Origin of the sequence: Pseudovibrio sp. Ad46 (assembly GCF_001623065.1) — a bacterium.
Taxonomy (GTDB): domain Bacteria; phylum Pseudomonadota; class Alphaproteobacteria; order Rhizobiales; family Stappiaceae; genus Pseudovibrio.
On sequence record NZ_LMCG01000005.1, the window covers coordinates 115,343 to 173,013 of the forward strand.

Annotated in this window: 51 protein-coding genes and 1 tRNA gene (2 of these 52 running past the window's edge); 33 read left to right on the forward strand and 19 right to left on the reverse strand. The window is 51.2% G+C overall.

Annotation, left to right across the window (positions count from 1 at the left end):
* The 4 genes from choW to PsAD46_RS02095 all read left to right on the forward strand — a co-directional run.
* On the forward strand, nt 1–77 hold the 3' end of the coding sequence (choW, locus tag PsAD46_RS02080; RefSeq protein ID WP_057463116.1) for a choline ABC transporter permease subunit. It extends 772 nt beyond the left edge of the window; only the last 77 of its 849 coding nucleotides appear in the window; its start codon lies off the left edge, out of view; it ends in the stop codon at nt 75–77.
* The gene (gene choV / locus PsAD46_RS02085) at nt 74–1,117 is read left to right on the forward strand and encodes a choline ABC transporter ATP-binding protein (RefSeq protein WP_063306036.1); all 1,044 of its coding nucleotides are present in this window, start codon (nt 74–76) and stop codon (nt 1,115–1,117) included. The genes choW and choV overlap by 4 nt, the downstream gene beginning before the upstream one ends.
* Nucleotides 1,118–1,317: 200 nt before the next feature.
* Nucleotides 1,318–2,466, forward strand: coding sequence for a DUF898 family protein (locus PsAD46_RS02090; protein WP_063294335.1), 1,149 nt, complete (start codon nt 1,318–1,320; stop codon nt 2,464–2,466).
* 2 nt (nt 2,467–2,468) lie between these two features.
* Nucleotides 2,469–3,587, forward strand: a complete 1,119-nt coding sequence (locus tag PsAD46_RS02095; protein ID WP_063294334.1) for a M48 family metallopeptidase — start codon at nt 2,469–2,471, stop codon at nt 3,585–3,587.
* Nucleotides 3,588–3,628: 41 nt separating this feature from the next.
* On the opposite strand, the gene PsAD46_RS02100 is transcribed toward PsAD46_RS02095, so the two are convergent.
* Entirely contained in the window at nt 3,629–4,591 is a 963-nt protein-coding gene (locus tag PsAD46_RS02100) for a M14 family metallopeptidase (protein ID WP_063306037.1), read from the reverse strand.
* A gap of 48 nt (nt 4,592–4,639) precedes the next feature.
* The gene (locus PsAD46_RS02105) at nt 4,640–5,566 is read right to left on the reverse strand and encodes a LysR family transcriptional regulator (protein WP_063300348.1); all 927 of its coding nucleotides are present in this window, start codon (nt 5,564–5,566) and stop codon (nt 4,640–4,642) included.
* Between the two features lie 198 nt (nt 5,567–5,764).
* Between PsAD46_RS02105 and PsAD46_RS02110 the strand changes: the two genes are divergently transcribed.
* The 7 genes from PsAD46_RS02110 (at nt 5,765) to PsAD46_RS28790 (ending at nt 12,598) form a co-directional block, all read left to right on the forward strand.
* Nucleotides 5,765–7,348, forward strand: a complete 1,584-nt coding sequence (locus PsAD46_RS02110) for an ABC transporter substrate-binding protein (RefSeq protein ID WP_063306038.1) — start codon at nt 5,765–5,767, stop codon at nt 7,346–7,348.
* 115 nt (nt 7,349–7,463) lie between these two features.
* Nucleotides 7,464–8,441, forward strand: coding sequence for an ABC transporter permease (locus PsAD46_RS02115; protein ID WP_063306039.1), 978 nt, complete (start codon nt 7,464–7,466; stop codon nt 8,439–8,441).
* A 10-nt stretch (nt 8,442–8,451) separates the two neighbouring features.
* The gene (locus PsAD46_RS02120; RefSeq protein WP_063306040.1) at nt 8,452–9,372 is read left to right on the forward strand and encodes an ABC transporter permease; all 921 of its coding nucleotides are present in this window, start codon (nt 8,452–8,454) and stop codon (nt 9,370–9,372) included.
* A gap of 7 nt (nt 9,373–9,379) precedes the next feature.
* Complete coding sequence (locus PsAD46_RS02125) at nt 9,380–10,366, forward strand: ABC transporter ATP-binding protein (RefSeq protein ID WP_063303306.1); 987 nt, start codon at nt 9,380–9,382, stop codon at nt 10,364–10,366.
* Complete coding sequence (locus PsAD46_RS02130) at nt 10,363–11,367, forward strand: oligopeptide/dipeptide ABC transporter ATP-binding protein (protein WP_063306041.1); 1,005 nt, start codon at nt 10,363–10,365, stop codon at nt 11,365–11,367. The genes PsAD46_RS02125 and PsAD46_RS02130 overlap by 4 nt, the downstream gene beginning before the upstream one ends.
* A gap of 29 nt (nt 11,368–11,396) precedes the next feature.
* Nucleotides 11,397–12,266 carry an N-formylglutamate amidohydrolase gene (locus PsAD46_RS02135; RefSeq protein ID WP_208981629.1) on the forward strand — a complete coding sequence of 290 codons (870 nt, stop codon included), beginning with the start codon at nt 11,397–11,399 and terminating at the stop codon, nt 12,264–12,266.
* A 35-nt stretch (nt 12,267–12,301) separates the two neighbouring features.
* Entirely contained in the window at nt 12,302–12,598 is a 297-nt protein-coding gene (locus PsAD46_RS28790) for a hypothetical protein (protein ID WP_343229272.1), read from the forward strand.
* Between the two features lie 170 nt (nt 12,599–12,768).
* Here PsAD46_RS28790 and PsAD46_RS02145 read toward each other — a convergent pair whose 3' ends face one another.
* Complete coding sequence (locus PsAD46_RS02145) at nt 12,769–18,708, reverse strand: DUF3320 domain-containing protein (RefSeq protein ID WP_063306043.1); 5,940 nt, start codon at nt 18,706–18,708, stop codon at nt 12,769–12,771.
* A 288-nt stretch (nt 18,709–18,996) separates the two neighbouring features.
* Here PsAD46_RS02145 and PsAD46_RS28240 point away from each other — a divergent pair, with 288 nt between their 5' ends.
* Complete coding sequence (locus PsAD46_RS28240) at nt 18,997–19,200, forward strand: hypothetical protein (protein ID WP_206599608.1); 204 nt, start codon at nt 18,997–18,999, stop codon at nt 19,198–19,200.
* A 237-nt stretch (nt 19,201–19,437) separates the two neighbouring features.
* Here PsAD46_RS28240 and PsAD46_RS02155 read toward each other — a convergent pair.
* The 5 genes from PsAD46_RS02155 to PsAD46_RS02175 all read right to left on the reverse strand — a co-directional run bounded on the left by PsAD46_RS02155 (nt 19,438) and on the right by PsAD46_RS02175 (nt 24,820).
* Nucleotides 19,438–19,514: transfer RNA gene (locus PsAD46_RS02155), tRNA-Arg, on the reverse strand.
* A 113-nt stretch (nt 19,515–19,627) separates the two neighbouring features.
* Complete coding sequence (locus PsAD46_RS02160) at nt 19,628–20,791, reverse strand: DUF1513 domain-containing protein (RefSeq protein WP_063286485.1); 1,164 nt, start codon at nt 20,789–20,791, stop codon at nt 19,628–19,630.
* On the reverse strand, nt 20,781–21,878 hold the full coding sequence (locus tag PsAD46_RS02165) for an imelysin family protein (RefSeq protein WP_063286321.1): 1,098 nt from the start codon (nt 21,876–21,878) through the stop codon (nt 20,781–20,783). Before PsAD46_RS02165 ends, PsAD46_RS02160 begins: the two co-directional genes overlap by 11 nt.
* Nucleotides 21,878–23,422, reverse strand: a complete 1,545-nt coding sequence (locus PsAD46_RS02170) for a di-heme oxidoredictase family protein (RefSeq protein WP_084404308.1) — start codon at nt 23,420–23,422, stop codon at nt 21,878–21,880. The genes PsAD46_RS02165 and PsAD46_RS02170 overlap by 1 nt, the downstream gene beginning before the upstream one ends.
* Before the next feature lie 129 nt (nt 23,423–23,551).
* Nucleotides 23,552–24,820 carry an imelysin family protein gene (locus PsAD46_RS02175; protein ID WP_063306044.1) on the reverse strand — a complete coding sequence of 423 codons (1,269 nt, stop codon included), beginning with the start codon at nt 24,818–24,820 and terminating at the stop codon, nt 23,552–23,554.
* A 435-nt stretch (nt 24,821–25,255) separates the two neighbouring features.
* Here PsAD46_RS02175 and PsAD46_RS02180 point away from each other — a divergent pair, with 435 nt between their 5' ends.
* Nucleotides 25,256–27,106, forward strand: coding sequence for a glycerophosphodiester phosphodiesterase (locus PsAD46_RS02180; protein WP_063306045.1), 1,851 nt, complete (start codon nt 25,256–25,258; stop codon nt 27,104–27,106).
* A gap of 25 nt (nt 27,107–27,131) precedes the next feature.
* A complete protein-coding gene (locus PsAD46_RS02185; protein WP_063286324.1) occupies nt 27,132–27,530 on the forward strand; it encodes a hypothetical protein in 399 nt (132 codons plus the stop codon).
* Between the two features lie 39 nt (nt 27,531–27,569).
* On the opposite strand, the gene PsAD46_RS02190 is transcribed toward PsAD46_RS02185, so the two are convergent.
* The 10 genes from PsAD46_RS02190 to mutM form a co-directional block, all read right to left on the reverse strand.
* The gene (locus tag PsAD46_RS02190; RefSeq protein ID WP_063286325.1) at nt 27,570–27,764 is read right to left on the reverse strand and encodes a hypothetical protein; all 195 of its coding nucleotides are present in this window, start codon (nt 27,762–27,764) and stop codon (nt 27,570–27,572) included.
* A gap of 83 nt (nt 27,765–27,847) precedes the next feature.
* The gene (locus PsAD46_RS02195) at nt 27,848–28,705 is read right to left on the reverse strand and encodes a carbohydrate ABC transporter permease (protein ID WP_063286326.1); all 858 of its coding nucleotides are present in this window, start codon (nt 28,703–28,705) and stop codon (nt 27,848–27,850) included.
* Nucleotides 28,702–29,580: a sugar ABC transporter permease gene (locus PsAD46_RS02200; protein ID WP_057463099.1), complete on the reverse strand. Its 879-nt coding sequence runs from the start codon at nt 29,578–29,580 to the stop codon at nt 28,702–28,704. The genes PsAD46_RS02195 and PsAD46_RS02200 overlap by 4 nt, the downstream gene beginning before the upstream one ends.
* Nucleotides 29,581–29,657: 77 nt before the next feature.
* Entirely contained in the window at nt 29,658–30,947 is a 1,290-nt protein-coding gene (locus PsAD46_RS02205) for an ABC transporter substrate-binding protein (protein WP_063286327.1), read from the reverse strand.
* A gap of 61 nt (nt 30,948–31,008) precedes the next feature.
* Nucleotides 31,009–32,100 carry an ABC transporter ATP-binding protein gene (locus tag PsAD46_RS02210; RefSeq protein ID WP_063286328.1) on the reverse strand — a complete coding sequence of 364 codons (1,092 nt, stop codon included), beginning with the start codon at nt 32,098–32,100 and terminating at the stop codon, nt 31,009–31,011.
* The gene (locus PsAD46_RS02215; RefSeq protein WP_063286329.1) at nt 32,097–32,879 is read right to left on the reverse strand and encodes a DeoR/GlpR family DNA-binding transcription regulator; all 783 of its coding nucleotides are present in this window, start codon (nt 32,877–32,879) and stop codon (nt 32,097–32,099) included. The genes PsAD46_RS02210 and PsAD46_RS02215 overlap by 4 nt, the downstream gene beginning before the upstream one ends.
* A 201-nt stretch (nt 32,880–33,080) precedes the next feature.
* A complete protein-coding gene (locus PsAD46_RS02220; protein ID WP_057463095.1) occupies nt 33,081–33,725 on the reverse strand; it encodes a GntR family transcriptional regulator in 645 nt (214 codons plus the stop codon).
* A 163-nt stretch (nt 33,726–33,888) separates the two neighbouring features.
* Nucleotides 33,889–35,316 carry an NADP-dependent phosphogluconate dehydrogenase gene (gene gndA / locus PsAD46_RS02225; protein ID WP_063306046.1) on the reverse strand — a complete coding sequence of 476 codons (1,428 nt, stop codon included), beginning with the start codon at nt 35,314–35,316 and terminating at the stop codon, nt 33,889–33,891.
* Nucleotides 35,317–35,517: 201 nt separating this feature from the next.
* Nucleotides 35,518–36,462, reverse strand: coding sequence for an L-lactate dehydrogenase (locus PsAD46_RS02230; RefSeq protein ID WP_063294320.1), 945 nt, complete (start codon nt 36,460–36,462; stop codon nt 35,518–35,520).
* Nucleotides 36,463–36,585: 123 nt separating this feature from the next.
* Nucleotides 36,586–37,488, reverse strand: coding sequence for a bifunctional DNA-formamidopyrimidine glycosylase/DNA-(apurinic or apyrimidinic site) lyase (gene mutM, locus PsAD46_RS02235; protein WP_063294319.1), 903 nt, complete (start codon nt 37,486–37,488; stop codon nt 36,586–36,588).
* Nucleotides 37,489–37,596: 108 nt separating this feature from the next.
* On the opposite strand from mutM, the gene ubiE reads away from it, so the two are divergent.
* The 3 genes from ubiE to PsAD46_RS02250 all read left to right on the forward strand — a co-directional run bounded on the left by ubiE (nt 37,597) and on the right by PsAD46_RS02250 (nt 40,952).
* On the forward strand, nt 37,597–38,400 hold the full coding sequence (ubiE, locus tag PsAD46_RS02240) for a bifunctional demethylmenaquinone methyltransferase/2-methoxy-6-polyprenyl-1,4-benzoquinol methylase UbiE (RefSeq protein WP_057463091.1): 804 nt from the start codon (nt 37,597–37,599) through the stop codon (nt 38,398–38,400).
* Between the two features lie 6 nt (nt 38,401–38,406).
* The gene (gene ubiB, locus PsAD46_RS02245; protein WP_057463090.1) at nt 38,407–39,990 is read left to right on the forward strand and encodes a 2-polyprenylphenol 6-hydroxylase; all 1,584 of its coding nucleotides are present in this window, start codon (nt 38,407–38,409) and stop codon (nt 39,988–39,990) included.
* Nucleotides 39,991–40,289: 299 nt separating this feature from the next.
* On the forward strand, nt 40,290–40,952 hold the full coding sequence (locus PsAD46_RS02250; protein ID WP_063306047.1) for a helix-turn-helix domain-containing protein: 663 nt from the start codon (nt 40,290–40,292) through the stop codon (nt 40,950–40,952).
* Nucleotides 40,953–40,960: 8 nt separating this feature from the next.
* Here PsAD46_RS02250 and PsAD46_RS02255 read toward each other — a convergent pair whose 3' ends face one another.
* Nucleotides 40,961–41,581: an alpha-ketoglutarate-dependent dioxygenase AlkB gene (locus PsAD46_RS02255; protein ID WP_063306048.1), complete on the reverse strand. Its 621-nt coding sequence runs from the start codon at nt 41,579–41,581 to the stop codon at nt 40,961–40,963.
* Nucleotides 41,582–41,717: 136 nt separating this feature from the next.
* On the opposite strand from PsAD46_RS02255, the gene PsAD46_RS02260 reads away from it, so the two are divergent.
* The 16 genes from PsAD46_RS02260 to PsAD46_RS02335 all read left to right on the forward strand — a co-directional run.
* Nucleotides 41,718–43,211, forward strand: a complete 1,494-nt coding sequence (locus tag PsAD46_RS02260) for an FMN-binding glutamate synthase family protein (protein WP_063306049.1) — start codon at nt 41,718–41,720, stop codon at nt 43,209–43,211.
* 254 nt (nt 43,212–43,465) lie between these two features.
* The gene (gene dnaK, locus PsAD46_RS02265; RefSeq protein ID WP_275078085.1) at nt 43,466–45,421 is read left to right on the forward strand and encodes a molecular chaperone DnaK; all 1,956 of its coding nucleotides are present in this window, start codon (nt 43,466–43,468) and stop codon (nt 45,419–45,421) included.
* A gap of 353 nt (nt 45,422–45,774) precedes the next feature.
* Nucleotides 45,775–46,902 carry a molecular chaperone DnaJ gene (dnaJ, locus tag PsAD46_RS02270; protein ID WP_057463086.1) on the forward strand — a complete coding sequence of 376 codons (1,128 nt, stop codon included), beginning with the start codon at nt 45,775–45,777 and terminating at the stop codon, nt 46,900–46,902.
* A 66-nt stretch (nt 46,903–46,968) separates the two neighbouring features.
* Nucleotides 46,969–47,574 carry an rRNA adenine N-6-methyltransferase family protein gene (locus tag PsAD46_RS02275; protein WP_208980655.1) on the forward strand — a complete coding sequence of 202 codons (606 nt, stop codon included), beginning with the start codon at nt 46,969–46,971 and terminating at the stop codon, nt 47,572–47,574.
* A 159-nt stretch (nt 47,575–47,733) separates the two neighbouring features.
* On the forward strand, nt 47,734–48,324 hold the full coding sequence (locus PsAD46_RS02280; RefSeq protein ID WP_057463085.1) for an NAD(P)H-dependent oxidoreductase: 591 nt from the start codon (nt 47,734–47,736) through the stop codon (nt 48,322–48,324).
* A 124-nt stretch (nt 48,325–48,448) separates the two neighbouring features.
* Nucleotides 48,449–48,997 carry an ATP-dependent protease subunit HslV gene (gene hslV / locus PsAD46_RS02285; RefSeq protein ID WP_057463084.1) on the forward strand — a complete coding sequence of 183 codons (549 nt, stop codon included), beginning with the start codon at nt 48,449–48,451 and terminating at the stop codon, nt 48,995–48,997.
* Between the two features lie 140 nt (nt 48,998–49,137).
* The gene (locus PsAD46_RS02290; RefSeq protein WP_057463083.1) at nt 49,138–50,199 is read left to right on the forward strand and encodes a hypothetical protein; all 1,062 of its coding nucleotides are present in this window, start codon (nt 49,138–49,140) and stop codon (nt 50,197–50,199) included.
* 11 nt (nt 50,200–50,210) lie between these two features.
* A complete protein-coding gene (gene hslU / locus PsAD46_RS02295; RefSeq protein WP_063286338.1) occupies nt 50,211–51,515 on the forward strand; it encodes an ATP-dependent protease ATPase subunit HslU in 1,305 nt (434 codons plus the stop codon).
* 93 nt (nt 51,516–51,608) lie between these two features.
* Nucleotides 51,609–52,103 carry a universal stress protein gene (locus PsAD46_RS02300; protein WP_057463249.1) on the forward strand — a complete coding sequence of 165 codons (495 nt, stop codon included), beginning with the start codon at nt 51,609–51,611 and terminating at the stop codon, nt 52,101–52,103.
* Between the two features lie 116 nt (nt 52,104–52,219).
* Nucleotides 52,220–52,780, forward strand: coding sequence for a NifU family protein (locus tag PsAD46_RS02305; RefSeq protein ID WP_057463082.1), 561 nt, complete (start codon nt 52,220–52,222; stop codon nt 52,778–52,780).
* 131 nt (nt 52,781–52,911) lie between these two features.
* Nucleotides 52,912–53,592: a tRNA (adenosine(37)-N6)-threonylcarbamoyltransferase complex dimerization subunit type 1 TsaB gene (tsaB, locus tag PsAD46_RS02310; RefSeq protein WP_063306050.1), complete on the forward strand. Its 681-nt coding sequence runs from the start codon at nt 52,912–52,914 to the stop codon at nt 53,590–53,592.
* Nucleotides 53,589–54,074, forward strand: a complete 486-nt coding sequence (gene rimI / locus PsAD46_RS02315; RefSeq protein ID WP_063303294.1) for a ribosomal protein S18-alanine N-acetyltransferase — start codon at nt 53,589–53,591, stop codon at nt 54,072–54,074. The genes tsaB and rimI overlap by 4 nt, the downstream gene beginning before the upstream one ends.
* Nucleotides 54,075–54,223: 149 nt before the next feature.
* Nucleotides 54,224–54,649 (forward strand): Fur family transcriptional regulator, encoded by a 426-nt coding sequence (locus PsAD46_RS02320; protein WP_057463079.1) that lies wholly within the window; start codon nt 54,224–54,226, stop codon nt 54,647–54,649.
* A 9-nt stretch (nt 54,650–54,658) separates the two neighbouring features.
* The gene (locus PsAD46_RS02325) at nt 54,659–55,474 is read left to right on the forward strand and encodes a lysophospholipid acyltransferase family protein (RefSeq protein WP_063306051.1); all 816 of its coding nucleotides are present in this window, start codon (nt 54,659–54,661) and stop codon (nt 55,472–55,474) included.
* A gap of 157 nt (nt 55,475–55,631) precedes the next feature.
* On the forward strand, nt 55,632–57,044 hold the full coding sequence (miaB, locus tag PsAD46_RS02330) for a tRNA (N6-isopentenyl adenosine(37)-C2)-methylthiotransferase MiaB (protein WP_063306052.1): 1,413 nt from the start codon (nt 55,632–55,634) through the stop codon (nt 57,042–57,044).
* Nucleotides 57,045–57,134: 90 nt separating this feature from the next.
* Nucleotides 57,135–57,671, forward strand: the 5' portion of a protein-coding gene (locus PsAD46_RS02335) for a PhoH family protein (protein WP_193776899.1). It continues 528 nt past the right edge of the window; the window shows 537 of its 1,065 coding nt (coding positions 1–537); it begins with the start codon at nt 57,135–57,137; its stop codon lies off the right edge, out of view.

Sequence of the window (57,671 nt, forward strand, 5' to 3'; positions counted from 1 at the left end):
GTATTGCAATCGTGCTGATTGCTATTGTGCTTGACCGTTTCTTCAAAAGCTCAGAAGAAAAGGGCAGCAAAAAATGACCAATCCTGTTGTTTCCTTCAAAAACCTTTCCATTGTTTTCGGCGATCAGCCCGACGCTGCCCTGCCCTTAATTGATGCCGGTAAAACCCGCGCTGAAATTCAGGATCAAACCGGCCAGCTGGTTGGTGTTGCCAACGCGACCTTCGACATCCAGCAGGGCGAGCTTCTCGTTCTCATGGGCCTGTCCGGTTCTGGTAAGTCCACCCTGCTCCGCGCCATTAACGGCCTGAACAAGGTTTGCCGCGGTGAAGTGCTCGTTGCTGACGATGGCGAGCAGGTCAACCCAACCACCTGCTCTACCTCGCGCCTGCGTAAACTGCGCCGCGAACGTGTTGCCATGGTATTCCAGCAGTTCGGCCTGCTGCCTTGGCGCACTGTGCGAGACAATGTTGGCTTCGGTCTGGAACTCTCTGGCATTCCTAAGACCCGGCGTCTGGAACGTGTCGAAGAACAGCTGGAACTTGTTGGTCTTGGCGGCTGGGGCGACAAATACGTGCATGAGCTTTCCGGCGGCATGCAGCAGCGTGTTGGTCTGGCGCGCGCCTTTGCAACAGATGCTCCAATCTTGCTGATGGATGAGCCGTTCTCTGCGCTCGATCCTCTCATTCGCAGTCGTTTGCAGGATGAGCTGCTGGAGCTGCAGGAAAGACTACACAGAACCATCGTGTTCGTAAGCCATGATCTTGATGAGGCCGCCAAAATCGGCAACCGCATCGCCATCATGGAAGGTGGTCATGTAGTGCAGATCGGTACTCCGCAGGAAATCGTGAAGAAACCAGCGGATGAGTACGTTGAGTCCTTTGTCGCGCACATGAACCCACTCAACGTTCTGCACGCTGAAGACATCATGACAGACCTCTCTCAGATGAGCGCTGATGTGATCGTGAGCGTTGAAGAGATGCCAAAATGCGCAGCGAAGCAGATGATCCGCGAAGTGATTGAGATGAAGCGCCACAACGCTGGTCCAATCGCAGTTTATCGCGGAGACCGCCCGGTCGGTATCATTCGCGAACAGGAAATCATGGACTGCTTCGTTTAGGACGCAGAACATTCATCGATTCTACACAGGCGCATCTGCAAAGGTGCGCCTGTTTTCGTTAACCTAAGAAATCCTCAGGCATTCACGACCTAAGAGTTGCTTTAGAAGAATAGTGCTCACTCAACCCTCGGATGTTTGCATAATTTGACGAGTGGAATTACAGAGAAAGACGTTTTTATTTAAAAAATTTGGATCGTGCCATGACTATTGAAGTTGCTCAGGAAAATCCGGGCTCACCAAAGCGGAGTTATATTCTCTTTTCTGGTGGTTCGTTCTTCGCGCGGGTTATGAAGTGGGTCACCCTGACGGTTATCACGCTGGGTATCTACCGTTTCTGGGCAATGACAGGCCTGCGCAGATCTCTCTGGTCTGCGACCCATTTGGAAGGCGATCATCTTCGCTACCATGGCACGGGTAAAGAACTCTTTATTGGTTTTCTGATTGCTCTGGCGATCCTAATACCATTCTATGCGCTTGGTTTCGGCCTTCAGTTTATGGGCCTGATTGCAACAATCATTGGCTTTGCCATTATGTTTGTAGTCGGTTTTCTGCTCACACCCTACGCCTTGTTCCGCCGCCGCAGATACCTGCTGACTCGCACAAGCTGGCGCGGCATTCGCTTCCACATGCAAGGCTCTGCTTGGCGTTATGTGGGCGTTTGGCTTTTCTGGACTATCCTGTCAGTCATTACTCTGGGCATTGCTCTACCATGGCGTATGGCAAAGCTGGACAGAATGCTGGCAGAAGCCAGTTATTTTGGAAATCAGCAGTTTAGCTATTCTGCAACTCCAAAAAATTACTTTGATGCGTTGTTGCCAGCTTATGCGCTGGCTGTTGTCTTGTTCATTCCAATTGCGCTGATTGGCCCATCTGTATTTGCGGCTGCAATAATTGCTCCTATGCTCACATTTTTCACGTGGCCTTACATCGCGGCTGATATCTTCCGTCTGCAAGTCAACTCCACAAAGATTGGCGATGCTAGCTTTGAGAGCCATATCGGGGCCTCCAAGTTCTATGGCGCCTACATCATTCATGCTGTGATTGTTGGGGTTGGTGTTGCTATTGTTGGAGCAATCGGCACCTTGCTAGCCTTAACTATTGGGGTCCAAATAGAGCCGGAGAGCGGCTTGTTCAGTCTTGCTGCCCTGCCAGTTTTTGCCCTTTATTATGGCGTTCTGCTGTTTGCTAACATGATGGTTTTGCAAGTCATGATGTTTGAGTGGAAAATGAGCAGTACTGTGGTGATCAATGCACACAGCGTACAAGATGCAATTGCGGGGGGCGATCTGGAAAATGCAGTTGGCATGGGGCTTGCTGATACGCTTGATGCAGGGTTTGAAGTTATCTGACCATGAAGTTACTGCTTGGAAACGCTGAGTTCTTTGATGGCACGTCTGCAGCTGTACGCAACTGTCAGATCTGGTTTGACTATGATGAGATGGTCCTGACAGATCTGGCAGGCAATCAGGAATATGCGCGCTGGTCCGCGGCAAAGCTGCTCTGTGATTGGACATCTCAAACCGCCATGGTGGTAGAGCTGAACAAGCCGACAAGCACTGCTTACGTCAAAATTACGAATACAGAGACCGCGCAATCCGTTGAGCGCAAAATTCGTTTGGTAGCGGGCCTTCCAAAGCGCGAAAACACAAAAAAAATCGTGTTTGGCAGCTTGGCATCCATTGCCCTGATTGCACTTGCGCTGATTTACTTTTTACCTGCGTTCTCCAAATACGCGGTTCACAACGTGCCGAAGTCCTGGGAAGCGGAACTTGGCAAGAGCCTTGAAGAAACACTGATCCCGGCTTTGAGTGAAGAGAAAATCTGTAAGGCCTCAACGGGTCAGGCTGCCTTGGAGCAGATGGCAAAGCGCCTCACAAAGGGCATGGACTTGCCGTTTGACCCGGTGATGACAGTGGTTGAAAGTAAAATACCCAACGCTTTCGCCCTTCCCGGCGGCAGGATCACCATTCTCTCCAAAACGTTGGAAGTGGTTGACAGTCCTGACGAACTGGCCGCCGTGCTGGCGCATGAGCTTGGCCATGTCAAACACCGTCACTCCATGCAGCAGCTCATCAACGTGGCGGGCACGGGTATTGTCTTTTCCATGTTCATCGGAGACTTCACCGGCGGCAGCATCGTCGCCAGTGTTGGGGAGTCTATGCTCGACAGCTCTTACTCCAGAGACATGGAGCGTGAAGCCGACCTTTTCGCTGTTCAGATGCTGGAAAATGCAGGCGTAGATTCCACCGGGCTCGCGAGCTTCCTTGAAAAGATCGCAGCAGAGCACAGTGAAGCCAATGCTCTCACACAGGCTCTGGGCTTCCTCTCCAGCCATCCGCCAACACAAGAGCGCGTGGATACGCTGAATGAGCTTGCCGACCCAGAGGCAAAGAAAACGCCCGTTCTCAGTGAATGGCAATGGGAAAGCTTGAAGAATATCTGCTCTGAAACCGCAGAGTTAAGCGCTTAAATTGCGTGGCTGGGAACCAGATTCCCAGCCCCAAAGCACTCTTAATTCAACAGCTTCCCAAGGCGCACGGCAGTCTTCCCAACCAGTAACCGGCGACTTGGCATAATCAGCACGCAGTTGTCATGCGGTGTTGTGACAGGCGCGCCTCCATCCATCGCAATCACAGTTCCTTTCTCGGCAATGACCTCCATCCCAAGGTAATCATCGCTGAAACGGAAATTTTCATGCTGAACCGTAACAGGTACCACGATTTCTATCGTCTTTTGCGGAACCAGTGGCGGCTGTTCTGCAAGAAACGCCTCACCAAAATCAGCAGGCACACATTCTGTTGCGCGCAGGAACCGGATAGACGCTGCAATCGCCCGCGGCCCAGCCGCAGCTTCCCAATGTTGCCCGGCTTCCAGCAAAAGAGCGGCCTTTGGACTGGCCGGCTCGCCAAACCCATCATAATCACGCAGCCGCTTGCCTTCCTCATGGCCGGAATCGCAGATAATCCACTCAGGATCAGCCACTTGCTTGGCTAACGCACGGCCTTTCTCCTGATCGCCAGCAAGCATAAGCGGCGGATTCTTGTGCTGCATGCTATGCAAGTCCAGCAGGTAATCTACGGTATCGACAACAGGACGCACTTCGCGTGCTCGTTCCAGCTCGCGCGTCACTTCCGGGCCATTCAGCGAACAGTTTTGCCAAACGCGGTTGAAATCCTGATCCAGATAACGCGAAGCGGTTGGGTCATTCCGGTCAAACGAGTTGTAAGCCGCCACATTCATAAAAGCGAAGCTCAGCTTGCCGCGCACAGGCCGAACTTCCTGCTTGAACAACCAATCCAGAGCAACCGTACCACACGGCTCATTGCCATGCACCAGCGCAGAAATCATCACATGCGGGCCGGCAGTGCCGGAATCAAATGTGGTGATCCAATCCACTCCGGTATTGCCGACTTTGTAGGGCAGGATATCGGGAAAATCGATTTCGATAGGGTAAGCTGTACTTTCAATAATCATGGCAATGGTCCTTGAAAAGTATAGGTCACACCAGCCAAACAACCATATCTAGGCTGGTGTTGAATATGGGTCCTCAATCTCAAAGGCGCGCGTGAACTCAATGAATTTTCTGGCGATTGGCGTGCTTGGTGTCGTTGCGGGCAGTATAAAGGCGTTGAGGTAGGAGATGCGCGGCTTAAACGGCAGAAAAACCAGCGTTTCTGGATGGTTTCGCGCCACAGGAAACGGGTTGAGGACGCTGACACCAACACCTGCATGCACCAGCTCACTCACGGAGACGGCGGTAGAAGATTCGGCAACAATATTAGGCCGAATTCCCCGTTCCGCAAACATGCGCTCCAAAATCGCTCGCACAGGAAACCTTCGTGTGAGGGCGACAAAATCTTGCCCATCGAAGTCCTCAGGCTCAATAAATGCTTTGCTGGCAAGGGGATGATCCCGATGCAAAACCGCATGTGCAATGGCAGAGCGCAGCGGTTCCAGGGTTAATCCAGCGTGTTTGGATAACCCGTCGGTAATCCCCAAATCGGCATGCCCTTCAGCCACATGATTGCGAACATCCGAGGATGTACCAATCTCCAACTCAACCTTCTGCCCCGGATAAGCCTTGATGAAAGCAGCCATCACGCCCAGCAAAAAGCGGTGTGAGATTGTTGGCGGCGCAGCAAGGCGCAGCGGCTTGCTGCTGTGCTGAGAAACGAAGGTCTCGTTCTCAATCCCCGCCAACATCTCAAAAACAGGCTCAAGCTTCTCATTCAGCGCCAAAGCATCAGAGGTTGGCACAAGCCGACCGCTCTCCCGATTAAACAGTGTTTTACCGAGACGTTCCTCCAGATGCTTGATCGCGCGGCTCACTGCTGGCTGCGAAATACCGAGGCGAGCAGCAGCGGCAGTTGTTTTGCGAACGCTGATGACAGCGCGTAAAACTTCAAACTCTCGCAGGCTGAGACGGGGGCGTGTAGGGGTATCTGACATAGTTCTATGCGTTTTGATTATAAAATTTTGAATGACAATGTTGAAAACACATACTACGGTTTAAGTCAACCGCGAAGCTCTACCGGTGATTTGCCCGTTTTGGCAGAAACACACTCATATAAAGAAGCAGCGGCATTGTTACTGGGCGAATGAATTTTAATCGCCAGAGGGAACGAAAATTTTGAGGGGGGAGCAGCAATGATTAAGCTGCACAAATGGCTTGCTGGGACAGCAAGTGCCATGTTGCTTATGGGTGGAATAGCGTCTGCTGAAGATCTGACGATCGGCTTGTCGTCAGAACCAAGCGCGATTGACCCGCACTACCATAATCTGGGCCCGAACAATATGATCGCCTATCATATGTTCGACCGCCTTATTCACCAAAACGAAAAACAACAGCTGCAGCCTGGCCTCGCAACCAGCTGGAAGCCAATTAACGCCACCACATGGGAACTGAAACTGCGTGAGGGCGTCGTGTTCCATGATGGTAATCCGTTTAATGCGGATGACGTGGTGTTCTCATTTGAGCGCGCACCAAATGTGCCAAACTCACCATCCAGCTTTGCCACATACACCAAAGGCAAAACGGTCAAAAAAATTGATGACTACACAGTCCATATCGTGACTGAAAAGCCTTATCCGCTTGTTCCAAATGACATTTCAACCGTCAGCATCATCTCTGTAGAAGCCGGAACGGATGCAACAACTGAGATGTACAATTCCGGCAAAGCAACGGTTGGCTCCGGCCCTTACAAATATGCGGAGTATGTGCCCGGTGACCGCATTGTTTTGGAGGCAAATCCTGATTACTGGGGCGCAAAGCCAAAATGGGACAAGGTAATCTTCAAGCCAATTAAATCCGGCCCGTCTCGTGTGGCTGCTTTGTTGGCAGGTGATGTTGATCTGATCAACGGCGTCCCAACAACAGACATTGAAGTGCTAAGCAGCAACGACAAAGTCTCGTTGTGGCAGGGCCCATCCAACCGCGTCATCTACTTGCATCTGGATCATGACCGTGACGACAGCCCATTCGTGAAAGCCATGGGCGGCGGGGTCATCAAAAACCCGCTGAAGGATCAGCGTGTTCGTGAAGCGATCTCAAAAGCCATCAGCCGTGATCTGATTGTTGAACGTGTGATGGAAGGTGTCGCTGTCAAAGCAGGCCAGCTTCTGCCAGATGGCTTCTTTGGTGTCAGCGAAAACCTGAAGCCGGTTGAATACGACGCGAAGGGCGCAAAAGAGCTACTGGCAGCTGCCGGTGTTGGTGAGGGCTTCGAACTGCGCATCCACGGCCCCAATGACCGTTACATCAACGATGCCAAGATCGTGGAAGCTATCGCACAGATGCTCAACCGCGTTGGCATCAAAACCGATGTGGAGACCATGCCGCGGTCTGTTTACTTCAAGCGCGCATCTCGTGGTGGTCCAAACAACACGCCCGAGTTCTCAATGGTTCTCGTGGGGTGGGGCGCTGGTTCTGGCGAAGCATCCTCACCACTGCGCTCTCTCATCCACACCTACGACAAGAGCCAGGGCTTCGGCTCTTCCAACCGTGGCCGCTACTCCAATGCTGAAGTGGATGCCATGATTGAAGAAGCTCTGGCAACTGTCGATGATGAAAAGCGTCAGGACCTGCTCGCAAAAGCAACTGAAATCGCCATCAACGATCAGGCGATCATTCCGCTGCACTATCAGGTGAATACGTGGGCGACCCGCAAAGGCCTCGAATACCTGCCACGCACGGATGAATACACCCTGTCCTGGGGCGTATCCGCTGAGTAATCGCATGCAAACAAAAGACCGGCATAGCGCTTATGCCGGTCTTTTTCTTTTCTAAGGCCAAAACTCACCTCAATTATTTCAATGGGTTGGCTTTACCTGCGAAAGATTTAAAGACATGTCTGTCTTCGTTCTCAGACGCCTGATGCAAAGTGGCATAGTCATGATTGCTATGTCCGTCATTGTGTTCTTTGGCGTGAATGTGGTGGGGGACCCCATCGATATGCTGGTCGCACCGGATGCGGATCAGGCCGAGATTGAGCGCGTCATCCGCGACTTCGGCCTCGATAAGCCCGTGTGGCAGCAATATACGGTCTTCGTCAGCAACGCCTTCAAAGGAGATCTCGGCACCTCCTTTATCTTTGGTGAGTCAGCGCTCAAGCTTATTGTAGAGCGGATGCCGGCCACGCTGGAGCTCGCCTTCATGGCGCTTCTCATGGCGATTGTCATCGGCATTCCGCTAGGTCTTTACGCGGGTCTGCGCCCCAACGCCATCTCCTCGCGTCTCATCATGAGCGGCTCAATTTTGGGCTTTTCACTGCCCACATTTTGGGTTGGTATCATGATGATTATGCTCTTTGCCGTGATGCTCGACTGGGTGCCCGCCACAGGGCGTGGAGATACCATCTCGGTGCTCGGCATGCAGGTCTCGTTCCTCACCGCAGATGGCTTCTCTCACATCGTTCTCCCGGCACTCAATCTCGCGCTCTTAAAAATCTCGCTGGTGATCCGCCTGACACGGGCAGGGGTGAGGGAGGTCATGCATATGGACTTCATCAAGTTTGCCCGCGCCAAAGGCCTGTCCTCCAGCCGTATTGTCATGGTGCACCTGTTTAAGAACATCATGATCCCCGTGGTCACGGTCCTCGGCTTGGAGTTTGGTTCACTCATTGCCTTCTCAGTCGTGACGGAAACAATCTTCGCATGGCCCGGCATGGGCAAACTGCTCATTGATGCCATTCAGCAGCTCGATCGCCCGATCATTGTGGCCTACCTGATGATTATCGTGGTGCTCTTCGTCGTCATCAACCTGATTATTGACATCCTCTATTCCATTTTGGACCCGCGCGTGCGGCTTCAGGATGCGGCGAACTAAGGGGCATCTCATGACCATAGAAACAAGCCTCAAACCACCGCGAAAGCAGCTCTTTTCTGGCGATACTCCTATGAGCCGCTTTCTCTCGGAGTTTGTGGAGAGCAAAGTCGCCGTCGTCGCTGCGCTCCTGCTGTTCACAATCATCATGGCAGCACTGTTCGCCCCATGGATCACCCCGCAAAACCCCTATGACCTGGCACAAGTCAGCGTGCTGGATGCCCGCATGGAGCCGGGAGAGCAAAGCTTTGACGGATACACCTTCTGGCTTGGCACAGATGGGGCAGGGCGCGATCTGTTCTCTGCAATCCTCTACGGCCTGCGCATCTCGCTCTCCGTCGGGGTGACAAGTGGCATCATCGCTCTTGTCATCGGCATGTCAGTCGGCCTGATCGCAGCTTATGTTGGAGGCCGTACAGAAACCTTCATCATGCGCATTGTGGACCTGCAGCTCTCCTTCCCAGCGTCTCTGGTTGCTTTGATGTTGCTGGCACTGATGGGCAAAGGCGTCGACAAAATCATCCTCGCCCTCGTCGTCGCTCAATGGGCCTATTACGCCCGAACGGTGAGAGGAACAGCCCTTGTTGAGCGTGGCAAAGAGTACGTGGAAGCTGTCACGTGCCTTGGTCTCAGCCATGCCCGCGTGCTCTTCCTGCACATTATGCCCAACTGCCTGCCGCCACTCATCGTGGTAGGAACGGTTCAGACCGCCCATGCCATTGCGCTGGAAGCAACTCTGTCGTTCCTCGGAGTTGGTCTGCCACAGACAGAACCATCTCTCGGCCTGCTCATTGCCAATGGCTTTGAGTATGTGATCAGTGGCAAATACTGGATCTCAATCTTCCCCGGCATAGCCCTGCTCATCACCGTGGTTTCAATCAATCTGGTGGGTGATCAGCTGCGTGATGTCCTCAACCCGCGCCTGAGGAAGTGAGGACAATATGAACACGCCAAACACACTCACAGTCAAAAACCTCAAAACCCACTTCTTCACCAAGGCAGGTGTGGTCAAGGCCGTTGATGATGTCAGCTTCTCCGTCAAACCCGGTGAAATCCTGGGCCTCGTTGGTGAAAGCGGCTCCGGCAAAACCGTCACGGGTTTCTCACTTATCGGTCTGGTGGACGAACCGGGCAGGGTGGTCGGCGGCTCAATCCTCCTCAATGGGGATGATCTGGCTAGAAAAAACGAAAAACAGTGGCGTGAGCTAAGAGGCAAGAAGATCGCCATGATCTTTCAGGACCCCATGATGACCCTCAACCCCGTCCTGCGCATCGATACGCAGATGATTGAGGCCATTCAGGCCCACGAGGACATCTCAAAACAAGCTGCACGACAACGTTGCCGTGAAGCACTGGTCCGCGTCGGCATTGCTTCTCCGGATGAGCGCCTCGCGTCCTACCCGCACCAGTTCTCAGGCGGTATGAGACAGCGTGTGGCCATCGCCATCGCATTGCTGCACGAGCCGGACCTGATCATCGCAGATGAGCCAACAACAGCGTTGGACGTCACCATTCAGGCACAGATCCTCTACGAGGTCCGCAAACTTTGCTCAGAGACCGGCATGTCCCTCATCTGGATCACGCATGATCTGGCTGTCATCAGCGGTTTGGCAGACAGGATCGCCGTTATGTACGCTGGGCGGATTGTGGAGCAGGGCAGCATTGATGAAGTGCTGGACGCACCACTGCACCCCTACACCAAGGGCCTCATTGAATCCGTCCCAAGCCGCAACAAACGCGGCGCCAAGCTCTACCAGATCCCCGGTATGACACCATCTTTGCTCAACCTTCCTGCGGGCTGCGCCTTTTCAAGTCGTTGCTCGGCAAAGCAGAGTGACTGTCTGGTTGCTACGCCAGAAATCACGCAGTTAGGAGAGGAAAGACAAGTCCGTTGCTTCCATCCTGTAAAGCAGGAGGAAATGGCATGACACTTCTGGAAACTCCGGTCATTGAACTGCAAGGCGTTTCCAAGCGCTTCACCAAAAAACTGGACCTTGCTGAAAAAACACTTCGTTTCTTCGGTTCCAACCTCAAAGAGCAGGTGGTCCACGCCGTTGATGATGTCTCGCTCAGCATTGCACCGGGCGAAGTGGTTGGTCTTGTTGGCGAAAGCGGCTGCGGAAAATCTACGCTGGGCCGCGTCGTGGCAGGCATCCATGAGGCCAGCAACGGCACCGTTCAGTTCCATGGAGACAACGTCAAACAGCTCTCCGGTGCGGATGCCAAAAATGCCCAACTGAAGGTGCAGATGATCTTTCAGGACCCCATGTCCTCCCTCAATCCGCGCAAACGGGTGACTGAGATCATCGGGGAAGCCCCGCGTGTCCATGGCTTGGTCTCAAAAGCAGAGCTCTCCGACTATGTGGACCAGATGCTGCTGCGTGTGGGGCTCGATCCGGATTTCAAAACCCGCTATCCGCATCAGTTCTCCGGCGGTCAGCGACAGCGTATCGGCATTGCCCGTGCCTTGGCAGTGAACCCGGAATTCCTCGTCTGTGATGAGTCCATCGCAGCGCTGGATGTGTCCATTCAGGCGCAGGTCATCAACCTTTTCATGGACTTGCGAGCCCAGCTTGGCCTCACCTATCTGTTCATCAGTCATGATCTCGGCGTGGTGGAGCACCTCTCCGACCGTGTGGTGATCATGTATCTGGGTCGCGTAGTTGAGATCGCAAAAACTGATGAGCTATTTGCCAGACCAAACCACCCCTACACACAGGCCCTGCTGCGCGAAGTCCCGCGTATTGATGCCCGCAAGCAGGTGTATGAGCCGATCAAAGGCGAAATCCCGTCACCTCTTGCACCACCAAGCGGATGTCATTTCCATCCGCGCTGTCCATTTGCCACCAAACGATGCTCAGAGCAGCAGCCAACCCTGAGGGAAATTGCTCCCGGCCATGTCTCTGCCTGTCACCTTAATGATGCCTAGTTAAACCAAAAATATTTGAGAGAAACACATTGCCCCAATCCATCGAAAACGTGCTGAACATCCATCGACCCGCAGAGCTGACCAACCCGCTGGTGGTAGACTCTCCTCATTCAGGAGAGATCTACCCCGCGGACTTCCGCCCCTGTGTGCCCGCCAGCCGCTACAAATGCGCAGAAGACAGATACGTCCATGAACTCTTTGAAAAGGCGGCTGAAACGGGGGGTGTCTACCTCGAGGCGCTCTTCCCTCGCATCTATATCGATCCAAATCGTCGTGCCGACAACATTGATCCGACCACCATCAAAGGCTGGACACGAGCTGCAAAGCCTGATTTCCGCAGTGACCTCGGCAAAGGCCTCATCTGGACGGAAGCCCCGCCTACCAGCGGCCCGCTTTATGATCGTGAGTTGAGCGCTGCGGAGATCGAAAACCGCATAGACGCCTATTACACCCCCTATTACGACGCACTCACCCGCCTGATGGAACAGGCCCACGCCCGCTTCGGTGTGGCCTATCATCTGGATTGCCACAGCATGCAGGCGGTCTCCACCGTCATGCACGAAACTGGAGCAGGCGAAAAGCGGCCAGACATCACACTCAGCGATCGGGATGGCACCACCTGCGACCGCGAATACATCTACACAGCTTGGGAAATCCTCACAAACCTTGGCTATGAGGTGAAGATCAATGATCCCTACAAAGGCGCAGAACTGATCATTCACACAGGCCGCCCCCAACAAGGCTGGCACTCCCTCCAGATCGAAGTCAGCCGTGGCCTCTACATGAGCGAAGTAACACTAGAAAAGTACCCGAACTTCAACAATCTCCAACAAGACCTGGGAGTCTTCCTGAATCGCCTCTCCGAGTTCACAAAACAAAAAATCCAACAGCCCGTTTAACTTAACAAACTTTGTAGAGCGGAATTAGGAGATATATTTGCCTTAAAAGCTATCCAGAATTTAAGCAGGCCTATGAGGCAGCTCGCCGTTTTGCTGCTGACAGCCTTGTTGATGAGATGTTGGAGATTGCGGATGATGCTCGCAATGACTGGATGGAGCGCATCAATCGAAGTGAAACCACAGCGGTTTTCAATGCAGAAAACGTTCAACGTTCGCGCTTGCGCATACAAACGCGCCAGTGGATTGCAGAGAAGTATTTCCCTTCTCGCTATGGTCAAAAGATAAGAAGTGAAGTCACTGGAAAGGACGTGGGGCTCTGCAAGCGGAAGTAACCGGGCTTGATATTCACGGAAAGCAGATGTCAGAGCTTGAAATTGCGCGTCGTGTTGCATTCCCTTTGCAAAAAGGCGCGCAAGCACATAATTGGCTATCAAATCAAACGTAGTTTGGTTTTCAATGGGCAGTAACAGGTCCGCCCATTGATTTGATCTCTTGTGCTTAGTTACTCAGAGTGCGCTCGAAAGTAATCAATTGCTTCCGCGACTCTTGCCCTAATGGCTGCAGCGACGCGGTCATAACCCATTGTACGGGCGATGGCATTGACCGGGTCCTCTTCGCTAAGCAAGTGCGGCTGCTCATCAATGAGACCGGCGATTTCTGCAATTGGAATATCCGTCACAGAGCGCCTGTAATCTTTGTTGACTACTGGCCTGAAGCCAATGAGTTGCGTTTTGCTATCTTTTTCCCAAACGAAGGTGCCTGTTGTTTCCTCGTGAAGTTCGAAGTTTGCAAAGTGCTTCTCAATTTCGCGTCGCAATACAGCTCCAGTCCGACTCCAGCCATGCGCTTTGGTAATACGCTGCGCCAATGCAGTATCTTTGATTGGCCCTTCATCCGAAACGATTTTTCTGATCATCTCTGACAGGGTCGGGGCGTAATCAGAGTCGTGGAACTTGTCTGGGTTCGGTGAAAGGCCAGAGAGGTCTGTCCACTCATACGGCTTTGATGTTGGCGATGGAACACTCGCTGCTGACATTGCAGAAGAGTTACCGCGTAAGGGAGTGCTCTGTTCAGGTTCACCCCTATCAGCTTCCACCGCTTCCTCGGGATCTTCAGGAGATGCCTCTAGGGTGTCTTCATCAATTTTAACAGCAAGATGCTCTTCTTCGCGTTTTTCAGCCTCTGCTGCTTGCTCTGCCTTCAATTTATCTGCGGTGCGGCTATCGACTAACAGATCTCGCAGTTTGTGGTGAATCTCGTCTGCTACATGTTGAGAGTCGTACCACCAATCAGGAGACCAAATACGAAGGATTTCCCAGCCTAGATTGCGCAGTACCTGCTCGCGTACTTTATCGCGATCACGTGCTGTTGCTGAACTATGGTATGTTGCTCCATCGCATTCTACGCCAGCAATAAACGCTCCGGGTTTATCTGGGTGTACAATGCCTAAATCTACTCTGAAGCCTGACACCCCGACTTGCGGAACAATTGTCCAGCCTCGCATCTGGAGTGCTTCGGATACAGCTTCTTCGAATGGGCTATCATAGCCTCCCACAGAACCATCGTCTGAAGCTGCTAGCGCAATTGTGCCTTTTTCAGCAAAGCTCAGAAACTCCTTAAGATGCTTTACGCCCAGGGCTTTCGTCCGAGATGTATCAATAGCATCTGCTGTAACTGTACTGAAAATGAGTAGTTCTTCGCGTGCGCGGGTTATTGCAACGTTTAGTCTGCGTTCACCGCCATCTTTGTTGATTGCACCAAACGACATGGACATTTTGCCTGCAATGTCGGGGGCAAACGTAATCGAGAACATCATAACATCGCGTTCGTCACCCTGAACGTTTTCAAGGTTGCGCACGATGACAGGTTCAATGCGTTCATCAGCAAAGAACCATTCCAACTCAGGATGATTGCGTAACTCGGCGTCAAACAAATCCTGAATCAAACTTTGCTGCTGTTGGTTGAAGGTTATTACACCAAGTGTAGGACGATCTTCTTCCGGCAGATCAATCCACTTGCGCAGGCGTTTAACAGCTTCTTTTACGATGTTTTGGGCTTCTAGCTTATTAGTTCTGCTCTTGCCTCGGTCATAGATTGCATCCGGCGTGTGAACGAGTTTTACAGCACGGTCTGCCACGACAGGTGATGGGAATGTAATCAACCTGTTATCGTAGTAGTGCCAGTTGGAGAATGCGATGAGAGACTCGTGACGACTGCGGTAGTGCCAATTCAGTTGTAAGTTAGGTAAACCAGAGGCTTTCGCCTCTTCAAGGATGCTTTCCAGATCCTTCTCGTAGGCTTCTAGCTCTTCATCATCATCTTGTTCTGAGCGGCCAAAGAAGTTGGTTGGAGGCAGCTGCTTAGGGTCACCCACAATGATAGTTTGCGTACCACGTGCGATTGCTCCAACAGCATCCCAAGTCGTGATCTGGGAAGCCTCATCGAAAATCACCACATCAAACTGTGATTGGCCCGCAGGAAGATACTGCGAAATTGACAGCGGAGACATAAGAAGGCAGGGAGCCAGCTTACTAAATGTTCCAGGCATTGCCGAAATAACGTCACGAATAGACTTGCTTGGCCGCTTCAAGTTCATTTGGTGGCGAAGCGTTCCAAGTTCGGAGCTTTTTGGAACGGCATGCTGTGATGGCAGCTTATGGTTTAGGGCAGATTGTACTTTGTATGCCGCAGTAGCCCGCACTTGATCATCGAGCTTTCGGAATTGCTGTAACATTTCCTCATGCTTGAAGCGCTTGAAGCTGCGAAGAACAGGAGTGTTATCAATCGCTTCAGGAAGCCACCAGTTTGCGAAGGCGACAGCAAAACGTTTCCCTAAGTCCTCATGAGGGATGAGTTTGTTCTCAACAGCTTCAATAAATGGCGTAAGGTCTTGATTTTCAGCAGTTGTTTTGACTTTCTGCCATTCGGTCCAAATTTGAAGTTGTTTTGCATTTTCTTTTAAGACGCTGAGATCGTCCTGCAGTTTTTGCAAGATACCAGCTCCTTCAAAGTGATCTTTGTTAGAGCCGGTGATATCGCAAAAGCGACCTAACTCGGCACGAAAGAGTTTTGCTGCTTCAATCAGCTTTGATGCCTGCAAGCGCAGTGGGTCATCAGCTCTTCCCTCAGACAGGCTAGAGCGGAGTTTTTCGTTTTTGAAGACCGTTGCGTTGCTAAGATGATTTATTTGTCGGAAGGCCGCATCAATTTTGCCTGCGAGGTCGAAGTACGACAGAAGCTCATTTGGATCGGTGCCAGTTCCATTCCAATCAGGGAAGAACTTCGTTTCTTCCTGATCTTCTAGCGAGGTTAATGCGTCTTGCATTTCTCGTAGGCATGCAATGTCAGTTTCAGGGTTGGCCTCCCCGGCGCGTGCATAAGTTTGCAGGAGCTTTTTCACTTTCCCTTTAGCAAATACTGAGAATGGCCACATTTTTGAACAGGCTTCTCGCCAGCTGTGATCGAGAGAATCTATGGGTAATCTCAAGATTGTTTTTTCGTCATAAGACGCGCTGAGTGATTGCCCTGCAGCTTTAAAAAGAACTAAATCTTCTTCAAGACTCCGTACCGTTTCCTTGATTTCGTCGAGGCGCTCTTCGAAGATTACCCCTAGCTCTGTTCCTTGTGTCGACAGCAGTAACTCAGCGAGAGAGCAGATATCTTCAATATCGGATAGCGTGAGATCAATACTTGCTTTGAAGTCTGTGTACTTATTGAAGGCATCAAGCTGACTTAATAGCTCATGAATCGCCCTAGATACATCACCAACCACGTTTATGAGGTCATGCTCCCAGCGTACAGACCAATCTTGGTGCTTCACGAGGTTGAGAGCGGGGATTGGCTGTACTTCACGGTGCACACTGGCGATGTTGCTTACAGTGTCCTGAAGCTGTGCAAGCGTTTCCTTCCCAATGCTTCTGTCGTTATCCCATGTGAGTTTTGGGATGTATTCATTGGCATGTTTTACAGCCAACCCCAGAGCATCAAATACAGTAAGTCCACATGCTGAAGGCGTGTGAAGGGCAGTAATATAATCGTTGAGGTGATCTCGGCGAACTTTGAGCTGCTCGTTGATGCGCACCCATTCGCCTGTATCTGGCTTTGAACTTTGCTCCCACGAAGTCTTAAGTTGCTCCAAAAACTGCTTTCGTTCAGCTTTGTTTGAATGCAGCTCTAAGCAGAACTCGCCTAACCCATGTTCTCGTAAGCGACGATAAACAACGTCTAGTGCAGCAGTCTTTTCAGCGACAAACAAAACACTTTTGTTGTTAGCCAAGCATTGAGCGATCATGTTTGTGATGGTTTGGCTTTTGCCAGTACCGGGAGGGCCGACAAGGATGAAATCCTGACCTTCCACCGCAGCCATGACAGCGCTTAGTTGAGATGAGTCCGCAGGGAGCGGGGTGATGATGTCTTTCGGATCGTATTTTACATCGATATCGCGCTCAGATGGAAAAGCCGTTGAAACACCCGGTTCAAATGCCTTGTCTGGGTTATCAATTAAGTGCCTTACGACCCGGTTCTTACGCAGATCATCAGTACGCTCAACGAGGTCCTTCCACATAAGGAACTTGGCAAAAGAGAAGGTTGAGAGGGCCGTCTCATCAACAACTTCAAAGCCCGGCACGTCACGTACCGCTTTTCGAACCATCTCAAATACGTAAGGAACGTCAATGCCACTCTCATCAGTTGGCAGTTTTGCGTCGAATGGTGGAAGAGAAAGATTGTAATCCTTCTTGAGAAACTCCATCAGAGTTGCGTTAAAACGGACTTCGTCTTCATGGTGCTCCAAATTGAAGCGAGATGCAGCGCTCTTACGTGTGAGCTTCACTGGGATAAGCAGCAGCGGAGCTTTGTAGGCCTTTTCGTCATCAGCTGACTTCTTCCAACGCAGGAAGCCGACTGCAAGGAACAAGGTGTTGGAGCCGCCCTCGTTCAGATCGTTCTTTGCGCGCCTGAAAAGCTCTGTCAGGCGCTTATCCAGCTCTCGTTTCTCTAAAGTGGAAGGAAGCTCGTTTCTTGCAATTGCTTGAGCTGCAAACTCTTCATCCAGATCTTGCCCGGTCTTTTTGAGATGCAGATCTTCATCGCGCTCCCCATGAGGATTCTCTTCTGGCAGCGAAATAACCCGAATTTTCTTCCGCTCAGCGAGGCGATCCTCCAGAAGCGGAACGTCCGTGCATAAAAATGGAACTGTTTGTTTGGTGGACTTAAAATTCAAAAGCCGGTTTCTCAACGACAGATCAAGCAGTTTATTCTGCCAGCGTGCGATTCGATCCTTTGGAGTACGTGGAGATTCTTTAGCTTCATCCGTAGGGAGCGCATCAAAGCTAGGTGCTTTAGGCAGAGGTAGAGTAGTCGCCTCAAACTCCGGCGCTTCAGCATGGTTTTCTGAAGATGCAGCTTGGTGTGACGCCATAGGACGAATTTGAGAAGCTCTGGCGCGTGCTATATCAATCGCGCCAATAAAACCCGCTTCGTTTTCTTCGTTCGTGTAACTTTTAGCAATCGCAATCGCTTTATCAAACTGGTCTGCCGGACGGCGGGTAATACCTGTTGTTTCGAACACAATAAGTTCGCGTGCAGCAAGCGCTTTTCTGATCTCAGTCGGATCTTGTTCAATAAGGGACGGAAGTGTTGTCTCTCTCAGCCAGAAACCGCAATAACTATGCCCCTCGATGATGAGAACGACAGGATTTAAGCCAATGGCTTCTAGGGCAGATGCAAAGAAGAGTGTGCTGTCGAAGCAAGTGGCAAGCCCCTGTTCTCGAATAGTAGAAGGACGCCGAACTTTCTGACCGTGAACTTCAAAACTCTTGGGTGGCTCTGCATACATTAAGCCCATTCCAGCCACAGCAGACCAGAGCGCTGCACCAAGCATGTAAACTCTCTTGGGATCCTTACTTTGGTATCCGTCCAGGGCGGGCGAGTATCCATATTTTACGAGAACTTCCCCGGCATCTCGCTGAACCTGAGCGATAGCAGGATCGTTTGGCATGACAAACGCAGCTGCAATGCTTGCCATGCCTGCAAAGCCGCCCCATTCGTCGCGAGCTAATAACCGCAATTCTTTTCTGTGCTCGGCGACAAGTTCCCCTTCAGCATTGCGCAGATGGAAAACTGCGACACCTTTTTCCGCCTCATCCAGTCCTCGCAGGTAATCTGGGTCTAAAGTCACCTCAAGATTTGAAAGGCTGAGTGTCTCGTCTGCAGGTAAGCGATCAATCTTCCAGCTCTTGGCCTTTGCGAATGACGGAGTGAAGCTTAGCTCTAGCGTAAGATTGTTCTGAGCGTGTTCTGCTGAGTTATGCAGTTCAACCATGGAGAGGAGGGGAACCGAGTTCTGCCAACTCGCATAATTCACGACGCTGGAGATTGTCACTTGGAATGAAACGCCGCAATCTGTCTCTTCAGCGCGTGCCTCTTGAGTGATCTCCAGCATGTTTGCCCCCTAATAAACGAAATGACTTTAAATCAAGATTTAACTTTCCATTAACATATTAGACGCGCACTACAACATCCTGAGAAGCCTCTCAGGACAAGGGACATATGAATTCTGAATATAAGTGAATTCCACTCAGCTTCGATTTAATTGTTACCGTCCAGACCAGAGTATAAATACGCAAATTTTGTGATTTGAGGCGCCGATAAGCCTCTGCTTTATTGAAACGGTTCATCGTAGGGAAACCTACGCTTTAATTCGGATGAGTATTTTGCAGTTAGTTGCAAAATGAAACGTTATGATGCTCTGAGAATGAAATTTATCATTCTTTCAGAGTGTCCTATTCGTTTTCATCAATGGAATGTTGAGGCATTAGATATGGCTGATAAATCCAAGATCTTTAATGCAGTCCGGCAAGCCATTGATGCGGCTCCTGAAGGAGGCAGAGCTGCGGAGATACATCTTCAGTCACTTAATATGCTGAAGAGCTAGAACATGTGACGGGTAAGGAGTTTGCTCATAGCGTGGGCATAAAAAAATCTTATGGAACTGAGTTCAACAAGATGAAGAATATCGTAAACCGCCTGAAGGCGGCTGGTCTCAACCTGCCAAAAATTTAGAGGACGATTGATCCTATTTGGTGAGTTACCAAATCACATGAACTACCTGTGCGTGGTTCCTTTGCCGAAATCCACAGTCATACAAATCTATCTAAGTCATTGAAAAATATGGTGCACCCGATAGGATTCGAACCTATGGCCTCTGCCTTCGGAGGGCAGCGCTCTATCCAACTGAGCTACGGGTGCCTGTGTCGGGCGTGGGTGCCCTTGAGATGTTGTAGTCTTTACCCGATCCTAAGCCGCGCTGCAATGCGCCAATTACAACAACCCTCGAAAATGTGGAAAGGCGTGGGGAGAGCTTATGCCTCCTGCAAGATACCCAGTGGTGTCAGGTGGTTATCCCAGCTGACGCCAGCGCTCTGGCTGATGGTCCGGGCCACACCATCCTCGGTTCCGCCAAAGCTGATGGCGCCGTTTCCGTCAGTCATCGCAAAGCTTTCCTCGTCCAGCGGGGCCACACCGCAGCCGTCTGCGAGCTGGTGGTAGCCGATGAAGGAGCGCTGTGCCACATCCCAGTAGAGGATTTTGCCGCCGCGTGGGCAGGAGGCTGCGATTACGTCGCCGGAGCGGTTCATCTCTACGCTGCCAATGTAGTTTTGCAGGCCTTTTGTGATCTCCAACGGCATTTCCAGCGCTTTTGCAGGCTTGTCGAGCCCCAGATGCACCATTAGTGGAGGCGTTGCGTCTTTCGCGCCCTGAAACTGTCCGCCGACCCATACATCGCCATTGCCGTCAAAGCTCATGTGGCGCAGGGAGAGCTGGTGCAGGTCTGTGCTCAAAGCCTGTTTGGCAAGCAGATCACCTGTTGCTGTGTTGATGAAAGCGATAGTGGGCTTCATCGTGTCCAGATTCAGCTTTTCGCGGCCCATGTCCGGGTGAGTTTCAATCCCGCCATTGGCAACAACAAGCTGCGAGCCGTCCGGAGACATCAGCAAATCATGCGGACCAACGCCATAGCTCTCGAACTCGCCAATCCGCTTTGGCTGGTCACCGGAAACATCATAAACGCCGATCACACCGCGCACGTTGGCAAAGTCATTTTCCGGCGCATAAGCCAAACGGCCATCGGGGGAGAATACCCCGTGCCCATAGAAATGACGATCTTCTGGTGATGTGAAAACAACCGGCTCTCGCGCACCCGTCAGGTCCGCAAGCACCGCAAAGGTCTCGGGCCGCCGTGCGAAGGACAGCAGGCGCATAGAGTTGCGGTCAAAGGAAATGGCATGCCCGCGATCCGGCAACGCTGTCTGGTACAGCACCTCGCCATCTTCGCTAAACACAGCAAGAGCATAACTGCCCGTTGGTGTACGCAAAGCACTGGCAAACAGTTGCAGGTCTGCGGCCTCAGTAAAAGGCAGGCCATTGGCAAAAGCCAGAGAACTGCTGGCACTTAAGGCAATACCAGAGGCAGCAAGGCCGGTTAAAAACTGCCGTCTGCTCAGAGCAAGGGGCTTAGTCGCCATCAAGCGCATTAAAGCCTCCTGCAAGGCCAACATAGCCAGCAAGGTCTTCTGCCATCACAATCTTGATGCCATCGATAATGGTGATGAGATAACGCAGTTGCTCGCGCACCTCTGGCTCTTTGCCAGTGTCCTGAAGTGGTTTTGGCAAGTTCGCAAGCACACGCTGCGCATTGGTAAATTCAAAGTTCAGCGAGCTTTCTACCCAGTCCTGCTCGTCTTCCAGCACCTTTGCGTAGCCACCTGCATTCAAAGCGCCTTGCAAACCCGCAAGGCTGGCTGAAAGGTAAGTGACAGCATTACCGCTGCGGGCAAATGGAGCTTTCTTCGGATTGGCCTTCTTCTCAGTCTTGCCAAGCACAACAAGCAGATACTGATCTTTGTCGACAATCAGACCCGTGGTGATGGCATTGAACACCATCTCCGCAGCTTCTTTGTGGGTGTGCACCACACCGCCACCTTTGGTTGGCTCCAGAAGCACCTTGGAAAAACCGTCAGGATCAGCCCATTCGGCTTCAAGCTCCAATCCGGCACCAACCAGATTGATGCTGATGCTCTCGGCATAATCGCAAAGGTAAACAGCGTCCTTGCCAGAACCAAGCGTCAAAGTGCCATCACTGGCATAAGAGATGCGTTCAAGAGCAGTCAGCCCTTGCAAGGCAACGCTTTTGACAGAAAGGGAAGCGGGATCGCGAACGGTAGGGTTCTGCTTGGCAACCACCTTGTTGATCTGGCGCCGCACCACACCGCGACTGTCCGGCAAAAAGGCGAGGCGCTGAGCAAGGTTGTCCTGCGCCATTGGCCCATAGCGTAAAAAGTCAACGCCAGCGAGTGCGGCGACGGATTTGCTGAAAGCCTCGTTAAAGGCAGTGGTGCTTTCAGTCGTGGAACTGGTGCACAAATCACCAGTCCGTTTCTCAAGGTCGCTTAGCGCGCTGACAAGCTGTTTGGTCGCCGGGCGAATATACTGCACTACGCTGGAGCGCGGGAACTGAGCATAGTCAGTGGTATCAGCCGCAAAAGAGGGCGTAGAGACAACAATTGCCGAGGCAACGGCCAGGCTGAGAGTGACAGCACGCTTAAACTGCATCAAAGAGACTCCAGGAACCGGATCAGATTAGCTCGATCCTTAGCAGGCATTTCAACTACACGGGTTTTGGCAGCGTCTGCTTCACCGCCGTGCCACAGCACAGCTTCCAGCAGGCCACGTGCACGTCCATCGTGCAGGAAGAACCTGTGATTATTGACAGTTTCTGTCAGTCCAATACCCCAAAGCGGCGGTGTTTTCCATTCATTTCCGCTGGCAGAACCTGTTGGACGACCATCAGACAAACCTTCGCCCATATCGTGCAACAGCAGGTCTGTATAAGGCCAGATCAGCTGGAACTGATGCTCCGGGTTTTCAGCAGTGCGGCTGGTGACATATTTAGGCGTATGGCAGCTTGCACAGCCTGTCTCGTAAAATACCTTTTTACCAGCAAGCACTTGGGCGTCATTTGCATTACGACGCGCTGGCACGGCAAGGTTTTGAGAATAGAACACCACAAGGTCCAGAACCGGGTCTGGCGCCTCAGAAACACCAAGATGCGCCTGCTCGCCATGTGCTTGCTCAAAGCACGCAGTCTGAGCTTCGGTGCAGTCTCCATAATTGCGCAGGTCATACGGTGTCGAAATGCCGATATCGCCTGCAAATGCGCCAGCAGATTGAGATTGCACGGTCGCGTTCAAGGCTTTCCAGCCAAAGCGGCCAACCTGCTTGGTGTCAGGGTCAGCAGGGTTCACCCAGCTTACACGGCCAGAAATGCCATCACCGTCAGCATCCTCCGGATCAGCCTGAGAGGTGATGTCAGTGTCTGCAATCGCTTCCAGCAGGCCAAGGCCAATCATTGGCGGCGCAACACGAGCCGAAATCAGCGCATGTTCAGACATCGGTCCATAAGCCAGATTCTCAATGGTGTAGGTCGGCTTGCGTAAAGAGGCAGTCTCACCTTCAGAAAGATCAATCTTGATCTCTTCATAGGTGATCTTCATCTCACCTTCTCCGGGCACGCCCGGCACGCCAAAGTTCTGCAGCTGGCCACCATAGGTCGGCTCGGGAAGGAGAGGCACTTCACCGCTCTCAATCAGAGCCCGCTCTTCCGGCGTGGAAGGGGCAACTGAGAGGCGCATGAAAATGGAAACTGGGCGTTCGTCATCAACCGGCGGGCGACCGCGCCCTGCTTTCGGGTGACAGCTTTCGCAGGCGCGGGCATTAAACAACGGCCCAAGTCCGTCAGAGGCGCGTGTAGAACTCGGGGTCGACACCCAGAATTTCTGGAACAGGCTCTCACCCAGACGGAAGTCCTGATGCTGCTCGAAAGGGAGGTTGGCACTTGGGTAGGTAAAGACAGCGCGATTGAGAGGCTTCCGGGTCGTTGTTTTTCCCGCTTGCATCAACTCAAAATTTTCAGCTTTGGAGAAATCTGTCGGTGCCTTCAAAACCCGGCTGACTTTCGCTTTATCCCCGTCACTGAGATCGGTACGCTGGTTCAGATCAACAGCAGAAGCGGCGGGAATGAGGAAGCTGGTAAAAGCGGCGGTAGTGGCTATCACTCCTGCACGACGGCGAAGTGTGGCTGGAACCATTCCTGGCATAACGGGTGCCTGTATTTACATAGGCCTTCGCAAAAACGCTAAAACACGCAAATGAACGCACATAACAACGCAAACAAAAGGCGAGGGGGATAAGTCCCGCACGAGGTGTCTCGTGCGGGACTGGATATCTTATTCGAATACTGCAGAAGGGTTGTCGAGGCTGTCGGAGCCTTCGAATGCAATATTTTCCAGCTTCAGCACCTGAACAGCACGCTGAATGGAAGATGTCTGGTCAACCAGGCTATCGATAGCAGCCTGTACCACTGCGTTACCCTCTGTGTTTCCTTCACCAATCATCTGGTCGTAGGATTCAGTGGTTTCAGCGCGGGTTTTCATGGCTGTAAAGGTGCCGAGGGAAGCATTCAGCTTGCCTTCCAGCTCAGTTGAAACAGCGGAATCTGCCTTTGCAAGCAAGTCCTTAAGGGAAGTACCCTCAACAACAGAACCATCAACGCGGGTGTATTTACCCTGGAATACGTTGTTGATGCCAACCACGTCGTTGTAGTGGGACATATGGGTGTTGTCAGAGAAGCAATCATGCTCTTCTTCAGGATCGTTCAGCATCAGGCCGAGCTTCATGCGCTCACCAGCCAGTTCACCGTAAGACAGGGAACCCATGCCGGTCAGGATGGTTGCGATGCCTGCAGCTTCGCCTTTGTCAGCCAGCTCTTTACGTGCTGCGCCGTCGGCTTTCCATGCTGCGACCATCTCTTCCAGATCGGTGATAAGCAGCTTCGTTGCAGCCTGAAGGTAGTCTGCACGGCGCTCACAGTTGCCGCCGGTGCAATTTGCAGTGTCGAAGTCAGAAGCAGGACGGTTGCCAGCACCTTTCCCCGTTCCGTTCAAATCTTGTCCCCACAGCAGGAATTCAATTGCGTGGTAACCGGTCGCAACGTTTGCTTCCACTTCACCAGCTTCCTGAAGCTGCTCAGCAAGCAGTGCAGGTGTGATTTCAGTGGCGTCGATTTCTTCGCCAGCAACAGTCAATTTAGTGTTTGCAATGATGTTCGCTGCGTAAAAAGGGTTCTCTTCGGACTCATTGCCGTAAGCACCATCAACGTAGTCGATCAGACCCTCGTCAAGCGGCCAGGCGTTGACCTTGCCTTCCCAGTCATCAACGATCGCGTTACCAAAGCGGTAAACTTCTGTCTGCTGGTATGGGTTACGAGCTGCAATCCATGCGCGGCGTGCGGCCTTCAGGTTGTCTTCAGTTGGCTCTGCGACAAGCGCGTCCACTGCACCCTGAAGGGTCTTCGCAGTTGTCAGAGAGTCTTCAAACGCTGCCTGGGCGATGTCGCCGTAGGTTGCAAGAACGTCAGAAGGAGTTGCAGCGACAGCAACAGTAGAAAGGCTGCCGAGTGCTACAGTACCGAGCAAAGCGCCACGGATAAAGCTCATTGTAATCCCCTTAAATGTGCAGTGAATTCGCCTCGCGCTGCGAGCGGAAAATCCGGGCTGCACGAATTCAGTTTGCCAAATGTTGTCACGCCCTAAAGCGTGAGAAAACTGCGGCTATTTCATATTCCTGACTATTGTTGTCAAGTTTAAAAACGTGCACTTTCAGTAGTTTAGAGTATTTCTAAATATGAGTTTCAGTTGCAACTTATTGTCATTAAAAGCTTTTCTGCACTTTTGCAGTTGCAAATCATTCGCATAAATAAATGGGATAATATTGGGAAAATACGCGAATCCCCCGCTCAACTGTTACCGTTTGTTTGGCATATCTTGACTTCGCAGCACCTATGCGCTCTTACGGAACCTTCTTCAGGTACATTGCATTTAATTGGCATCAATCAGCCAGTCTGTCTGCACCAACAACGATAAGAACAGGGTATGGCAGCTCGATTAAACACGCTTGCTCAATTGATACTTCGTGGCTGGAAAGCAAACGCATTTCGCTTGCTGCTGGTTCACTATGCCTTTGTTTTTCTCGGTGCAGTTGCAATCACACCTATTGTTGCTGGTATCGGCAACTTCGTTATTGGCCTTTCCGGCAATGCGGTGCTGGCCGATTATGAGATCGCGTCTTTCTTTCTGTCGCCGATTGGGCTGCTCGGTGCGTTCTTCTTTGTCGTCGTCTTCATCGCCATGGCACTGCTTGAGCAGGTCGCTCTGCTCGCGGTGCTGGATAGGCAGGAAAGCGCGTTCCCTGCTGCACGTAATGCCCTGTTTTCAACGCTCAGCATGTTCCCCCGCCTTGGTATGTTTACATGGCGGCTGACACAACGCTTAGTGATGGCAATGATCCCGGGTCTTGTCATTATCGCACTGAGTATACTAATCTTTTTGCAAGAACATGACTTCAGCTACTACCTCCAGTTTCAACCCGTTGAGTTCTGGATGGCTGCCTTCTTCATCGGAATTGGGGTGGCACTGGTTATCGTTATGCCACTCTACGCGATCCTCGTCTGGGGGCTGTCTTTGCCGCTGGTGGTGCTGAGAGATCATCCTGTTGGCTCCGCTTTTTCGCGGGCCCGGTTCCTCTCGCGTGGCCTCCGTCCTGTCTTTGCAGGTGCCGTCTCGCTGTGGTTACTTCTGGACATCCTCATCCATGCGTTCTTCCTGATCTCGCTGGAACTGATCGGCTCCTACGCCATTTCGTTTGGGGAGAGCTCCCCCGAGACATTGGCAGCGATCCTGGGCAGTCTCGTCGTGCTTCTGTTGGTCGGCAATACACTGATCAGTGGCGTGATGTCTGGCACTATGGCGTTGCTTTTCAAGGCAGCTTTGTTCGTTGCCGATGGAAAGGGGCACACGTTCTCTGAGGTGCCGCATACGCCAAAGCTGGAGAGTAAGTGGGCCAACCCACTGACACCTATGCGCCTTGCCGCTCTCATTGGAGTGGTCGGAACCATCGTGGTGCTGACAGGGACGTATTGGGTCTCAGCCGATCTGCCGCAAAAAGATGTCCTGATCATCGCCCACCGCGGGGCCTCCGCGCATGCGCCGGAAAACACCATAGCAGCACTGGAGCGAGCAATTGAGGACAAAGCCGACTGGATTGAAGTCGATGTTCAGGAAGCCGCAGACGGCTCCGTGGTCATCGCCCACGACAGCGACTTCATGCGCCTCATCAGCAAGCCAGCCAATGTCTGGGACCTGACACTGGAGGAAATCCAGGCTCTCGATGTGGGCGGATGGTTTGGGATGGAGTTTCAGGGTGAACGCGTCCCAACGCTTCGCGAGGCGCTTGAGATTGTGAGGGGGAAGGCAGTTCTCCTCATCGAGCTCAAATATTATCCCCGCAGCCGCAACGAACACCTCGAAAATGAGGTCGCACGCATCATCACGCAGGCTAACATGGAAAACGACATAGCAATCATGTCGTTAGAGCGATCAGCCCTCACAAGAATGCGAAAATTAGAACCAAATTGGAACATCGGCCTTCTTACCGCCACATCTATCGGTAATTTCTCCGAACTCAAAGGAAACTTCGTAGCCGTCTCCTCCGCCTCCGCCTCTTTGAACTTCATTAGAAGAACACAAGAGACCGGTAAGCAGGTTTTCGTCTGGACGGTTAACAATCCGTCTACCATGTTGCGCTACATCTCCATGGGCGTAGATGGAATTATCACGGATGATCCTGCACTGGCGCGTAACACCTTGGAAGAATATAAAGAAATGAACCAGTTCGAGCGGTTATTACTTCATACTTCTGTCCTGTATAATCTGAGCTTGAACTGACACTTAGACCGTAAGAATCTAGTATATGCCGTATCTTCTAGTAGTGTTTATGGGCGCGTTGCTGACTGCCCTCTCGATGACCAATTCTGCGACTTCCAAGCCGCCAGTATTGCTGCTGGGAGACCGCGACACTGTCAATGCGATTGTTGCCGAGGTTAACCTCCCTGACGACCGCCGTGGCCTCGTGCATGTCATTTTGGAAGATGCTCGTGTCAAAGCAGAGCGCCTGGATAGCCCAATTCTGCCGATTTCTGCCAGTGCAGAACCTCTCGTGGAGCTTCCTGCTGACAAGTTTTCACTTGAGCAACTGGATGTCGAAACGCGCAGTGAGCTCGTTGAAGTTCTCGATGAAGATCAAATGTCCGAGTTACATCGCGCAATAGAAGTGGTTTTGGCGAGTACTGATACCGTTAGCGTAGATTAATCTGAAATACTACGCTATCTACCTGAAGTAACAGGCCTATTACTCATCATCTTCGTTATCGTCCGGAATAGCAAGATCCACCGCTCCTCCTACGACACTTGTTCCAACCTTTGCAGTTGTTGTTACTGCAGTTGTAGCAACAGAGACCGCAGCTCCCCCGACTGAAACCACGGCACACCCAGAAATTCCGAGTAATACTGTAAAGATACTGGCTGTTATCGCGGTAAGTTTCATTCATTCCCCTCAAAAAACTGTCGTGAACCTCCTTAAAGGTCACCTATTTCACTTAAATTTGAGGGGTAAGAATTACGATTTCCCTACTTAATCCCTGCGCGCATGAAGCTCTGCACAAATTGTCTCTGAAACAGCAGGAAAGCGATCAACAGCGGACCTGATGTCATGAGCGTTGCTGCGTTGATAACGCTCCACTCCACACCTCCATCAACCGCAGCAAAGATAGAAAGTCCAACAGTGACGGGACGCGTCTCTACCGAGTTGGTGATAATCAGAGGCCAGAGGAAATTGTTCCAGTGGTGGCTGACTGAAACAAGCCCGTAAGCGAGGTAGGTCGGAATTGCCAGCGGCACGTAAACCTTCCAGAGCACTATTAAAGGTCCGGCGCCCTCAACGCGTGCGGCTTCATCTAACTCTCGCGGAATAGTCTTAAATGTCTGTCGCAGAAGAAAGATTCCGAACCCAGATGCCATATAGGGCAAGCCAATTGCTACGATGGTGTCTATCAGGCCAAGGTTTCGGATCATCTTGTAATTCTCGACAATCAGGATATCCGGCATCACAAGCAGCTGTAAAAGCACCAGAGTGAATAGGATATTTGAGCCGGGAAACTCAAAGCGTGCAAAGGCATAAGCTGCCAGAGTGCCCAAAACAAACTGCGCTATCAAAATGATCGTCACCAGCATGGCCGTGTTCAGGAAGTACTGAGCAAATGGAGCTGCTGACCAGGCTTTAGTGAAGTTCTCCAAAGTGAGCGGTGCAAACAACTCGAAGTTGGCTTCATAAGCTGCTGGATGGAATGCAGTCCAGATCGCATAGAGCAGAGGCAGGGCCCATAAGATCGCCAGTGTCCATGCTCCGAACGTGTTGAGAGCACGGTCAAAATCGAACTGGCGTGGACGTGTTGCTTCAACAGTGTTGGAAAGAGATAAGTCGCTCATCTGTAGTGCACCCGACGATCCATGAAGAAGAATTGGCCGATCGCAATGATCGAAAGAAGCGCCAGCATCACGACAGTCAGCGTGGCGGCATAAGAGGTTTGCCAGTACTTGAAGGCGACCTCGTAAATATAAAAGAGCAGCAAAGACGATGCGTTATCTGGCCCTCCGCCTGTCATGGTGAAGATGTGATCCACCAGACGGAAAGAATTGATAACAGCGTTGATAGATACGAACAAAGTTGTTGGCATAAGCAAAGGCCATGTGATTTTCCAGAAGAAGGTCCAACGACTTGCCCCTTCAATATCAGCAGCTTCTTTGTAGGAGGGTGGAATAGCTTGTAGTGCTGCCAGATAGAAGATCATGAAGAACCCGGCTTCTTTCCAGATAGTCACAACCATCATGCAAATCAGCACTGTTTCCTGCTGGCCCAGCCATGAGTTCTCGGGAAGCCCGAAGACGCCCATGCGGATCTGGTCGATCAACCCAAAGCCCGGTGTATAAAAGAACAGCCAGATATTTGCGACCGCGATCAAAGGCAACACGGTCGGCGCAAAGAACGACATGCGTACAAGGCTACGTCCCTTGAGCTTGTCATTCACCCAGATGGCCATCAGCAGGGAGATGCCGATAGAAGCTGGAATGGTTGCCATCGCATACCAAAGGTTATTGACCAGCACTTTCCAGAAGGTTGGGTCCGCCATCAACTCCTCATAGTTCTGCAATCCAACAAACTTAGCTGGCCTGCGCCCACGCGGAGTGGAGAAGAAGCTATTGATGATAGTGGTGATGGCCGGGAAGTGGGTAAACGCGAACAACATCACCATTGCTGGAGTGAGCAAAAGCCACGCGTAAATCCACTGCATACGTCTGGTCATCGGGCAACCTCTTGGAAAATGCTGGAGCGAGGCATAGAACGGCTGCGCCTCGCTGGGTCATGCGAAATCAATGTGGTTTAGCGGTACTCAGAAAGAATACGGTCCGCTTCTGCTTGGGCACTTTTCAGGGCTTCTTCCGGTGTTTTCTTACCGGTGATTGCAGCGTGCAGGGCGTCGTTGAAGACACGGGTCACGCGCTGGTTCTGGTACGTGGAGAGTTCTGCAACGGCGTGCTTCAGCTGCTCACGAGCAACGAGTGCTGGCGGGAAGTCAGCTGCATAAGCCTTCATCTCGTCAGTCTCCCAAGCAGCTGGAGACGGCGCAACGTAGCCAGTCGCCATAGACCACTTCGCAGCCTGTTTCGGAGCAGTGATCCACTTCACGAAGTCTACAGATGCCTTTTTCTGCTCATCGCTGGAATCTTTGAAGATGTAGAAGTTACCACCACCGGTCGGTGCGCCGCGACGCTTGTTGGCTGGCAACATAGCAACGCCGAAATCGAACGGAGCGTTGTTGCGCACGTTGGTCAGGTTACCAGTGGAGGTCCACATCATAGCGGTATTGCCTTCAAAGAAGGCCTTTGGAGTAGCACCCCATTCGATGATGCCTGGAGCCATCACACCATGCTTGCCAGAAAGGTCGACAAGGTACTGCAGAGCTTCAACAACCTTTGGATCGTCAAAGTTGGTCTTGTTCCCTTCAGCGTTCGCCAGAATAGCGTCATTCTCGGTGGTCAGGCCCTGGAACAGCCAGTATGGGAAACCAGAGGAAGGAATGCGCACGCCCCACTGGGTGACGTTGCCGGAAGTGTCTTTCTTGATCAGCTTCTGGCTCATGGAAACCATTTCTTTCCATGTTGCAGGTGCTTTTTCAGGATCCAGACCCGCCGCTTTAAAGGCTTCCTTGTTCCAGTAGAGAACTGGAGTGGAACGCTGGAATGGAATACCGTAAGTCTTCCCGCCAGTCTGCGAGTTTTCCATGAAGGCAGGATAGAAGCTGTTCAGCCACTTCTTGTCTTCGTCAGAGTTTGCCACATCATCAAACGCAATGATCACGTCTTCATCGATCAGAGTGAACATGTCGACTGACAGGATTACAGAGAGCTGCGGAGGGTTGCCGCCACGCGCTGCGGTCAGTGCTTTGGATACAGTATCCTGATAAGAACCGGCATAAACAGCGTGGATATTCACATCAGGATGAGCAGCCGCATATTCTGCTGTCAGTTCTTCAATTGTTGTCGCAGCTGTACCGCCAACAGCCACAGGAAAATAGAATTGCAGATCAACCGCATGAGCGCTGATCGCAGTACCAAGGGATAGAGCAGCAACAGAAGCTGCCAGACCTAAAGACTTGAAAATGGATTTCATAGGTTTATATCCTCAAATTGCCCTAGTAATTGGGGCACTCCAATGCGCTGATGCGCGTTTTTCAAGCCGGCTCGAATTGCACCTCGACCGGCTTGAATTCTTCCCGGCGCTTGCCGGTATCTCTCTGAAAACTTGCAGGAATTTTATTATCCCAGGCCAGGCCAATGTTCTGCCCCGGGCTCAATTCGGTGCTGCCTTTCACGCGAACAAGCAGCTTTTCACCGCCAACAGAACAATTAGCCAGCGTATCTGCCCCCATGTATTCAAGGCTTATCACCTGGGCCGGAACGCCGTTTTCACCAGTTAATCTGATGTCCTCCGGGCGCAGGCCCAGCAAACATCCTTTTGGTGCATCAGGCAGCAGGGATTGAGCCGTGACAGGGGTGACAGAACGAACCTTATCCAGCTCCACAATGTTCATCGGCGGAGTACCAATGAAGCGCGCTGTAAACACGCTGGCAGGGCGCTCATAGATCACTTTTGGTGTTGCAACCTGCTCAACCTCACCTTTGTTCATCAGCACCACCTGATCGGCCATGGTGATGGCTTCTGTCTGGTCATGAGTCACATAAACCATTGTCAGCCCAAGCTGCTGCTGTAGTGCTCTCAGCTCTACGCGCATCTCCTGACGAAGCTTGGCATCAAGGTTGGAGAGGGGCTCATCCATCAGGCAAACAGGCTTTTGTGAAACGATGGCGCGGCCTAGAGCAACCCGCTGTTGCTGCCCTCCAGAGAGCTGGGATGGCTTCCGGTCCAACAACTGAGAAATCCCGAGAAGATCAGCTGCAGTCTTCAGCCGCTCATCCCGCTCCGCTCTGCCTACTTTGCGCACTTTGAGCCCAAACAGAATGTTTTCAGCCACAGAGATATGCGGAAAGAGCGCATAGTTTTGGAACACCATAGAGATATCGCGCTGGGCGGGGGAATGATAAGTCACATCTCTCCCGCCTATTGTAATTTGCCCGGAAGTCGCTTCTTCCAGCCCGGCAATCAAGCGCAATGTCGTGGATTTGCCGCATCCACTAGGCCCCAACAAAACCGTAAAACTTCCACCATTCACGGACAGGTTGACATTGTTGACTGCTGTTGAGTCTCCCCAGGACTTGGTCAGGTTTGAGAGTTCTAGGCGAGCTGGATGGTTCAGGTTGCTCATAGAGTAGGCTCCTGTTTGCAGATTACGAGCTCTGCAGATGACTTCTCAATTATTGAAAGGATTGAAGCTGGCGGAGTTTCTTCGCAAAAGATCTTCGAAACATCAGTCAGAAAGCCAGCGCGAACATGGGCGAGGCGACCGAACTTGGAATGGTCCAGAACAAGAAATGATTGACGACAGTTCGCCAAAATGGCCTGACGGGCAGTGGCTTCATCCTCGTTGAAGTCGAGGAGGGTGCCATCGCTATCCACGCCAGCAACGCCGAAGATGCCGACGTCGAACTTGTAGTTTTTGAAGAAACCTTCCGCGCTTGAACCAAGAACGTCTAGGTCGCCATGACGCAATCGGCCTCCTGCAATCGTAACTTCGCTGGAAGTGTTCCGTAGTGCTGCAATGGCTACGTTCATGTTGTTCGTGAAGATCTTCAACCCCTCATGGGTATCAAGTGCTTCTGCAACAATCTCGGGCGTCGTGCCGATGGAAAAAGCAAGTGTTGCACCATCGTCGATGTACTCTGCAACAGAGTTCCCAATCGCGTTCTTTGCTTCAAAATTGAGGATCTTTCGGGCTTTGTAGGTGATGTTGCCCCTATTTGCCGGAACCTCGACGCCACCATGAACCCGTCTCAAAAGCCCCAGTTCGCTCAAGCGGTTTATGTCTCGACGGATCGTCTGGGTGGTAACCGCAAACTGCTCCGACAACGAGTCTACGCTCGCGAAACCATTGGACCGCACGAGAGAGATGATCTCTGATTGTCTTGTACTGAGCGCTGTTTCCATCACAAAAGTCTGCTTCAATCTGCAAATATGCTGTTCATATGAACGTCTACTATGTTCATATGAAACTTATGTGATATCTCAGACTAATAAAAGTGAAGCTTGTTTTGGCTAGTTTTCTAGGTACTTATACCGACTCACTTAAACAAAAAAGCGCGTCCTGTTAGCAGAACGCGCCCCAAATCATCCAGATTTTGATAAGACTCAGGTGAGTTGAGTGAAGAATTTTAAGCGAGCCTTATGGGCTTCTGCGATGTGGTGACGTGCAGCTTTGTCTGCACGGTCACAATCTCGCTTGGAAATTGCATCCACAATCTCAGCATGTTCCTCAATCGCTAGACGACGACGGTCATCATCCGTCAGGGTAGTGCCCGCGAGCAGCAGCAAAGATAGGCGCATATGATCAATCTGCTCAACCAGATAACGGTTGTGGGAAGCGAGATAGAAGCGGCGATGGAACTCACGGTTGGTCTTGATCAGGCGCTCCGCATCCGCAAGGTTCTGCATGTCGGACTCGACCATTTCCTGCAGAATTTCGATCTCAGCGCTTGAGGCGTGCTGCGCAGCTAGGCGACCAGCAGTTCCTTCCAGCACTTCTCGCAGATAGTACAGTTCGCTGATCTGGTTATGGTCCAGACTAGGAATGACCATGCCGCGGTTCGGTTCATGAACAGCAAGCCCTTGTGCCTCAAGGCGCTTCAGGCCTTCCCGGATAGGTGTGCGGCTGACACCGAATTTCTCTGCCAGTTCAGCTTCTCTCAAGCGACTGCCGGGTTTCAGCTCACGGCTCTCAATCGCTTTAATGAGACGGCGGTAAATCTCAGCTCCATTGGGTGAATTGGCAGTCACATCTTATTCCCGGGATTAGTAAAGGCTTAGTTTGTAGCTTCTACATGCCAGCCTTCTTAAAGACGGGCAGGGCCACATAGGGGTCCTGCCAGTTTCTGTATCAAATTTCAATCAGGCATAGCACAGCCTAGTTAATAACTAGCATGCCTAAGTTGTATCTGGCTTACGCGCCACCAGCAGGCCAAGGGCCGTGGAAGCCGGAGCCTTCTTTGTCCGTGCGTTCAAAGCCATGCTGACCGAAGAAGTCGCGCTGACCTTGAATCACATAGGCAGCAGTCCGCTTCTGACGGATCATGTCAAACGAACCAAGCGCTGCTGAAAGAGCAGGCGTAGGCACGCCGTTGGTGATGCTCAAGCTCAGCATATCGCGCAGACCAGGAACAGCATCTTTCATACGTTCAGCAATAGCAGGAGCCAGGTAGAGAGATTTCAGGTCAGGATTTTCATCATATGCCTGCGCAATTTCATCCAGGAAGCGTGAGCGGATAATGCAACCCTGACGCCAGATGCGAGCGATGTCACCCATTGGCAGATCCCAGCCGTTTTCCTTGCCGCCAGCAGCCAGCACAGCAAAGCCTTCAGCGTAGGCTGCAATTTTACCTGCAATCAGAGCGCGTTCACAGGCATCAATGCCTTCCTGCTTGAGTTCCCAAGTCAGCACTGCATCAGACTGCGGGTATAGTTCTGCAACTTCCTGACGGAGTGCGCGACTTGCAGACATGCAACGCGCTGCAACAGCTGCATCAATACCAGTTGCCGGAACGCCAAGCAGATGCGCTTCGACAGCGGACCAGCGACCAGTGCCTTTTTGACCAGCAGTATCCAGAATAACATCCAGAATTGGCTTGCCGCTCTCTTCATCAATCACACCCATAACGTTTGCGGTGATCTCAATGAGGTAAGACGCCAGCGGGCCTTCATTCCATTTGGAGAAGATCTCGGCTTGTTCCTGAATGCTTAGGTGAAGGGTCTCGGTGAGCACTTCGTGCACTTCAGCAATCATCTGCATGTCGGCATACTCAATGCCGTTGTGCAGGGTTTTTACAAAGTGGCCAGCGCCTTCAGGACCCATCAAAGCAACACAAGGTTCATCATTGTGCTTTGCTGAGATCGCTTTCAGGATAGGTTCGATACGCCCGTAAGCGGCTTCAGAAGCACCAACCATGATTGATGGACCGAAGCGAGCGCCTTCCGCACCACCAGAAACGCCCATACCAACAAAGGTGAATGGCGTGTCGGCCAATTCTTTGTAGCGGCGATTACTGTCGTGGAAGTCGCTGTTGCCTGCATCAATCAGAATGTCACCGTCTGTCAGATGGTCTTTCAGAACAGAAATCTGCTGATCAACTGGCTCGCCTGCGGGAACCATCAAAATGATAGGACGAGGGGCTTTGATGTTCGCTACCAGCTCTTCTGTGCTGTAGCAGGGAATAAACATGTCTTTGAGGTGTCCAGCCTTCTCCATGAAAGCTTGGGTTCCCTCTGCAGTACGGTTGAACACCGCTACTTTAAAGCCATTGTCTGCGATATTAAGAGCCAGATTGGCTCCCATGACGCCTAGTCCAACAAGGCCGATATCCGCCTGTGTCATCAATACTCTCCGCGCTGCAAGTGGTGCACAGACGCGCGCAACAAACCTAATCCAATAGCTAACTTGGCGATTGTATGCGCTTGTGCATCAGAAACTAGGTCTGTGGCATAGGTGAAAAACAGGTTTTTGCCAAGGTGAGAATAAGAAAATTCCGCAAAAGCCTAATAAAACTGCCGAAATAAAGCTTTTGCGGGATCAGCACTATTTCAGGTGTTTGGAAAGCACTTCTTTTGCCGCTGTTTCCAACGCCACTGCGGACGCTTGCAGCTGGCTGCGTTCCAACTCATCCATACTAGGGAAGAGGGTAGCTTCAATACCATCAGCACCCAGCACTCGCGGCACTGAAAGGGCTGTATCCCTCACGCCAACAATCTCTTCATTGACGATGGAAAGGCTGATGACGGCGTGTTCATTTGTCACGATAGCCTTCACGATACGGGAGAGCCCAGCACCGATGCCATAGTTGGTTGCCCCTTTGCCTTCGATGATCGAATAGGCAGCGTAACGAACACCATGGTCAATACGGTCACGAACATCTTGAGTGATTGGCTTGTTGATCTGCTCGGCAAAGGTAAACAACGGCGTGTTGCCTGCCTTGGCGCCAGACCAGACAAGCACTTCACTGTCACCGTGCTCACCAAGCACATCTGCATGTACAGAGGTTGGTGTGATGCCCAGATGTTTACCCAATAAAGTACGGAACCGTGCAGTATCCAGAATTGTACCTGAGCCGATAACGCGATTGCGCGGCAGACCAGAAATCTCGGTCGCAACCTGAGTCATGATATCAACCGGATTGGTTGCGATGATCAGGATCGCATTTGGTGCATATTTCAGCACCTCAGGAATGACTTTTGCAAACACACCAGCATTGCGTGCCAATAGCTCAATCCGGGTCTCTCCCGGTTGCTGGTTGACACCAGCTGCAATCACGACGACTGCTGCATCCTTCAAGTCACTGTAATCGCCACCAATAACACTCATCGGGCGCGCAAATGGGGTCGCGTGAAGAATGTCTTCCGCCTGGGCAATAGCGAGTTTCGGATTGTAATCGACGAGCACAATTTCGTTGCCCACACCGTTCATGGCCATGGCGTAGGCTGCAGTACTTCCAACAGCGCCAACACCAACTACACCGATTTTCATAGGGCCATCCTTTTCTCGCCGTTTGCAGGGCATCCTGCTGGCTTTTATAATATTATGCCTGTCTCCTAGACAGTTGCTCTAGGGAATGCAATTCCCTCAAGCGTGACATATCAGCTCGCATGTCTACTTCTGGCATTTCGGACAAAAGAATGTTGAGCGCCCATTCTGGACCTTCCGCTCAATGACGCCAGCACACTTGGGAGTTCGGCAAGCTTCCCCCTCGCGATCATAGACAGAGAAGTTGTGCTGGAAATATCCGAGAGAACCATCCGCTTGCCGGTGGTCCTTCAGGGACGAACCGCCGGATTTTATCGCTTCCTGCAAGACTTCCCGAATGTGATTGGAAAGCTCTTCGGCTTTTTTAAGCGGCTTACCGGATTTGCCTGCAAGTGTGGATGCGCTGTTGAAAGGACTTAACCCCGTTCTCCAGAGTGCTTCACACACATAAATGTTACCCAGTCCTGCAATGAACTTCTGATTGAGCAAAGCTGCTTTCAGAGAGGTCTTCCGGTTCTCAAACAGCTTGGCGAGGTAGGCTCCATCCAGCTCATTGCCGAGTGGTTCGATCCCCATATCGACAAACATTGGGTGTGTCGCCAGCTCGCTGCGTGGAATGAGCACCATAAATCCAAAGCGCCGCGGATCATTATATATGATCTTTACGATCGTCTCCTGATCAGCTGGACGAACATGGAAAATCACATGGTCATGCTGAGGGTGTTTGCCTTTTGCATGATACATTTCAACGGTTTGTGTTGGTTCTTGGTCATCAGTCTCGATCCAGCGGAACGAACCCGACATGCCAAGGTGCATCACTAAAACATCACCGCTGTCCAGATCAAGCAGTAGATATTTCGCACGGCGGCTGAAGGAAACAACTCTGCGACTTTCCAGGCGATCTACGAAATCATCGCCAAAAGGAAAACGAAGATCAGGGCGGCGTTGTTCAACTCTGCAAATTGTTGCATTGTCAAAAAAAGGTGCTAGTCCACGACGGACTGTTTCAACCTCCGGTAATTCAGGCATAAGATATCCGTTGGTACAGTGGTTTGCTGCTGGGCAAAGATTACGTTCAACAATAGCGCTTTGTAACAAGCTGTACTATGTTCGCCCGCGAAATGGAGTGATTTGATTATGGCGCGTGAGTTCTCAACCCCTGAGCAGGCATCCGTAACAGACCCGACTGAAATGGCAACTAGCTTCGGGTTTCGCACAGTTCGCGAAGGTGAAAAGCAGGATCTGGTGGATGATGTTTTCCACAAAGTGGCATCCCGCTATGACCTGATGAACGACCTCATGTCTGGTGGAATGCATCGTCTTTGGAAAGATGCGATGGTGTCCAGCATGAACCCACCAAAGAATGGCGCCCGTGAATGGCGACATCTGGACGTGGCTGGTGGGACTGGAGACATCGCAACTCGCGTTGTTGAGCGTTCTAACCGGACAATCAAATCAACCGTTTGCGATATCAACGGATCAATGCTGGGTGTCGGCAAAGACCGTGCAAGCGCTGCTGGCCTTTCAGAAAACATCGAGTTCATTCAGGGGAACGCAGAAGAGTTGCCTTTCCCGGACAAACACTTCGATGCCTACACCATCGCATTCGGTATCCGTAACGTCCCACAAATCGAAAAAGCACTGCAAGAGGCTCACCGTGTACTTAAACGCGGCGGTCGCTTCATGTGCCTTGAGTTCTCACAGGTAGACGTGCCAGCACTTGATAAGGTCTATGATCTGTTTTCCTTCCACGCCATTCCAAAAATCGGGCAGGCGGTGACAGGTGACGGAGACCCATACAGCTATCTTGTAGAATCTATCCGCAAGTTTCCAAATCAGGAACGTTTTGCGCAGATGATACGTGATGCAGGTTTTGAGCGTGTCACCTATCGAAACTACACTGGCGGTATCGCTGCACTTCACTCCGGCTGGAAAATCTAACCAGTTATGATCGCAAATATTGTGCCATTTATGCGTCTGGTTTTCGCGGGTTATGTTATGGCCCGCGAAGGTGTGTTCGGACTCGTTTCTCTGCCAGATCTCCCTCCCGGACCGCGCTTGGCTATTGGCGTCGCACGTATGCTTGAGCGTCGTGGCATTGAGAAAAAAGATGCTGCAGCACGCCTGACAGATGCGCTGAACCGCCTTGGTCCCTCCTACATTAAGTTGGGGCAGTTTCTTGCGACACGCCCGGATGTGGTTGGTAAGGAAGCGGCAAAGGAACTGTCTGCACTTCAGGACAATGTTCCACCATTTCTGACGCAGTACGCACGCAAAACAGTCGAAGAACAGCTCGGCAAAACAGTCGAAGATCACTTTGAAGAGTTTGGTGAACCAGTCGCCGCAGCGTCGATTGCACAGGTACACCCTGCGTACTTCCGAAACCGCGATGGCGAACTGGAAAAAGTAGCTGTTAAAGTCCTGCGCCCGGGTGTTGAACGCGGGTTTAAGCGCGACTTGAAGAGCTTTTACCTTGCAGCGCGCCTTGCTGAACGCTTTAGTCCGGCAAGCCGCCGCCTTCGTCCGCTTATGATGGTTGAGACCTATGAGCACGCTGTCATTTTGGAAATGGACCTGCGTATGGAAGCCGCAGCTCTTTCTGAAATGGGTGAAAACAGCAAGGACGACAAAGATTTTCGCGTTCCCAGTGTGGACTGGCCCCGCACCTCTCGCTCCGTACTCACCATGGAATGGATTGACGGTGTAAAGCTTTCCAATCTCGAAGGTATCGAAGAAGCTGGCCATGACCTAGCTGAACTAGGCAATAAAGTGATCCAGACTTTCTTGCGCCATGCGGTACGTGACGGCTTTTTCCACGCGGATATGCATCAGGGCAATCTCTTCATTGAGCCGGACGGAACTCTGGTAGCGGTGGATTTAGGGATCACAGGACGCCTGGGCCTGTCTGAACGCCGCTTCCTGGCAGAAATTCTCTATGGCTTCATAACTCGCAATTACCTGCGAGTTGCCGAAGTTCATTTTGAAGCTGGGTATGTGCCTGCAGATCAGGACGTGAATATATTCGCGCAAGCAATTCGGGCGATTGGTGAGCCGATCCATGGGCATGATGCCAGTGAAATCTCAATGGCGCGTTTGCTGACACAGTTGTTTGAAGTGACTGAGATGTTCAACATGCACACTCAGCCTCAGTTGATCTTGCTACAGAAAAACATGGTTCTGGCAGAAGGTGTCGCCCGCTCGCTGAACCCGCATCTGGATATGTGGAACACGGCTGATCCTGTTGTAACCGGTTGGATTCAGAGAAACCTTGGCCCTATGGGACGCATCACAGACCTAGCAACAGGCGTGACTGTTTTGGGTCGTCTGGCAAGTGATTTGCCGATTATTGCTGACCGTGCGAGCAAGTTTTCCAATCAACTGGAGTCGATGGCAAACAACGGCCTGAGATTCGATGAGGCAACCGCAGATGCGATTGGCAGATCGGAAGCGAAGCATAGCCGGTCTGGACGTGTCGCACTTTGGGTCATTGCAATCGCTCTTTCAGCAATTGCTTACGGCATCCACCTCTAAGACATTCTGAGTTGAAACTATGAAAAACGGGAGTTGTTACGCTCCCGTTTTTTATTGGTTAGCCGGCTATATGTGATAAATCTAGAAATAATTGGATCATACTAAGTTACTGCATAAATTTATCTAAGTTTTATATAGTCATTGCAATTGATGATATGAATTGTAGGCGGGTTGTTGCTCAACAAAACGTGCTAAAAGCAAGATAGCTTAAGAGAAGTATTTGAGATTTCTAAGGGTCTACTCAAAACCTTTAGAGAGTTCTCAAAACAATTGTAAACTATCTTCCTGGAGGTGCCGCTGTGCCAGACAGTTCTGAACTGGGGACCCGTGAACGGTTACTTGATGCCGCAGAACGCTTGCTCGCTGAACATGGTCTTGCGGAAACTTCTGTAAGAATGATCACCGAAAAAGCCGATGCCAATGTTGCTGCAGTCAACTATCACTTTGGCAGCAAAGATGATCTCGTCAGGGCAGTCTTTATGCGCCGCCTTCGCGAAATTGACGATATGCGCATGCAGCGTCTGGATGCGCTGGAAGTTGGCGGGCGCGAACCCGATCTAGAAGAGATAACCCGAGCATTTATGGAGCCCTTGATTGTACAAGGGATCTCAAGAGACTCCGGAAAGCTGGTGCCGTTTGTTGTTCTCATTCGTCAGGTCTTCTCTGATCCAGAGTCCGGCCAGAAGATCATGCACTCATGGGAGCCACCGAGGATTATCCTTCGCATCACAAAGGCTCTGGCAAAAGCCACGAAGAGTGACATCCCAACAGGACCTCGTGCTCAGTTGTTGATGATGCTCATGCACAGCGCAACGTTAGAGGCGCTTTACGTTGTGACCGGAGCTTCCAAAGGCCCTTACGATGAAGAAATGGATCAGGACGAGATAGTCGAAGGCACTATTCGTTTCGTGTCCAGCGGCATTCGTGCCTTCTTTATGGCTGGTGCGCTCGAAGAGGCCTGATGCTCTAGCTAAAATGGCGAGATGCGGCGGAGAGTCAGATTTAATCTGCCTCCGTCCTTAAGGAGGCTTGAGCTCCCACCCTGGATACGGTCAATGCCGTGGTAGCACAGTCGCGCTTCTCCTCCGAGTACAACAACGTCTCCTGAATTAAGCTTGAGTGATTGCGTCGGGCCCCCGCGCTTCACACCGCCGAGCCGGAAAATTGCTGTGTCTCCGAGACTGACCGAAACAACAGGGGCTTCAAACGTTTTTTCATCACTGTCTTGATGCATGCCCATTTTTGCTGTTGCAGCATAATAATTCACGAGGCAGGCTTCTGGCGCTGCCGGGCAGTTGCCAACCTTGTTCCAAAGAGCCTGCAGGACCTCAGGGATAACAGGCCAGGGCTGACCGGTCTCCGGATGTTGAGACTGGTAGCGATAACCACTCCTGTCAGATACCCAACCCAATGTTCCAAGATTGGTCATCCGAACAGAAAATGGCTTTCCTGTTCGTGGCATCACGGGAGTGAACAATGGAGCTTCTTTGACGAGATATCTGAGCGTATCGACAAGTTCCTTTTGCTCCTCCAGAGAGAAGTATCCGGGCAGGTATTTGAAACCTTTAGGAAAGTCATCGCTCAATCGCATCTCGATATCTCTTTTAAGCCGGGCGTATCTGCTGAAAAGACTGCTTATAAAAACGGAAAACTTGGAGAGATTTGCCGAAAGTGAATTTAACCCATATTCCTCAAAATAGTGGTTTCCCGGTTAAGGAGAACCACAAATGCACCTTCTACCTCCACTGCTTTCGGCTGTACTAAATATTTTTGCAGCATTTGTTTCACTCCTAATTCTGCTCGCGGTCATTGTAGCCATCGTTCTTTATGTAGTTGATCGCCGCCAACACAAAGACGCGATTCGGCATAATTACCCTGTTGTGGGCCGCTTCCGATCACTCTTCGCGTATTTAGGTGAATTCTTCCGCCAGTACTTCTTTGCAATGGATAGAGAGGAAATGCCGTTCAATCGTGCTGAGCGCACTTGGATAGATCGCGCATCCAAGGCTGAAGGCAACACAATGGCATTCGGGTCCACAAAAAACCTCAACTTGCCGGGAACAGCGCTGTTTGTGAATGCTCCTTTTGCAAAACTGGAGAAGGAGATCGACGAACCAGAACCGCTTCTCATTGGTCCCTATGTCGAAAATCCATATGTGCCACCCAGTTATTTTAATATCTCTGGCATGAGTTACGGTGCAATTTCCCGTCCTGCGGTTCTCGCCCTCTCGCGAGGTGCAAAGATGGCAAAGTGCTGGATGAATACTGGAGAAGGTGGCTTATCTCCGTACCATTTAGAAGGTGGTGCTGACATTGTCTTTCAAATGGGGACAGCAAAAAATGGTTGCCGGAATGATGACTCCACGCTCAATGAAGACAAGCTGAAAAAAATAACGGACAACGCTCAGGTCAAAATGGTCGAGATCAAACTCGCTCAAGGCGCAAAACCCGGAAAAGGTGGTCTCTTGCCTGGTGGAAAGGTGACACCTGAGATCGCAGAAATTCGTGGGCTCAAAGTCGGGCAACCATCTCACGCTCCAAATCGTCATCCTGAGATCAGCAATACGGGTGAGCTCTTAGACTTCATCAGCCGCGTCCGCAGCATTGCCAAGAAGCCTGTAGGTTTCAAGACAGTGATCGGCTCAAGCGCTTGGGTGGAAGAGCTCTGTCGTGAAATCAACCATCGTGGGATCGAGCATGCACCTGACTTTATCACAATCGATTCGGCAGATGGTGGTACGGGTGCAGCGCCAATGCCTCTCATGGACAACGTAGGTCTAAGGATCTCTGAGGCACTTCCAATTGTCGATCATGTCTTGCGAAAGCATGATCTGCGTGACCGTATCCGTATCATTGTTTCTGGAAAGCGAATTATCCCGTCCGCCGTTGCCCTAGTGTTATGTTCAGGGGCTGATTTTGTAGTAACTGCTAGGGGCTTCATGTTCGCACTGGGCTGTATCCAAGCAATGCGGTGTAACAAAAATACCTGTCCGACAGGTATCACCACCCATAATAAAGCACTTCAGACTGGTCTTGACCCAACAGAAAAGAGCCACCGAGTCGCTGCTTATTGTCATAGCGTGCGGATGGAGGTTGATATGATTGCTCATGCGTGTGGGGTCGATGCTGCAAGGCAGCTTTCACGAGAGCACGTGCGCATCGTCCAGGAAAGTGGACACTCCGTCTCTCTTGAAGAGCTCTATCCACAAACACCCTCTTAGAAATGAGGGTTACGCAGAAAACCGGGATGCAATGGAGGTGTTTTCTGTGGTTTTCCAAAGAAAAGTTCAATTTCTTAACTCAGAAAATGGCTTCGGGTAGATCTTGTGTCGATATATCGGGTCCTGTCCCTTGCAGGGGCAGGGGACCCCTCTTATATAGCCAATTGAAGTTTTCTTGCGTGTTTGCGACAACTCACGCAAGTGCAATGTATTGGGGACCGGTCGGATGCTGATCCGACATTATCCGAAGGCCTTTGGGGTTCGGGCGGTCTGCCGAAAGGAGAGTTAAAAACATGGCAAAGGTCATCGGTATCGACCTCGGCACGACAAATTCGTGCGTATCTGTAATGGACGGCAAGGACGCCAAAGTAATCGAGAACGCAGAAGGTGCGCGTACTACCCCTTCTATGGTTGCGTTTTCTGACGATGGTGAGAAGCTTGTAGGTCAGCCAGCGAAACGCCAGGCTGTAACCAACCCAACAGACACCCTGTTTGCTGTTAAGCGTCTCATTGGTCGTCGCTTTGATGATCCAACAGTCGCAAAAGACAAAAAGCTGGTTCCATACGAGATTGTTGAAGCTGACAACGGCGACGCATGGGTAGAGGCTGAAGGTGAAAAGTACTCCCCATCTCAGGTTTCCGCGTTCATTCTGCAAAAGATGAAAGAAACCGCTGAGAGCTTCTTGGGTGAGACTGTTACTCAGGCTGTTATCACGGTACCTGCATACTTCAACGATGCTCAGCGTCAGGCAACTAAAGATGCTGGTAAGATCGCTGGTCTTGAAGTTCTGCGTATCATCAACGAACCAACCGCCGCTGCTCTTGCATACGGCATGGACAAGAACGACGGTAAAACCATTGCGGTTTACGATCTTGGCGGCGGTACCTTCGACGTTTCCGTACTGGAAATCGGCGATGGCGTATTTGAAGTGAAGTCCACCAACGGTGACACCTTCCTCGGTGGTGAAGATTTTGACATGCGTCTGGTTGACTACCTTGCGAGTGAGTTCAAAAAAGAGCAGGGCATCGACCTTAAGAACGACAAGCTCGCATTGCAGCGCTTGAAAGAAGCAGCTGAAAAAGCAAAAATTGAGCTGTCCTCCGCATCCCAGACCGAAATCAACCTGCCGTTCATCACAGCAGATGCTTCTGGTCCTAAGCACCTTACCCTTAAACTGACCCGCGCTAAGTTTGAGCAACTCGTTGACGATCTGGTTCAGCGTACTGTTGCTCCAATGAAAGCGGCTCTTAAAGACGCAGGCCTTGCAGCTGGTGAACTCGACGAGGTTGTTCTCGTCGGTGGCATGACTCGCATGCCTAAGGTTCAGGAAATTGTTAAGCAATTCTTCGGCAAAGAACCTCATAAGGGCGTAAACCCTGATGAAGTTGTTGCAATGGGCGCGGCAATTCAGGCTGGCGTTCTGCAAGGTGATGTTAAAGACGTTCTGCTTCTCGATGTTACTCCACTGTCCCTCGGCATCGAAACCCTTGGTGGCGTGTTCACACGTCTGATCGATCGCAACACCACAATCCCTACCAAGAAGGGCCAGGTGTTCTCTACAGCTGAAGACAATCAGACTGCAGTGACCATCCGTGTCTTCCAGGGCGAGCGTGAAATGGCTGCGGACAACAAGATCCTCGGTCAGTTCGATCTGGTTGGCATCCCACCAGCACCTCGCGGCGTCCCACAGGTTGAAGTAGCCTTTGATATTGATGCCAACGGTATCGTAAACGTGTCTGCAACCGATAAAGGCACAGGTAAAGAGCAACAGATCCGTATTCAGGCATCTGGTGGTCTGTCCGACGCTGACATTGAGCAGATGGTGAAAGACGCAGAATCTCACGCTGAAGACGATAAGAAGCGTAAGGATCTGGTTGAAGCCAAAAACCAGGGTGAAGCACTTCACCATTCAACAGAGAAATCCGTCAAAGAGTACGGCGATAAGGTTTCAGACGAAGACAAGTCTGCAATCGAAGGCGCTTTGGCTGCATTGAAGGTGTCTCTGGAAGGTGAAGATCTGGAAGATATCACTGCGAAAACCCAGTCTCTTGCAGAAGTTTCCATGAAACTTGGCGAAGCTATGTACAAGGACGCTCAGGCAGAAGAAGCCGGAGAGGGTGCTGAAGACGATGGTGAACCAAAGCCAGTTGACGATGTGGTTGACGCAGACTTCGAAGAAGTTCGCGACGACGACAAAAAGTCCAGCTAACTAATACTTTTACCTCGCAAGCTCCTATGGGCTTGCGAGGTAAACTTTATTCAAGTATTTCCCGACTGTATGGAAGATTTTAGTCGAAGAGAACCTTTTGGGTGCAATTGCATTTGAGAGAGCTGCTTCCTACATATGGGTAGTTGGTAATGTGTGCGCTGCGCTTAAAGCTGCACCTCAATCACCGACTGAACAGTAAACAGTTTTGTTTTGAAGATGAGTGCAGTTCACGAGTGAGTTCGTTGCGAAGCAAGAATTAAACTCGACTGCCCACAGTGACCTCAGACTGAGCTGATGTTCTCCTGAGGCTTCAAAACGCAAATAGACATCACGTCTTTGGAGCTTATTTCATAATGTCTAAACGCGACTACTATGAGGTGCTGGGGGTAGCACGGGAGGTCGACGAAAAGGCACTTAAGAGCGCTTATCGCAAACTCGCGATGAAATTCCATCCTGACCGAAACCCTGGTAATGATGAAGCGGAAGCAAACTTTAAGGAAGTAAGCGAAGCTTACGAAACCCTGAAAGACCCGCAAAAGCGCGCTGCCTACGATCGATTTGGCCATGCAGCCTTTGAAAACGGCGGCTTTGGTGGTGGCGGCGGAGCAGGTCCGGGCGACTTTGCTTCCTCCATGGCAGACATCTTCGATGAGTTCTTTGGTGGCGGTGGTGGACGTCGTGGTTCTGGTCGTGAACGCGGCGCAGATCTGCGCTACAACTTGGAAGTCTCTCTTGAAGAAGCTTACGAAGGTAAGTCTGTCGAGATCGAGGTTCCAACCTCAGTAACATGTGAGCCGTGCAGTGGCTCCGGCGCAAAGTCCGGAACCCGTCCGTCCACCTGTCCAACCTGTGGCGGTGCTGGGCGTGTCAGAGCGGCTCAGGGCTTCTTCACCATGGAACGTACCTGTCCGACCTGTCAGGGTCGTGGTGAGATCATTACAGATCCATGTGACAGCTGTGGCGGTACTGGCCGGACAACGAAAGAGCGCACGCTCTCCGTGAATATTCCGTCAGGCATCGAAGATGGCACGCGTATTCGCTTGTCAGGCGAAGGTGAAGCCGGTGCTCGCGGTGGTCCCGCAGGCGATCTTTACATCTTCCTGTCCATTCGTCCGCATGAGTTCTTCCAGCGTGACGGTGCTGACATCTTCTGCCGCGTGCCAATTTCAATGACAACTGCTGCTCTGGGTGGTCAGTTCGAAGTTCCGGCATTGGATGGCAATACAGCGCGAGTGAAAGTTCCTGAGAGCACTCAGACCGGAAAGCAGTTCAGACTGCGCGGTAAAGGCATGCCGATTATGCGGTCTAGCCAGAAGGGCGACATGTATATTCAAGTTGCCGTGGAGACACCAGCAAATCTTACGAAGAGGCAGAAAGAGCTTCTTTCAGAATTTGAAGGTGAATCCTCTGGAGAAAATCATCCGGAATCTACTGGCTTTTTTGCAAAGGCAAAAGATTTTTTGGAGAATTTCAAGGCATAGCTCTTTAAATTGCCACCAATCAGTAATATCTCAGTAGTACCCTTTGTTGATGCTACGGAGAGTTGAATGTTTCACGAAACGAGGTCACGGGCAGAAAATGCCTTGAACAAATTTCGTGAGCCTTCCAAATTTCTTCGGGCGTGGGTGGAAGCACCACTCACGACCGGAGCGGTCGCCCCGTCAGGCCCTGTTCTCGCCCAGAGAATGGCAGAATTCGTTCCCGTTGAGTCAAATAATCCGGTTTTAGAGTTGGGACCTGGCACAGGCCCGGTCACAAAAGCTATTCTTGAAGCAGGTATCTCTAAAGACCGTCTTACCTGCTTGGAGTACAGCACAGACTTCTGCGAGCATCTCAGTGACAAGTTTGAAGGATTGAACGTGGTTCAAGGTGACGCTTACAACATGCGTCCCAGCCTTGAGCATATCGCGCCAAACTCACTGTGTGCTGTGGTTTCGAGCTTGCCACTTGTGTCCAGACCGATGGAGTTTCGCTTAAAGTGCATTCGTGATGCCTTCGCTCTTATGAGGCCCGGTGCTCCCTTCATCCAATTCTCTTATTCCTTCGCGTCTCCGGTAACACTGAAATCCAAAATGTTCAGCTGGTCGAAAACCGGATGGATCGTGAAGAATATTCCGCCAGCTCGTGTCTGGATTTTCCGAAAGCCCTTTTGATTTCTCAAAGGCAGGCGTTTAGCGGTCAATCACCTAAAAACACACATCTTCCATAAACCTTACGCTTGGGTAGTATAGGGTACTCTTCGTGCCGACTTTACCAGAGATCATGCAGCTCTTGAACGAGAGGTTGCAGAGCCATGTCGTGAGGATAGCCCTATGAAGCCAAAGATACTCGTTTTTTCAGGTTCAACCCGCAAGGGATCCTACAATAAAATGCTGGCAGAGCTGATGGCGAAACACCTGACGATCGCCAATGCAGAAGTAACCACAATCAGCCTCGCCGACTATCCTCTGCCTATTTACGATGGTGACCTCGAAGATGATACAGGTATCCCTGAAAATACATTCAAGCTCAGGAAGCTCATTGAGACCCATCATGGGATCTTCATAGCCAGCCCGGAATACAACTCCTCAATCACCCCATTGCTGAAGAATACACTGGACTGGATCAGTCGCATCCAGTTGCCAGAGGAAGAACCGCTTCAGCTCTTCCACAAGTCGATCTATGCTGTCGGCGGGGCTTCTCCCGGTGCGCATGGCTCTTTGAGAGGTCTCATGCACCTGAGAACGATCATGGAAGTGTCTTTAGGGTGCCTTGTCCTGCCAGAAATGGTCTCTATTAATTTTGCGGGCAAGTCCTTTGATGAAAATGGCGACCTTACAAAAGACCATCAGATCAAGCGATTGCATAAGCTTGTTGACCGCTTCGTCAGTGAGGCAAGTCACGTAAAGCTACAGGATAACTGAGTTTTTTTGGCTTGCTGCATTGGCAATGCGGCAAGGACTACATACATAATACCGCAGACACAAATTTGAAATTGAGTTGCGCGGGAGTTTGCTCCGTTGCCGATAGAACTCTGGAGAAAAATGAATGAGTGAACCTGAACAGTGGCACGGCACAACCATCTTGACCGTGCGCAAGGGCGGCAAAGTCGTAATTGCTGGAGATGGTCAGGTGTCTCTTGGATCAACGGTCATTAAAGGCACTGCACGTAAGGTCCGCCCACTGGCAGGCGGTAAGGTTATTGCCGGCTTTGCAGGCGCGACTGCTGATGCGTTCACGCTGTTTGAGCGCCTTGAAGCCAAGCTTGAGCAATACCCTGACCAGTTGATGCGTGCATGCGTTGAGATGGCAAAAGACTGGCGTACAGACCGCTACCTTCGCCGTCTGGAAGCCATGATGCTGGTTGCCGACAAAAAGCATTCTCTGGTGCTGACAGGTACCGGCGACGTGCTTGAGCCGGAAAATGGTGTGATGGGTATCGGCTCCGGTGGCAATTTCGCGCTGTCCGCAGCACGTGCACTGGTTGATATGGACCTGACCGCAGAAGAGGTTTGCCGCAAGTCCATGACAATCGCAGCAGACATCTGCGTCTACACAAACAGCAACGTTACCGTCGAAGTGCTCGACGAAGAGTAAGGATAGCGACAAGATACGACTGGAGATCAATAATTTTCGATCTCCAGTTCTGCGTTCAAGACACTTTTAGATCAGCTTAATTTGCTAAGCCAAGGATACTTGAAGCTTTTAATGTTCCATTTGGATTTGACGAGGAACTGATGATATCAAGAGCATCTCTTACTGGAGCCATCTCCGCAGGAATTATCAGCGCAGATCAAGCTGATAAGCTCGTCTCCTATTTATCTCTTCAAGCAGAAAACATTCAGAACCAACAAACGACTGATAGCCTCCATGATCCGGAAGAAGTTCGGTTTACACGCGGCTTTCATGATATTTTCATTAGCCTTGGTATCCTAATTCTTTTTGCTGGCTACGGTGTTGGGTTTGGGGACACGCTCACTCAAGGCGGGCTTCCTACAGCTGCTGTTGCTGGCGCAGCTGCCATCATCACATGGGTGCTGGCTGAATGGTTTACCAAGATCAAGAAGCTCGCGCTTCCTTCAATTTTACTGACAGGATTGTTTGGAGGTTCAATTGCGCTTGTTGGATTTGGCCTGTTCACACCTGATGTTCTGAACAACGACTCCGAAGCCATTCAGGTCATTCTGAGTTCCATCTTCGCTTTAGTGGGCGCTTCGTTGTTTTACTGGCGCTTTAAGGTGCCAATAACACTGACCGTCATTGTTGCGGGGATCATGGGCTTGATCGTAGGCGCATTGACACTAGTGACTGACACGAAAATTCTTGATTATCTGTCCTGGGTTTCGCTGGTCTGCGGTCTGTTTGCATTCGGTTGCGCGATGTATTTTGACACCAAAGACACCAAGCGGGAAACACTCAACACAGACAAGGCCTTTTGGCTTCACCTGCTTGCTGCCCCGCTTATCGTTCATTCCATCTTGAGTGGAATGTACTTTGAACAGCAGACAGAAGCTTATGCCTTGGTCTCCATTGCTGTTGTCCTGGCATTTGGTGCGGTCGCTCTCATCATCGACCGTCGTGCAATGCTGGTTGCAGCGCTGAGTTACCTAGGCTTCGCATTAGCCTATTTGCTGGAGTCTGCCGACTTTTCTGCATCGCAGCTAACTGCTATCTCCCTTGTATTACTTGGGAGTTTTGTTTTGCTACTCGGTTCAGGCTGGAACGTGGCGCGACGGATCGTTATGCGCCCTCTTGCAGGAACCACACTCACTACATATCTGCCACCTATCCGGAACTAGAAAGTAAGAAAATGACAAATTTCTCTCCTCGGGAAATCGTTAGTGAACTCGATCGCTATATCATCGGCCAGCATGACGCGAAACGCGCAGTGGCAATTGCACTGCGCAACAGATGGCGTCGTCAGCAGTTGGATGAAGAGCTGCGCGAAGAAGTTCAGCCAAAGAACATTCTCATGATTGGCCCAACCGGTGTTGGTAAAACTGAGATCTCTCGTCGCCTTGCTAAGCTTGCGAATGCTCCTTTCACAAAAGTTGAAGCAACCAAGTTTACCGAGGTGGGATACGTTGGCCGTGATGTAGAGCAGATCGTTCGTGATCTGGTCGAATCCAGCATCGCACTTGTGCGTGAGCAAAGCCGCAAAGAAGTCGAAGCAAAAGCACATGTTCTTGCTGAAGAGCGTGTTCTGGATGCATTGGTCGGCAACAATGCAAGCCCGGCCACCCGTGATACATTCCGCAAGAAGCTGCGCGAAGGTGACCTCGACGACAAAGAAATTGAAGTTGAGGTGCGTGCCAACCCACAGATGCCAAGCTTCGATATTCCTGGCATGCCAGGGGGCAGCGTCGGTGTCATGAATATCTCTGACATGCTGGGTAAGGCATTTGGCGGTCAGACCAAGCCGAAGCGCACAAACGTCAAAGATAGCCACAAGCTTCTTCTGGCAGAGGAGTCCGACAAGCTTCTCGATGAAGAGAAGGTTGTTCAAGAGGCCATCGAGCTGGTTGAAAACTCCGGCATCGTTTTCCTCGATGAGATCGACAAAATCTGCGGGAAAGATGGCCGTAATGGTGGCGATGTTTCCCGTGAAGGCGTTCAGCGTGACTTGCTGCCACTGATCGAGGGTACTGTTGTTTCAACAAAACATGGCCCGGTGAAAACAGACCACATTCTGTTCATCGCATCTGGTGCATTCCATGTGTCAAAACCATCAGACCTTCTGCCTGAACTTCAGGGTCGGCTTCCGATCCGTGTTGAGCTGAAAGCGTTGACGAAAGAAGATTTTGTCAAGATCCTGACAGAAACCGAAGCCAGCCTGATCAAGCAATATGTTGCATTGATGGCGACGGAAAGCGTGAGCATCGAATTTACCGAGGACGCAATCGACGAGATTGCGACAGTTGCTGTTGATTTGAATGCGACGGTCGAAAACATTGGGGCTCGCCGCTTGCAGACTGTGATGGAGCGCGTGCTGGATGAGATTTCCTTCGTCGCACCAGACAAGTCTGGTGAGCAGGTCACAATTGATGCAGCCTACGTGAAGTCGAATGTGAGTGAACTGGCCAAGAATGTCGATTTGTCTCAGTTCATCCTCTAACTGACGAAAAAATCAGTCGGAAAAAGAAAACCTAACGGAATGTGGCAAGGAAAAATACTTGCCGCATACCACCTCAAGTGGCAGCATGCCGACATGGTAGCTATTCGCAAAAGTAATGAAGAAGGTCACGACCGAAAGTTTCTGGTTGTAGTCGATGACACTCCAGAATGTGGTCGAGCCATCGTTTATGCCTCAAAGCGTGCGGCCCGTACCGGCGGCGTCGTTCTCTTGCTCTTTGTCATTGCACCCGGAAACTTCCAGCATTGGCTAGGGGTTGAGGATATTATGCGCCAGGAAGCGCGTGATAATGCAGACACCATTTTAGCCAAAGCTGCCGAAAAGGTGAGAGCTGCTGCACGGACAGAGCCAGAGCTGGTTGTGCGCGAAGGTCACCAGTCAGATGAGATCATTGACCTGATTGAAGAAGATGCAGACATTGCGATTCTTGTATTGGCAGCAGGAACCAGCAAAGAAGGCCCAGGGCCTCTTGTTTCATCCATTGCGGGCAAATCGGCAGGAACATTCCCGATTCCGACGACCATCGTACCAGGTAATTTGGACGATGATGCACTAGATGCTCTTGCCTGATCAGGTTTACCTATCATATAGAACTTGAAAACAGTCATTGCTGAAGCGTTAAGTAGTGTAAACTGTGCTGCGACTGCTTGCGAAAGCTCTTTGGCATAAAAATCGGAAACAAAACCATGTTCATTCAGACCGAAGCGACACCAAATCCGGCAACTCTCAAGTTTTTGCCTGGCCGCGTAGTCTTGTCGGAAGGCACACGCGATTTTCGCTCGGCAGGAGAAGCCACAATATCGCCGCTGGCGGAGAAGCTTTTTACTATTCCAGGCGTTGTTGGCATCTTTTTTGGTCATGACTTTATCACCGTAACCAAGGATGAGACTGACTGGCAGCATATGCGCCCGGCCATTCTTGGTGCGATCATGGAAAACTTCATGGCCAACACCCCGATCCTGAAAGGTGAGGAAGCTGGTGATGGCGATACAGGAGAAGAGTTCTTCGACGCAGAAGACGAAGAAACCGTAACCATGATCAAAGAGCTCCTCGAGACCCGCGTACGCCCTGCAGTTGCTCAAGATGGTGGTGACATAACATTCAGGGGATATCGTGAGGGTATCGTTTATTTGAGCATGCGCGGCGCCTGTGCAGGTTGCCCATCCTCAACAGCGACACTGAGCCATGGCATTCAGAACCTGATGCGGCATTTCATCCCAGAAGTTCAAGAAGTTAGACAGATGTAGTTTCTGCTAATGTAAATCTTCTGAAACAGGGCAGCACCAGCTGCCCTTTTTGCTGCAAGGCCAAAAAATACTCCGGGTGTTAAACGAATTGGTTGCTCGACAACCAGCTGCCCTAACGATAAGCCGAACTTATGAAGTTGCTTGCTATTGATACCGCACTAAGTACCTGTGCTGCCGCCGTTTTAACCGATGAAGGCGGTACGCCGGATATTGTCTCCCAATGCGAAGATCTCGGACGAGGTCATGCCGAACGCATTATGGGCATGGTTGCGAGTGTCATGACGGACTCCTCGACAACGTTTAACTCACTGGACCGCATTGTTGTAAATGTTGGTCCGGGTAGTTTTACAGGTCTGCGTGTCGGTCTTTCCATTGCGCGTGGGTTTGGTCTCGTTCTCGAAAAGCCTGTTGTCTCGGTCACAACATTGGCTGCAATCGCACACGAGACTTTGGACGCAGCTCCCGTCAGAAAACCAATTTTGGTGGTTCTCGATGCGCGTCGTAATGAAGTCTACTGCCAAAAGTTTGATGAAACTGGTGCTCCGATTGGAGAGGCCCGAGTTTCAACCGTCAAGGACCTGGCACACAGTCTCGATGCTGAGACCAATCTGGCAGGCTCTGCTGCACAGGCTGTCGCCAATGCTGCAGGCGTAGATAAGTCTCGCGTTTGCAATGATGCCGCTGCTGCATCGATTGACTACATCGCAAAGCTCGGTAAAGGTGCAAAGCGTCAGGATAAAGCTCCGATGCCACTCTACCTTCGGGCTCCTGATGCTATTCCGGGTGAGAAAGGAAAGGTTCGTCGTCAATGAAGTCCTGGTGGACATCAGAAAAGCCGCCGGTTATCGAGCGTGCTGAGAAAGACGACCTGCCTAAACTGGCGAAACTTCATGCCGAGTGCTTCAAGCTGAATTGGGGTACAGCAGAACTTGCCGCAATCTTTGAGCAAAAAGGCGTTTTCTTCCTGTCTGCCCGCACATCTGGTGTGACTGGAAAAGCCGATCTGGGCTTTGTCGTGATCCGTTCGATTGCAGGTGAGGCCGAAGTCTTGACTATTGCAGTCTCCCCGAAGCATCAAAAAAAGGGGATAGGGCGGAAACTTATGGAAGCCGCCATCTTCCAGCTTTACTCTGATCGTACCGAAGCACTGTTCTTGGAAGTGGATGACACGAACAGCTCCGCATTGAGGCTTTATAAAAACTTGGGCTTCAAGCAGGTTGGAGAAAGAAAAGCGTATTATGCGGCTAGCGAAGGCAGTGGAACAGCGCTTGTTATGCGTTGCGATCTCGTTTAAGCGACACTACGCATGTGAGATGAGGCTTTTAGCTCACGCTCAAACCGCGTAACAGTGAAACTGGTTCTTTTCTCTCACAGTTTTGAGGGCTAGGATACCAACGCAGACTGGAACTGTGGTGCCTGTGTGATTTTGAGGAATTGGGGCAAATGACGGCAGAAGAAAAAATGACGCTGATTGAAATGTGTGCTCATAAGGGTATGCGGATGACAGAACAGCGCCGCGTGATTGCTGATGTAATTCAGTCTGCTGAAGACCACCCAGATGTGGAAGAGCTTTACAGAAGAGCCTCCAAGATCGATCCGAAGATCTCTATCTCAACTGTTTACCGCACAGTGAAGCTTTTCGAAGATTCCGGTATCATTGAACGTCATGATTTCCGCGATGGCCGCTCCAGATACGAAACCGTTTCTGATGAACACCACGATCACCTGATTGATTTGCGCACGGGCGACGTGATTGAGTTCCGCAGTGAAGAAATCGAAAAAATGCAGGAAGAAGTCGCGCGTAAGCTGGGCTTCAAACTGGTTGATCATCGCCTGGAGCTCTACGGTATTCCGTTAGACGAAAAATAGGGGCCGTGCATGGCAACTGTCAGAGCAATTTGCATACTTGCCGCACTAACACTCTTAACGCTAACCCTCGTTCCCCCTCAGTGGGTCGCAATGAAGTTAGGTTGGCCCATTCAGCGGCAAATCCCTCTGCTCTGGCATAAAATCGCGTCTCGTCTGATTGGACTGCGCATCCAGCAGCATGGGGAAATGGCGTTGGAACGCCCTCTTCTTGTAGCGTCCAATCATTGCTCCTGGCTGGATATTGTCGTTATCGGATGCACCAAGCCACTGAGCTTTATCGCTAAGTCTGAAGTTGCTGGATGGCCGATATTTGGTCAGTTTGCTAAGCTCCAACGGACAGTCTTTGTCAATCGACAGCGCAGAACTGATACCGGTCGTGTCGCTAAGGAAGTCGCTAAGCGCATGGCTCAAGGCGATGCGATGGTGTTGTTTGCCGAAGGTACATCCAGCAATGGCAATGAAGTACTACCATTCAGATCTGCGCTGGTGGGTGCCGTTCATCACGCAATGAATGTCGGTGAAAAAGATGTTGCTTATGTGCAGCCTCTTTCAATTGCCTATACGCGCCTGCAAGGCATGCCAATGGGGCGTTTCTGGCGCGCTCATGTTGCCTGGTACGGCGACATGGAACTTGCTGGCCATCTCTGGTCTGTCATTAAAGAAGGCGGATTAGATGTTGATTTGACATGGGGAACTCCCGTTCCTATTGAAAAAGCAACTAATCGCAAACGCTTAACGCGCGATTTGGAAGAGCAGGTCAGAGGGATGACCATAGAAGCATTGCAGGGAAATGGTCCCAAACAAGAAGAGCAGGTTCAAACCTGATCAAGACAAGGCTTCTCTTTCGGCGTAAAACAGAGTAAAGCTCTCCGAAATTCTGAAAATGACGAGCTGACGTTGCTGATGAATCAGGCAGGTGCGCTCGAATTGCTGGGCATTAGAAAAAGAAGATACTCCGGCAGCAGATCCACTTGAGGATTTAATGGATAATCTAGTAGACCACGAAAACCAGAGCCAATCCGAAAACACTGCGGAGGCGCTCGACAAAACCGAAGCGACCCGTAAGGTTTTCATCAAGACCTATGGCTGTCAGATGAACGTCTACGACTCCGATCGTATGAACGACGCGCTGAGCAACGATGGTTACGTTAAAACAGAAAATCCGGATGATGCGGATCTGGTTATCCTGAACACCTGCCACATTCGTGAGAAGGCGGCAGAAAAGGTCTACTCTGAACTTGGCCGTATTCGTAAGCTGAAGGAAGCGAAAGCCAAAGACGGCAAGCAGATGATGGTGTCTGTCGCTGGTTGTGTCGCTCAGGCTGAAGGTGCGGAGATTTCCCGCCGAGCGCCTATTGTTGACCTTGTTGTTGGCCCGCAGTCTTACCACCGCCTTCCAGAGCTGCTGAACCGTGCCTCCAACGGATCAAAGGTCGTTGAGACAGAGTTTGATATTCAGGAAAAATTCAAGCACCTCGCGACACCTTCCAAGGAAGCAGTCCGCAAGCGTGGTGTCACAGCATTTGTGACTGTTCAGGAAGGCTGCGATAAGTTCTGTACCTTCTGTGTGGTGCCTTACACTCGCGGTGCTGAAGTCTCCCGTAAGGTAGAGCAGATTGTCATGGAAACCGAGCGCTTGGCAGCTGCTGGTGTCCGTGAAGTGACCTTGCTCGGCCAGAACGTCAACGCATGGCACGGTGAAGGTCCAGATGGCCGTGAATGGGGCCTTGGTGAACTTCTGTTCCGCTTGGCAAAGATCGACGGCATTGAGCGCCTGCGCTACACCACGTCTCACCCAAGGGATATGGAAGACAGCCTGATTGCAGCTCATCGCGATCTTGATATTCTGATGCCTTATCTGCATTTGCCAGTTCAGTCTGGATCTGATGCGATCCTGAAGGCAATGAACCGCAAACACACCCGTGATGACTACTTCCGTCTGATCGACCGCATTCGCGAAGCCCGTGATGATATCGCACTCTCCGGCGACTTTATCGTTGGTTTCCCGGGCGAGACTGATCAGGATCACAAAGACACTCTGGATCTGATCCGCCGCGTCACCTATGGCTCTGCATTCTCCTTCAAATACAGCCCGCGTCCGGGTACTCCGGGTGCAACACTGGAAGAGCAGATCGACGAGCAGGTGAAGTCCGAGCGTCTGGCAGAATTGCAAGATCTGCTCAGCACCCAGCAAAAAGACTTCAATGCGTCATTGATTGGCAAAACAATTGATGTACTGTTTGAGAAGGAAGGCCGCAGAGAAGGTCAACTTGCAGGTCGTTCACCTTGGCTCCAGCCAGTTCATGTAAATGCGCCGTTGGACCTGTATGGTGAAATCAGATCAGTAGAAATTGTCGCTGCCAGCGCAAATAGTCTGGAAGGCCGCCTTGTTTAGGTGCATGATGCTCCCAGATTCTCGCGTAAAAGCGAACGGAGGCATTATTTGAAGGGCAGAGCCCAGACAACGTCCGCTTCAAGGACGGCCATGCGCCCCATTGCGGCATCAGATATGATGCATGTGGTATTGGCATTCGAAGACAATAGGCTTGTGAGCGATCTGTTCGGTCAGTTCGACCAGAACCTTGCGCTGATTGAACAGCGGTTGGGTGTTGAGGCAGTCGCACACGGCAATCAGGTCACCATTCGCGGCAATAAAACGTCAACAGAGCAGGCTAAGCTTGCTCTGGAGTCACTTTATACGCGTCTTCAGGGTGGTCACGACATCACACCTGGTGATGTTGATGGCGCAATCCGTCTGGCAGAAGTTGCTGAAGCGCAGCTTTCTCTGCCAACGATGGAACCCAAGTCCCGTATGGCATTTGCGCAGATCGCCACGCGCCGCAAAACATTGGTCGCCAGAACAGCCGCTCAGGATGCTTACGTCCGGGCAATGGACCGTTCTGACCTTACCTTTGGCGTTGGTCCAGCTGGTACAGGTAAAACCTTCCTTGCGGTTGCATACGCTGCTGCATTGTTGGAGCGTGGTGAGATTGATCGTATGATCCTGTCTCGTCCAGCTGTT

Coding starts and splice junctions, on each gene's coding strand:
- PsAD46_RS02195 (WP_063286326.1), bottom strand. CDS start 28,705: ATGAGCGACTTATCTCTTTCCAACACTGTTGAAGCAACACGTCCACGC.
- hslU (WP_063286338.1), top strand. CDS start 50,211: ATGACAAATTTCTCTCCTCGGGAAATCGTTAGTGAACTCGATCGCTAT.
- PsAD46_RS02125 (WP_063303306.1), top strand. CDS start 9,380: ATGAACACGCCAAACACACTCACAGTCAAAAACCTCAAAACCCACTTC.
- PsAD46_RS28240 (WP_206599608.1), top strand. CDS start 18,997: ATGAAACGTTATGATGCTCTGAGAATGAAATTTATCATTCTTTCAGAG.
- PsAD46_RS02280 (WP_057463085.1), top strand. CDS start 47,734: ATGAAGCCAAAGATACTCGTTTTTTCAGGTTCAACCCGCAAGGGATCC.
- choV (WP_063306036.1), top strand. CDS start 74: ATGACCAATCCTGTTGTTTCCTTCAAAAACCTTTCCATTGTTTTCGGC.
- PsAD46_RS02325 (WP_063306051.1), top strand. CDS start 54,659: ATGGCAACTGTCAGAGCAATTTGCATACTTGCCGCACTAACACTCTTA.
- PsAD46_RS02200 (WP_057463099.1), bottom strand. CDS start 29,580: ATGACCAGACGTATGCAGTGGATTTACGCGTGGCTTTTGCTCACTCCA.
- PsAD46_RS02190 (WP_063286325.1), bottom strand. CDS start 27,764: ATGAAACTTACCGCGATAACAGCCAGTATCTTTACAGTATTACTCGGA.
- PsAD46_RS02105 (WP_063300348.1), bottom strand. CDS start 5,566: ATGTCAGATACCCCTACACGCCCCCGTCTCAGCCTGCGAGAGTTTGAA.
- PsAD46_RS02180 (WP_063306045.1), top strand. CDS start 25,256: ATGGCAGCTCGATTAAACACGCTTGCTCAATTGATACTTCGTGGCTGG.
- rimI (WP_063303294.1), top strand. CDS start 53,589: ATGAAGTCCTGGTGGACATCAGAAAAGCCGCCGGTTATCGAGCGTGCT.
- PsAD46_RS02300 (WP_057463249.1), top strand. CDS start 51,609: ATGGTAGCTATTCGCAAAAGTAATGAAGAAGGTCACGACCGAAAGTTT.
- PsAD46_RS02095 (WP_063294334.1), top strand. CDS start 2,469: ATGAAGTTACTGCTTGGAAACGCTGAGTTCTTTGATGGCACGTCTGCA.
- PsAD46_RS02215 (WP_063286329.1), bottom strand. CDS start 32,879: ATGGAAACAGCGCTCAGTACAAGACAATCAGAGATCATCTCTCTCGTG.
- PsAD46_RS02260 (WP_063306049.1), top strand. CDS start 41,718: ATGCACCTTCTACCTCCACTGCTTTCGGCTGTACTAAATATTTTTGCA.
- ubiE (WP_057463091.1), top strand. CDS start 37,597: ATGGCGCGTGAGTTCTCAACCCCTGAGCAGGCATCCGTAACAGACCCG.
- hslV (WP_057463084.1), top strand. CDS start 48,449: ATGAGTGAACCTGAACAGTGGCACGGCACAACCATCTTGACCGTGCGC.
- dnaJ (WP_057463086.1), top strand. CDS start 45,775: ATGTCTAAACGCGACTACTATGAGGTGCTGGGGGTAGCACGGGAGGTC.
- mutM (WP_063294319.1), bottom strand. CDS start 37,488: ATGCCTGAATTACCGGAGGTTGAAACAGTCCGTCGTGGACTAGCACCT.
- tsaB (WP_063306050.1), top strand. CDS start 52,912: ATGAAGTTGCTTGCTATTGATACCGCACTAAGTACCTGTGCTGCCGCC.
- PsAD46_RS02255 (WP_063306048.1), bottom strand. CDS start 41,581: ATGCGATTGAGCGATGACTTTCCTAAAGGTTTCAAATACCTGCCCGGA.
- ubiB (WP_057463090.1), top strand. CDS start 38,407: ATGATCGCAAATATTGTGCCATTTATGCGTCTGGTTTTCGCGGGTTAT.
- PsAD46_RS02185 (WP_063286324.1), top strand. CDS start 27,132: ATGCCGTATCTTCTAGTAGTGTTTATGGGCGCGTTGCTGACTGCCCTC.
- PsAD46_RS02210 (WP_063286328.1), bottom strand. CDS start 32,100: ATGAGCAACCTGAACCATCCAGCTCGCCTAGAACTCTCAAACCTGACC.
- PsAD46_RS02160 (WP_063286485.1), bottom strand. CDS start 20,791: ATGGCGACTAAGCCCCTTGCTCTGAGCAGACGGCAGTTTTTAACCGGC.
- miaB (WP_063306052.1), top strand. CDS start 55,632: ATGGATAATCTAGTAGACCACGAAAACCAGAGCCAATCCGAAAACACT.
- PsAD46_RS02275 (WP_208980655.1), top strand. CDS start 46,969: ATGTTTCACGAAACGAGGTCACGGGCAGAAAATGCCTTGAACAAATTT.
- PsAD46_RS02145 (WP_063306043.1), bottom strand. CDS start 18,708: ATGCTGGAGATCACTCAAGAGGCACGCGCTGAAGAGACAGATTGCGGC.
- gndA (WP_063306046.1), bottom strand. CDS start 35,316: ATGACACAGGCGGATATCGGCCTTGTTGGACTAGGCGTCATGGGAGCC.
- PsAD46_RS02290 (WP_057463083.1), top strand. CDS start 49,138: ATGATATCAAGAGCATCTCTTACTGGAGCCATCTCCGCAGGAATTATC.
- PsAD46_RS02090 (WP_063294335.1), top strand. CDS start 1,318: ATGACTATTGAAGTTGCTCAGGAAAATCCGGGCTCACCAAAGCGGAGT.
- PsAD46_RS02100 (WP_063306037.1), bottom strand. CDS start 4,591: ATGATTATTGAAAGTACAGCTTACCCTATCGAAATCGATTTTCCCGAT.
- PsAD46_RS02120 (WP_063306040.1), top strand. CDS start 8,452: ATGACCATAGAAACAAGCCTCAAACCACCGCGAAAGCAGCTCTTTTCT.
- PsAD46_RS02115 (WP_063306039.1), top strand. CDS start 7,464: ATGTCTGTCTTCGTTCTCAGACGCCTGATGCAAAGTGGCATAGTCATG.
- PsAD46_RS02175 (WP_063306044.1), bottom strand. CDS start 24,820: ATGAGCTTTATCCGTGGCGCTTTGCTCGGTACTGTAGCACTCGGCAGC.
- PsAD46_RS02320 (WP_057463079.1), top strand. CDS start 54,224: ATGACGGCAGAAGAAAAAATGACGCTGATTGAAATGTGTGCTCATAAG.
- PsAD46_RS02170 (WP_084404308.1), bottom strand. CDS start 23,422: ATGCCAGGAATGGTTCCAGCCACACTTCGCCGTCGTGCAGGAGTGATA.
- PsAD46_RS02205 (WP_063286327.1), bottom strand. CDS start 30,947: ATGAAATCCATTTTCAAGTCTTTAGGTCTGGCAGCTTCTGTTGCTGCT.
- PsAD46_RS02110 (WP_063306038.1), top strand. CDS start 5,765: ATGATTAAGCTGCACAAATGGCTTGCTGGGACAGCAAGTGCCATGTTG.
- PsAD46_RS02230 (WP_063294320.1), bottom strand. CDS start 36,462: ATGAAAATCGGTGTAGTTGGTGTTGGCGCTGTTGGAAGTACTGCAGCC.
- PsAD46_RS02130 (WP_063306041.1), top strand. CDS start 10,363: ATGACACTTCTGGAAACTCCGGTCATTGAACTGCAAGGCGTTTCCAAG.
- PsAD46_RS02305 (WP_057463082.1), top strand. CDS start 52,220: ATGTTCATTCAGACCGAAGCGACACCAAATCCGGCAACTCTCAAGTTT.
- PsAD46_RS02165 (WP_063286321.1), bottom strand. CDS start 21,878: ATGCAGTTTAAGCGTGCTGTCACTCTCAGCCTGGCCGTTGCCTCGGCA.